Here is a 56,807-nt window from a genome sequence, read left to right on the forward strand (position 1 = left end):
CCCGCAGCCGATGCAGGTGGACCCGGCTCGCCGGACCGTTGATGTAGTGGGAGTGGCCACTCTCGGTGGCGATGCGCCCATCGAGGCTCTGGCCGAGCTGGGCGAGGGCCAGCCGACCGGGGTGGCTCACCAGGGGGGCCAGGCAGTCGAGCAGCTCCCTGGCGTCGTCCGCTACCGGGCCCGTAGCCTCCCAGCCGTCGTGGGTCAGGCGCAGGCGGTCCGGCGAGGCGGTGGCAGGCAGGGCGAGCGCCTGCCAGGCGTCATCGAGGGTCAGCAACGCATCGGGGGAGTGCATGCGGCCTCCGTGTCGGGAGCAGGAGATCATCATGCGCAGTTCCTCGAGCCGACGCAAAGTGCCTGGCGGCGAAAGGTCTCGACCCCGGAAGGAGAGCGCAATGCATCAGGTTGAACGGGCCATCTTCGATCTACGACGCGGCTTGCCGGTCCTGCTGCTCGCCGGCGAGGCGCGCGTGTTGGTGCAGGCCATCGAGGGCGCGGCCGAGGCGGCCGTGGCTCGCCTGGCCGAGGAGGCCGGCTCGACGCCGGCGCTGGTGCTGAGCCGGCATCGCCTGGCGCAACTGGGCGAGACCGAGGCGGCCACGCCATCGCGCCTGCCTTTGCCTGAATGGACCGACCGGCAGCGTCTGGCCGAGCTGGCCTTCGGGGCCCGGCCCGAGGAGCGGCTGGGCAGCGACGACCTGGCCCGCTGGCGGCGGGCACTCGAGCCGGCGGAGTCGGCCGATCGAGGGGCGCTGGCACTGATGCGCCGGGCGCTGTTGATCCCCGCGGCACTGGTGGCCCGGGTCGCCGACCCGCGGCGCCGTGCGGTGGAGGCCCTGGTGGCCGAGGGCACCCTGCTGGCGGTCGAGGCCGCGCCGGCCGAGCGCTGCCTGGAGGGCGGGCTCGGCATGCTCAAGCGGGTCAGCGAGGCGCATGTTCCCCTCGCCGATGCCTTCGACTGTCGCTTCGTGCTGTTCCGCGAACCGGACGGGCTGCGCGAGCACGTGGCGGTGGTGATCGGCGAGCCCGAGATCGGCGAGGTCGTGCCCCTGCGGCTGCACTCGGCCTGCCTGACCGGCGACCTGTTCGGCAGCCTGCGCTGCGACTGCGGCGAGCAGCTGCGCAACGCCGTCACCGAGATCGAGGCCCTGGGCGGTGGCGTGCTGCTCTACCTGGCCCAGGAGGGGCGCGGCATCGGCCTGGCCAACAAGCTGCGCGCCTATACCCTGCAGGACAGCGGCCTGGACACCCTGGACGCCGACCGGATCCTCGGTTTCGGCGACGACGAGCGGCACTACGGCGTGGCGGTGGACATGCTGGCCTCGCTGGGCATCCGCCGCGTGCAGTTGCTGACCAACAACCCCCGCAAGGTCGCGGCGCTGACCGAGGGGGGGATCGAGGTGGTGGCACGCCAGGCGCTCTACGGCAGCCTCAACGACCACAACCGGCGTTACCTCAGTGCCAAGGCGGAGCGCGCCGGCCACCTGCTGGACGGCGTGCTCAACGGCCACGAGGACGGCCCGCGTCGCTCCTGAGGTCGCTCAGCCTCGGATGCGGCCGGTGTCCATGGCCTGGGTCTCGCGCAGGATGCGGGCGATGCGCTTGCCGTAATGGGCCACCAGTCGACCGCCCAGTTCGGCGGTACCCAGCCGGGCATTGCCCACTACTCCCTCGGGGTGCAGGTCCTCGGCCAGCCAGGCGAAGGCGGCCTCGCCCTCGGGGGCCAGCAGCAGGCCCTGCTCGGCCATCGCTTCCCCGCGGGAACGAGGGTGGTCCAGCTGGTCGAGACGCACCTTGTGCGGGGCCAGATGACGCATCATGGCGGTTTCCAGGGCGCCGCCATGCAGGCCGTGGCGGAGTTCCTCGGCGGGCAGGCCACCGGCGGGAAGGGTGCCGGGTGGCGGCATGCGGGTGTAGTCGACCTTGACCACCATCATGCCGTGGTGGCGGCGCAGCCGGCGTCCGGCGAGGTCCATCACCGCCTGGTTGCCACCATGGCTGTTGATCAGCACCAGGCGATGCAGGCCGGCCCGGGCCACGGCGTCGCCGTGTGCCTCGAGGGTGGCGATGGCCAGCTCGGGGGAGAGGCTCAGGGTCCCGGGAAAGCTCAGGTGCTCGTCGCTGGCGCCCACCGCCATGGGCGGCAGGATCACCAGCGGGAAGCGCGCGGGAAGGTGGGTCAACGCCTCCTCGAGCAGCCCCTGGCCGATGTCCAGGTCGGTGGAGAGCGGCAGGTGGGCGCCGTGCTGCTCGATGGCGGCCATCACCATCACCGCCACGGCATTGCCCTGCAGGAATTCCATCTCGCGACTGGTGAGGTCCAGCCAGTGGGCCCATCCTGTCGGCTCGAGAGAGGGGGCGTCGCTCATGAGGTCTCCTTGATGCCGTGTCGGTCATCGCTGCGTCGTGCGTAGAGGTCGCCGGAGGCCAGGCCGTCGGCGCCCCGGGCCAGCCACTGCCGCGTGGCCGCCGGCGAGCGCCACTCCGGCCACAGGAAGCGACGTCCCTCACCGGCGATGGCGTTGAATCGATAATCGCCCAGCTCGACCAATCTCGCCACACAGGCCTCGGCGACCTCCAGGGCGCCGGCCACGAACTCCACCGATACGGCCGCGACTGGCTGGCCGAGCCCGGCCAGCACCTCGGCCTCGAAGCCCTCGACGTCGATCTTGCAGAAGCGCGGCAGCCCATGCTCGGCGATCAGCGCATCCAGGGTGGTCACTTGCACCCGCTGGCGCCGCTCCCAGCGTACGCCGCGAAAGCCGGGGTTGCGATCGCCGATGGCGTGACGCCACTCCCGGGCCAGGGTCGAGACCGTCGGCGTCGCCTCGCTCACCGCCAGCTCCGCCTCGCCGGCCTCGGCACCCACCGCCCAGGGCAGCAGGGTGACGCCACGGCGGCGGCCCACCAGCCGCTCGAGCCAGGGGGCGAGGGCCGGCTGGGGCTCCAGGGCGACGACCCGTGCGCCGAGCGCCTGGAAGGCCGCGGTGCGATCGCCCAGGTGGGCACCCACGTCGAACACCAGGTCGCCGGGGCCGACGAAGCCGACATAGAGCCGGCGCAGGCCACGCTGACGCCCCGGGCGCCAGTAGATCAGCAGCGACCGGGCCAGGCCGAGGCCCTGGCGCAGGCCTGCCGGCCAGGCGATGGCCGGCAGGGGCAGTCGTCGTTTCGGCATGGACATGGAGCCTCTCCCGGCACTCCCCAAGGGGTCTCACAGACAAGGCGTCTCACAGGCACAGTGTCGCTGCGGATCCACCCGCCTGCACGCCGATCGTCCTGGTAGGCGACCACCATGCCATATCGCTGGACTACGCTTTACATGCCAGCCTGTGCGGGGCCGGGGAGAGGACGTGCACGCCGGCGCGCATTCGATGACGGCGCGGCCGCGAGGCCGGGAGGGAGCATGAAGCGAGGGCATGTCACGATGGCGGGATGCCTGCTGGCGGGGCTCGGTCTGGTGCTGCCGGCGATGGCCTGGGAGCTGGAACGCGAGGCGAGTCGCATCGAACTGATCGGCACCGCCGACGGTCGCGAGGCGGTCACCCGGGTCGAGGCATTCGACGTCGAGCTCGAGGGCGACCCGGACGACCCCACCGACGGCAGCCTGGTGCTGACCCTGGACTCGGCGAGCATCACCAGCGGCAGCGCCATGGTCGATGAGATGCTGCATGGCCGGAACTGGTTCGACGTCGCATCCCACCCCGAGATCGTCTTTCGCAGCACCGCCATCCATGCGCCGGCCCCGGGCGAACTGCGTGTCGACGGCGAGCTCGAGGTGCTCGGCGAGACCTACCCGCTCGAGGTGCCCGTTGGCTGGGAGCGCGACGGCGAGCGAGTACGGGCCGAGGGGCGCCTGTCCCTGGACCGCACCGACTTCGATGTCGGCCGCGGCGCCTGGCGCTCCGAGGGCACGGTGAAGCACGAAGTGCACGTCGACTTCGCCTTCGAACTGGTGGCCCCGTGAGCCTCGCCCGGCGCGGCCGTATCGCCTGGCGCAACCACGCCGCCGGCTGGGGCCTGGTGCCGCGGCTGCTGCACTGGCTGGTCGCCGGCCTGGTGCTCTTCCTGCTGGGGCTGGGGCTCTACATGGGTGGGGTGGAGGACGTCTTCCGTCAGTTCGAGCTGTTCCAGCTGCACAAGTCGGTGGGGGTGGTGGTCTGGCTGCTGATGCTGCTGCGCCTGGGCTGGCGCCTGCGGGACCCGCCACCGCCGTCGCTGCCGGCCAGGGCCTGGGAACACCGCCTGGCGCGCTTGGTACATGGCCTCTTCTATGTCGTGCTGCTGGTCATGCCGATCACCGGCTACCTGATGGCCTCGGCCTCGACCCTGGAGATCCCGACCCGAATCTTCGGCCTCGTCGAGCTGCCGCACTTGCTGTCGCCCAGCGAGCGGCTGGAGACCGTCTTCTACACCCTGCACCAGTGGCTCGGTTGGCTGCTGATGCTCGGCATCGCCCTGCACCTGGGCGGCGCGCTCAAGCACCATGTCATCGACCGGGACGCGACGCTGCGGCGCATGCTGATCGGCCGTTGAGGGCGTCGCCCGTCATAGAGGAGGTTCGCCCGTGTTCACCCCCGTGATCCTGGCCGGCGGCGATGGCGTGCGGCTCTGGCCGCTCTCGCGCCGGCAGCGGCCCAAGCAGTTCCTGTCGCTGCTCGATGAGCGGAGCCTGCTGGGGCAGACCCTGGCGCGCCTCGAGGGACTCGAGGCGACGCCGCCCATCGTCATCTGCCACGAGGCGCATCGCTTCCTGGCCGCCGAGCAGCTGCGCCGGGCCGGGGCGGTGGGGGCGACCCTGTTGCTCGAGCCCGAGGGGCGCGGCACCGCGCCGGCCATCGCCCTGGCGGCGCTGCTCGCCGAGGCCGAGGGGCGCGACGGGCCGCTGCTGGTGCTGCCTTCAGATCACCATCTGCCCGACGAGGCGGCCTTCCGCTCCGCCCTGGGGGCCGCCGCGCGACTGGCCGGGCAGGGCCGGCTGGTCACCTTCGGGGTGGTGCCGATCCGCGCCGAGACCGGCTACGGCTATATTCGCGCCGGCGAGCCCCTGGGCGAGGCGGGCTTCAGTGTCGTCCGCTTCGTCGAGAAGCCCGATGCCGCCACCGCCGAGGCCTTCCTCGTCGCCGGCGACCACTACTGGAACAGCGGCATCTTCGTGCTGCCGGCGGGCGGCTATCTGGCGGCGCTCGGGGCCTTCGAGCCGGCCATGCTCGACGCCTGTCGCCGGGCCATGGCGGGCGCGGCGACCGACCTTGATTTCCTGCGCCCGGCGCCGGACGCCTTCCTGGCGAGCCCCGCCGGTTCCATCGACGTGGCGGTGATGGAGCGCACCGAGGCGGCGGCCATGGTGCCGCTGGCCGCGGGCTGGAGCGACATCGGCTCCTGGCAGGCGCTGTGGGAGGCGCTGCCCCGCGACGCCGACGACAACGCCCTGCGCGGCGACGTGGTCTGCGCCGCCAGCCACGGCTTGATGGTACATGCCGAGTCGCGGCTGGTGGCGGCCCTGGGGGTGGAGGACCTGGTGATCGTCGAGACCGACGACGCCGTGCTGGTGGCCGACCGCACCCGGGCGCAGGCGCTCCGCGGCCTGGTCGCCAGGCTCGAGGAGCAGGGGCGCGACGAGACCCGCCGCACGACCACGGTGTTTCGCCCCTGGGGCCACTACCAGAGCCTCGACGTCGGGCCGCGCCATCAGGTCAAGCACATCACCGTGCGGCCCGGTGCGCGGCTGTCGCGGCAGCTGCACCACCACCGCGCCGAGCACTGGGTGGTGGTCAGCGGCACCGCCCGGGTGACCCTGGACGACGAGACCTACCTGATAGGCGAGAACGAATCGACCTTCATCCCCGTCGGCCGGGTGCACTGCCTGGAGAATCCCGGCTCGGTGTCGCTGGAGCTGATCGAGGTGCAGTCCGGCAGCTACCTGGGCGAGGACGACATCGTGCGCCTCGACGACCGCTACGGGCGGGAGTGATGCGACTCGGTAACGCCGGAGCGACGGGGGCCGTCAGAGGTGCCCGCCCGCGAAACGGTCGCCCCGGGACGATCACGATCGATCATGGAAGGATGGCAGTGTGGCGTTGTGTACATAAAATAGACACCAATGTACGCTTGGGCTTTCTCCCGTACTTCCCCTGCAGTCCCGCCCCACAGAGAGCGTCTCGATGCGACCCGCCGATGACCACCACACCAAATGGAAAGGCTCCCGCGATGCCTGGCTCGATGCGGCCTTCGAATTGCTGCTCGAGTCCGGCGTGGATAGCGTACGGATCCTGCCGCTGGCCAAGCGGCTCAACCTCTCGCGGACCAGCTTCTACTGGTTCTTCAAGGACCGCGAGGCACTGCTGGACGCCTTGATCGAGCGCTGGCGCGAGAAGAATACCCAGGGCCTGGTGCGGCAGACCGAGGCCTATGCCGAGAACATCATCGAAGCGATTCTCAACGTCTTCGACTGCTGGCTCGATCCCGGGCTGTTCGACTCGCAGCTGGAGTTCGCGATGCGCAGCTGGGCGCTGCAGTCGGACGACGTGGCCCGGGAGATCGATGCCGCCGACGAGGCGCGCATCGAGGCGCTGACGCAGCTGTTCGTGCGACACGGCTACGCAGCGCTGGCGGCCAACGTGCGAGGCCGCACCATCTACCTCACCCAGATCGGCTATATCACGATGAAGACCCAGGAAGCGCTCGAGGTTCGCATGCGGCGCATCCCCGCCTATGTCGAGATCTTCACCGGGCAGACGCCGCAATCGCGAGAGCTGCAACGCTTCCATGCCCGGCATGGTTATGCGCCGGAAGGTGTCAGCCGGGAGGATGAGGAAATCGACAAGGAGGGGTGATCCTGCCGTGATCCACTTGCCGCTTTATGCGCCGCAGCAAGACCCCGGTGAATGACCTGGTCAATGCCCCCGTCAATCATCGTTCGCAGCCCCTCGGCCGTGGTGCCGTCATAGGCAATCAGCCGCTCCACCATGTCGCCATGGTCGGTACCTAGCCTTTCCAGCAGCAGGCTGCCGACATATCGTTCTCGTCGGAAATGTACATCAATGTACATATAGTGAACGATGGTGTACATTTGCCGTGAACGCTGTCAAGCGCATAACAAGAGAGAGGCCCGACCATGGCTAACGACCCGCTGCTGCAGCCCTTCCAGCTCAAGCATCTGACCCTGAAAAACAGGCTCATGATGACGTCCCACGAGCCCGCCTACCCCGAGGATGGCATGCCCAAGGCGCTCTACCGTGCCTACCACGTCGAGCGGGCCAGGGCCGGCCTTGGCCTGACCATGACCGCCGGGTCGGCGGCGGTAGCCAAGGACAGCCCGCCGGTGTTCAACAACATCCTGGCCTACAGGGACGAGGTGGTGCCGTGGATGCGTGAGCTCACCGACGCCTGCCATGAGCACGGCACCGCGGTGATGATCCAGCTGACTCACCTGGGTCGGCGTACCCGCTGGGACAAGGGCGACTGGCTACCGGCGGTATCGGCTTCTCATCGCCGTGAGGCTTCACACCGCGCCTTTCCCAAGCAGGTCGAGGAGTGGGACATCGAGCGCCTGATCCGTGACTACGCCGACGCTGCCGAGCGCATGCACGCCGCCGGCCTCGACGGCATCGAGCTGCAGGCCTATGGCCACCTGATGGACCAGTTCTGGTCGCCGCTGACCAATACCCTCGAGGGGCCTTACGGGGGCGATCTCGACAACCGGCTGCGCTTTACCTTCGACGTGCTGCGTGCCATTCGTCAGCGGGTCGGCGAGGCGTTCATCGTCGGGGTGCGCTATACCGGCGACGAGATGCTGCCGGGCGGGCTGACCGCCAACGATGGAATGGAAATCTCACGGCGCCTGAAGGAGAGCGGCCTGGTCGACTTCCTCAACGTGGTCCGCGGCCACATCGACACCGACGCCGGGCTCACCGACGTGATCCCCATCCAGGGCATGCCCAGCGCCCCGCACCTGGACTTCGCCGGAGAAATTCGTCGCCAGGTCGACTTCCCCACCTTCCATGGCGCCAAGATCCAGGACGTCGCCACCGCCCGCCATGCCATCGCCTCGGGCAAGGTCGACATGATCGGCATGACCCGCGCCCACATGGCCGACCCGCACATCGTGCGCAAGATCATGGAGGGGCGCGAGGAAGAGATCCGCCCCTGCGTCGGCGCCAACTACTGCCTCGACCGCATCTACCAGGGCGGTGCGGCCTACTGCATCCACAACGCCGCCACCGGGCGGGAAACCACCATGCCCCACACCATCCCCAGGGCCGCGCAGAAGCGTCGGGTGGTGATCGTCGGCGCTGGCCCCGCGGGGCTGGAGGCCGCCCGGGTCGCCGGCGAACGGGGCCATTCCGTGGTGGTGCTGGAAGCCGCCAGCGATGCCGGCGGGCAGGTGCGTCTCACGGCGCAGAGCGAGCGCCGCCGCGAGATGATGGGCATCATCGACTGGCGCCTGGCCCGCTGCGAGGCCCTCGGCGTCGAGCTCCGCTACAACGTCTGGGCCGAGGTCGAGGACGTGCTTGCCGAGCAGCCGGACGTGGTGATCGTGGCGACCGGCGGCTACCCCTTGGAAGACCAGCCCGAGGTCGGGCACGAGCTGGTGGTCAATACCTGGGATATCCTGTCCGGCCACGTCGCGCCGGGCAGCCGGGTACTCTTGTTCGATGACGCCGGCGATCATGCCGCCCTGCAGGCGGCGGAGATCATCGCCGCCACCGGGGCCGAGCTCGAGATCATGACGCCGGACCGCACCTTCTCGGCGGAGATCATGGCCATGAACCTGGTGCCCTACATGCGCGCCCTGCAGCGCCCCAACGTCACCTTCACCCCCACCTACCGGCTGAAGTCCGTGCAGCGGGAAGGCGGCGGGCTGCTCGCCAGGATCACCAGCGACTATGTCCCTCACGATCGGCACGACCTGGATCATGAGCGGCGCATCGACCAGGTAGTGGTCAACTACGGCATCACGCCGATGGCCGACATCTACTTCGAGCTCAAGCCGCATTCCAGCAACGGCGGCGAGGTGAACTATGACGATTTGATCGTCGGCCGGCCCCAGGCCGTCATTCGCAATTCCGGCGATGGTTTCCAGCTGTTCCGGATCGGCGATGCCGTCGCGTCCCGCAACACCCATGCGGCGATCTACGATGCCCTGCGGCTGGTCAAGGACCTGTGATAGGCGCGACGAGACACCGGGCCGGCTCTCGGTTGCTCGCCGACCAGGGGGTCAATAGAGCCGGAACGACTGATGCTCCGGGTGCCCCTGCTGCTGCTGGATCACCTTGCGGTAGCGCTTGTACTCCCACTGGTACTGGGCCGGGTCGAGGGCGATGGCGGCCTCCACGCAGGCGTTGACGCCGGTGGCGGAGACGGTCTCGTCGGTCGAGTAGACGCGCTCGTCGGCGGCGAGGAAGTGCAGCGCGAAGCCGCGGCCGGGCAGGCGCCTGGCCACCCCGGTGACCACCCGCGCCTCGGTGCGGGCGACCAGCTTGGGCAGCAGGGTGGCGGTATAGGCCGGGCGGTCGAAGAAGGGGGCGAAGACGCCGCTGCCCCAGGAGGGCTCCTGGTCGGGGAGGATGCCGATCGCCTCGCAGCGCTTGAGCGCCTTGAGCAGCGCCGCCACCCCACGGGGGTTGGTCGGCACCAGGCGCGCCCCCATGCGTTCGCGGCCCTGGCGGATCAGCGGGTCCAGGGCGTCGATCTTGGGCGGTTCGTACATGGCGGTGAAGGGGAAGTGGCTCGAGAGCCAGAAGTTGAGCACCTCCCAGTTGCCGAAATGCGGCGCCAGCACGATCACCCCGCGCCCCTCGGCGCGGGCGCCGTCGAGCAGCTCGCGGCCGTGGACCTCGAGGAGCGAGGCCTCGACCCGTGCGGGGGCGGCCATCCAGGCGAAGCCCAGCTCGAACATGGTGGCGGTGGAGTGCACGAGGCTGTCACGGGCGAGCGCGCGCCGGGCGGCCTCGCTGCGGTCGGGATAGACCTGGGCGAGGTTGACCTCGGTGACCTCGCGCTCGCGCCGGCTGAACCGGTGCACCAGCGGGCCGGCCAGGCGTGAGAGGCGCCACAGCGTCGACAGACGGCGGCCGGCCAGCGCGCGCCACAGGGTGGCGATGGCGCGGGACCGGGCGTTGCGGGAAGGGGACTCCGGTGCGGCCATGGTCAGACCAGCCAGGTGTCCACGTTGTCGGGGGCGCGCTGCTCCTGTAGCCCCTTGATGCCCTTGACGCAGCGGATGACCAGCCAGACCACGGCGGCGAGCCAGGTGACGAAGCCGATCAGCACCAGGGTCAGCACGGCGGACACGGCGAAGTACAGCACGGCCAGCCAGAAGGTGCGGATCTGGTAGCGGTAGTGCTCGTCGAGCCAGGCCGGGCCCCTGCCGCGGTAGACATAGGCGATGACCACCCCGACCAGCGCGGTCACACCGCCGGTCACGATGCCGGCCAGGTGCAGGGCGTAGACCACGATGGGCATGGTGGTGTCGGGTGGGCCGCCCTGTTCGGCGACGACTCGATCATCGTCATACTGCACATTATCGCTCATGGGTCGTCCCTGGGGTTCGAGTGACTGGTGCCAATGATACCGGCCGCCGGCGACATTGCCACCGGCAGCGCCCAACGGGAAGCGGGATCAGTCGGCGCCCGGCCGCCGTGGGCGGCTGATCTCGAGCAGGTTGCCGTCGGGGTCGCGCAGGTAGAGCGATTCGATCTCGCCGGTGGCGCCCTGACGCGCCACCGGGCCTAGTTCCACCTCGACGTCGAGCGCCTCCAGGTGCCGCTTGACCTCGTCCAGCGGCAGCAGGCTGCGCAGGCAGAGGTCGAGGCTGCCGGGGGTGGGGGTCGCCGCCTTGGGGCTCACGTCGGTGTCGGTCCAGTGCAGGCGCAGCGCCAGGTCGCCGAGCATCAGGTCGACGCGTTCGCGGTCGCGGTAGCGCACGTCGAGCCCCAGCACCCGGGAGTAGAAATCCACGGCGCGGGAAATGTCGGTCACGGTGATGACCAGGTGGTCCAGACCTGACAGCATTCACATCTCCTTGGAAGAGTGTACTGGCACAGAGGATACGATGATGCAGACCTGCCCGCTATGCGCATCTCGCGATACGCACCACTACCACCGCGATGCCCGGCGCGACTACCGCCGGTGTGCACGGTGCGAGCTGGTCTTCGTGCCGCCGGCAGGCCGGCTCGATCCGGCGGCGGAGCGGGCGGTCTACGATCAGCACGAGAACTCCCCCGACGACCTCGGCTATCGCCGCTTCCTGTCGCGGCTGTTCGAGCCGTTGCGCGAGCGCCTGCCTGCCGGGGCCCGCGGGCTCGATTTCGGTGCCGGCTCCGGGCCCACCCTGTCGGTGATGTTCGAGGAGGCCGGCCACCCCATGGCGATCTACGACCCCTTCTATGCGCCGGATCGTGAGGTGCTGGGGAGGGCGTACGACTTCATCACCGCCACCGAGGTGGTCGAGCACCTCTTCGAGCCGGGGCGCGAACTCGCGCGGTTGGCCGCCATGCTGCCCGCGGGGGGCTGGCTGGGGCTGATGACCAAGCGGGTCGCCTCGCGGGAGGCGTTCGCCGGCTGGCACTACATCCTCGACCCCACTCACGTGGCGTTCTTCAGCGAGGCGAGCTTCGCGTGGCTGGCCGGCCACCTGGGCATGAGCGTCGAGTTTCCCGCCGCCGACGTGGCACTGCTGCAGAAGCGGTAGATCATCCCGAATTTCCGGTCGTTCACCGAGCAAATTTCCGGGGCCGGCGGGCGTCGTCCACAAAGCGATTGACTTGGCGCCAGGCAGGCGTATGCTTCGCGCGCTCCCACGCTGCGTCGGCATCCTCGGGAGCCGCCGAACCCTGACCTCCGACAAGGCGCCGTCCGGCATTTTCTGCCACGCTTCTTCTTTTCATCTGCTGCTGTGAGGCCTGTTCATGTCGCGGCAACTGCTGGCCATGGCCCTGGCGCCCCTGCTGGGGCTGTTCATTCTCGGGATCGGCAACGGTTTCCTGGCGACCCTGATCACCCTGCGCCTGGACGCCGCCGGCGAGTCGCCGGTGGTGATCGGCTGGGTGTCGTCGGCCTACTTCATCGGCCTGGCGCTGGGGGCCATGTTCAACGACCGGCTGCTGCTGCGCATCGGCCATATCCGCGCCTACGGCAGCTTCGCCTCGCTGGTGGCGGTCACGGTGCTGCTCCAGGGGCTGTTCTTCGAGCCCTGGGCCTGGTTCGTGCTGCGCCTGATCGGTGGCTGGGCCACCGTGGGCGTCTACCTGGTGATCGAGAGCTGGCTGCTCACCGCCGGCGACCAGAAGGTCCGCGGCCGCCTGCTGGCGCTCTACATGATCTCGCTCTATGCCGCCGGGGTGGTCGGTCAGCTGCTGCTGGGCGTGACCGATGCCATGGGGGTGACCGCTCCCTTCATGGTGATCGGCATGCTGGCCTCGCTGTCGGTGCTGCCGATGGCGATGATCCCGCGGGTCTCGCCGCTGATCGAGCACGCCGAGCCGCTCTCGCCGATGCGGCTGATCACCCTGACGCCCACCGGGGTGATGGGCAGCTTCGGCTCGGGGCTCGCCGTGGCCGCGGTCTACTCCCTGTTGCCGCTCTATTTGCAGCGCGTCGGCCTGTCGGTGAACCAGATCGGCCAGATGATGGCGGTGGTGGTGCTCGGCGCCATGCTGCTGCAGTATCCCATCGGCCGCTGGTCCGACCGCCACGACCGCCAGATGGTGCTGATCCTGATCGGGGCCTTCTGTACCCTGATCTCCGCCGGCATGCTGTGGCTGCCGCTCAACACCTGGGTGCTCGCCGGGCTGCTGTTCCTGCTCGGCGGCGGCGTCTTCGCCCTCTACCCGGTGGCGGTGAGCCACGCCGCCGACCGTGCTCCGGCCGGTGCCCTGGTGCGCATGAGCCAGGGGCTGCTGCTGATCAATGCGGTGGGTTCCACCGTGAGCCCGCCGGTGATCTCGCCGGTGATGGCCGCGCTGGGCGATGCCGGCCTGTTCTGGGCCTTCGGTGCGCTGGGGCTCTTCCTGGTGGGCTTCTTCGCCTGGCGGCGCCGCGTGCGTCCGGCGCCGGTGCCGGTGGCGCCGTTCGCGCCCACCACGCCGATGTCGTCGATGGGCGCCGAACTCGCCGTGACCGGGGAGCTGATGCAGGGCGCCATCGACCACGAGCACAGGGAGGATCTCTCCGACGCCGTGCCCGAGGTGGAGGTGGCCGAGCCGCTGGTGGGCCCGCCGCCCCCCGATGAGCCGCATATCGTCTACTACGACGATGACGATAACGGCAGGCATCCGCCGCTCGACGACGATAGGGTGGAGCTGCAGGGCGTCGAACCCGACCCCTCCCGCGCCTGAGCCGCGCCGTCCATCCTGTCCATCACGCGCCCGATGCCTCGCATCGGGCGCTTTCTTTTGGTCGCGACCTAGGCATAATGGCTAACGGAAAATAGTGAATCTACTATCATCGTTATCATTTTTCCCAGAGGTGCCTGCATGATCCCTTTCGCCGCCCCCGTCCGTGACTTCCGCTTCGTGCTGGAGGAGTTGCTCGAACACGGATCGCTCGCCTTGCCCGGCTTCGAGGAGGCCAGCCCCGACCTCGTCGAGGCGGTGCTGGAAGAAGCCGCCAGGCTGGCCAACGAGGTGTGGGCACCGCTCAATGCCAGCGGCGATCGCCAGGGCTGTAGGCGTCGTGACGGCGGCGGTGTGACCCTGCCCGATGGCTTTATCGAGGCCTACCGTGCCTACGCCGAGGGGGGCTGGAACGGCATCGGCGTGTCCGAGGCACTGGGTGGCCAGGGCCTGCCCGAGGTGGTGGCCAGCGCCGTGCAGGAGATGCTCCACGGTGCCAACATGGCGCTGGGCCTGTGCCCCATGCTCACCGCCGGCGCCATCGAGGCGTTGGCCCATCACGGCAGCGACGCTCTCAAGGAGACCTACCTGCCCAGGCTCATCGAGGGCAGCTGGACCGGCACCATGAACCTCACCGAGCCCCAGGCCGGCTCCGACCTCTCTCGCGTGCGCACCCGCGCCGTCCCATGCCCTGATGAAGAGGGCGACCATTACCGCCTGTTCGGCCAGAAGATCTTTATCACCTGGGGCGAGCACGACGCCGCCGAGAACATCCTCCACCTGGTGCTGGCGCGCACCCCGGATGCCCCCGAGGGTAACCGGGGCATCTCGCTGTTCCTGGTGCCGAAGTACCTGGAGCCTGGGTCCCCGGTTGGCGCCGATGGCTCGCTCGGTGAGCGCAACGACGTGGTCTGTGCCTCCATCGAGCACAAGCTCGGCATCCACGGCTCGCCCACCTGCACCCTGAGCTTCGGCGAGCACGACGGCGCCATCGGCTATCTGGTCGGCGAGGAGGGGCGCGGGCTCAACCACATGTTCACCATGATGAACGAGGCGCGCCACAAGGTCGGCGTGCAGGGCATCGGGGTGGCCGAGCGCGCCTGCCAGCACGCCTTCGCCTATGCCCTGGACCGCGTGCAGGGCAAGGCGCGCGGCAGTGAGGCCACCATCAGCGAGCACCTGGACGTGCGCCGCATGCTGCTCTCGATGCGGGCCCGCACCGATGCCCTGCGGGCGCTGGCGCTCTACTGCGCCGCCCAGCTCGACGTGGCCCGTCACGCCGCCGACGACGCCGAGCGCGCCGCCGCCCAGGCGCGGGTCGAGGTGCTGATCCCGGTGGTCAAGGCGTTCTCCACCGATCAGGCCGTGGAGATCGCCTCGCTGGGCGTGCAGGTACACGGCGGCATGGGCTATATCGAGGAGACCGGTGCCGCCCAGCTGCTGCGCGATGCCCGCATCGCGCCCATCTACGAGGGCACCAACGGCATCCAGGCCCTCGACCTGGCCGGGCGCAAGCTGCAGCGCGACGGCGGCGCGGCGCTCACGAGCCTGATCGACGACGTCGAGGCCACCACCCAGGCGCTGGCGGCCAACCCCGCGCTGGCCGGCCTCGCCAGGTGCCTGGCCGCCGGCGTCGCCGACCTGCGTGCCGCCCTGGTCCTGGTGCTGGAGCAGGGCACCGACCCCGAGAGCGGCCCCGATGCCGTCCAGGCCTATGCCACCCCCTTCCTGGCCCTGGTCGGCCATGTGCTCTGCGCCTGGCAGATGGGCCGTGCGGCGCTGGTGGCCAGCGCCGCCGTCGAGGCCGGCAGTGACGATCCCTTCTATGCTGCCAAGCTGCAGAGCGCCGACTTCGCCATTCGTCAGTGGCTGCCGGTGGGCCGTGCCCAGCGGGCGGTGATCGAGGCCGGCATGGAGAGCCTCGCCGCCTTCGATGCCGCGGCACGCTGACTCGGGCCAGCGGCCCCCTCATCCGGGACCGCCCGCAGCAGACGGGCGGCCTGCACCTTCACCACCGACCCGCCAAGAGAGAGCCCGCATGACCACCTCGATCTTCGAACAGGGCCTGCCGCAGACGCCGGCCAACCATGTGGCACTATCGCCTTTGACCTTCATCGAACGCAGCGCCTCGGTCTATCCCGACTACCCGGCGGTGGTGCATGGTGACATCCGCCGCACCTGGGCCGAGACCTGGGCGCGCTGCCGGCGGCTCGCCTCGGCGCTGGAGCGGCGCGGCATCGCACCCGGCCAGACCGTGGCCGCCATGCTGCCCAACGTGCCGGCCATGTTCGAGGCCCACTTCGGCGTGCCGCTGGCGGGCTGCGTGCTCAACACCCTGAACATCCGCCTGGACGCCGAGGCGATCGCCTACATGCTCGAGCACGGCGAAGCGAAGGCGATCCTGGTCGACCCGGAGTTCGCCGGCGTGATCGAGCAGGCCGTGTCCGGGCTCGAGCACAAGCCGCTGCTGATCGACGTGGCGGATGCCCTCTACGAGGGCGAGGCCCGCCCCATCGGCGAGCTGGAGTACGAGGCGCTGCTCGCCGAGGGTGACCCGGCGTACGCCTATCGGCTACCCGAGGACGAATGGCAGGCGATCTCGCTCAACTACACCTCCGGCACCACCGGCAAGCCCAAGGGCGTGGTCTACCACCACCGCGGCGCCTACCTCAACGCGGTGAGCAACATCCTCGAGTGGGCCATGCCGCACCACCCGGTCTATCTCTGGACCCTGCCGATGTTCCACTGCAACGGCTGGTGCTTCCCCTGGAGCATCGCCGCCCGCGCCGGCGTGAGCGTCTGCCTGCGCCGCGTCGACCCGAAGACGATCATGAACCTGATCGCCGACGAGCGGGTGACCCACTTCAGCGGCGCCCCCATCGTGCTCAACGGCCTGGTCAACCTGCCCGACGAGCACAAGCGCGACTTCGATCATCCGGTGAAGGCCACCACCGCCGGCGCCGCGCCGCCCGCCTCGGTGATCGCCGGGGTCGAGACCATGGGCATCGAGGTGACCCACGTCTACGGCCTCACCGAGGTCTACGGCCCGGTGACCGTGTGTGCCTGGCGCGAAGCCTGGGACGAACTGCCTCTGGAGCAGCGGGCCAGGATCAAGGCCCGCCAGGGCGTGCGCTACCACATGCTCGAGGCGCTCTGCGTGGCCGATCCCGATACCCTGGCGCCGGTGCCCAAGGATGGCGAGACCATCGGCGAGATCCTGATGCGCGGCAACAACGTGATGAAGGGCTATCTCAAGAACCCGACCGCCACCGAGCAGGCCCTGCAGGGCGGCTGGTACCATACCGGCGATCTCGCCGTGTGGCATGCCGACGGCTACCTCGAGATCAAGGACCGCTCCAAGGACATCATCATCTCCGGCGGCGAGAACATCTCCACCATCGAGGTGGAGAGCGCCATCTACTCGCACCCGGCGGTGGAGGAGGCCGCGGTGGTGGCCAAGCCCGACGAGAAGTGGGGCGAGACCCCCTGTGCCTTCGTCAAGCTCAAGGCCGGCTTCGGGGAGGTCACCGAGGCCGACATCATCGCGCACTGCCGAAAGCACCTGGCCCGCTTCAAGGTGCCCAGGACGGTGGTCTTCAGCGAACTGCCCAAGACCTCCACCGGCAAGATCCAGAAGTTCGTGCTGCGCGAACAAGCGCGCAAGCAGTAAGCTGATTGCCGTTATTTTCCAGTGCTGCCAGTCCCTTTGGCTTGGTGGTGAATCTCCAGCGCTGGCGGTCCCTATGGGGTCAGACCCCGGCGGGGCCGGTGCGGCGGGAAAGGTGCACCATGACAGGCATGGTGACTTGGCTGGGGTCTGACCCCATAGGGGCCACACCGGCGGCGTGAACAAACGACATCACAGGAGAGTGCAAATGAGCCAACAACCGATCGGCGTGGTCGGCGCCGGAACCATGGGCGAGGGCATCGCCCAGGTGCTGGTGACCAGCGGCTTCGCGGTGCAGCTCTACGACGTGGCCGACGAACAGCTCGCTCGTGCCCGCGGCGCCATCGACAAGGGGTTGGGCAAGCTGGTGGCCAAGGAAAAACTCAGCGAGGCCGACAAGGGCGAGGCCATGGCACGCCTCTCGACCAGCACCGCGCTGGACGCCCTGCGCGACTGTGCGGTGATCATCGAGGCCGCTCCCGAACAGCCGGCGCTCAAGGAGAAGCTGTTCCGCGACCTCAGCCGCCTGACCCACGATGCGATACTCGCCTCGAACACCTCGTCGCTGTCGCTGACCCGGCTCGCGGCGGTGTGCGAGCGTCCCGAGCGGGTGGTGGGCATGCACTTCTTCAACCCGGTGCCGGTGCTCAAGCTGGTCGAGGTGATCCGCGCCGAGCAGACCTCTGATGCCACCGTGGAGCGCATCGAGGCGCTCACCCAAGCGCTGGGCAAGACCGCCGTGGCCATCGCCGATTCCCCCGGGTTCGCCGTCAACCGCCTGCTGGTGCCGATGATCAACGAGGCGGCCTTCCTGCTGCAGGAGGGGGCCGCCACCGCCGAGGACATCGACCAGTCGATGAAGCTGGGGGCCGCGCACCCCATGGGCCCGCTGGCGCTCGCCGACCTGATCGGGCTCGACGTCTGCCTGGCGATCATGGAGGTGCTGCAGCAGGGCTTCGGCGATCCCAAGTATCGCCCCTGCCCGCTGCTCAAGCGCATGGTCGCCGCCGGCTACCTGGGCCGGAAGACCGGCCGTGGCTTCCATGTTTACCAGTAGGAGCGCAGATTTTCTGCGCGATGGCGCCGCCAGGCGCCCCGGGAAGAGCGCCCAATGGCTGCGGCTTCCTTCCGCCATTCGCCATTAAGGGGATTGCCGACCTACCAAGCGTTCGCTAGGGTGAGTCGGTATCCCTTTCGACAAGAACGCAGTTAGCCAGGAGCTACCATGAGCGACAAACTGATCGAGGTCGTCGACAACGCCGGCGTCGTGCGCCTGACCATCACTCGTCCCAAGGCGCTGAATGCCCTCAACAGCGCCGTGCTCGGCGAGCTGGAGCACGTGCTGGTCGAGTTGGAGGGCCGCGACGACCTGCGCGCCGTGCTGATCACCGGTGCCGGCGAGAAATCCTTCGTCGCCGGCGCCGACATCGCCGAGATGCGCGACAAGACCCCGGAGCAGGCCCGTGACTTCGCCCGTGCCGCGCTTGCCACCTTCAAGCGGTTGGAGACCCTGCCGGTGCCCACCGTGGCCCTGGTCAACGGCTTCTGCCTGGGCGGCGGCTGCGAGCTGGCGCTGGCCTGCGACTGGGCGGTGGCCAGCGACAACGCGGTCTTCGGCCAGCCCGAGGTGCTGCTCGGCGTGATCCCCGGCTTCGGCGGCACCCAGCGCCTGCCGCGCCGGGTCGGCCCGGCCATGGCGCTCGACCTGTGCACCACCGGGCGCAAGATCGATGCCGCCGAGGCGCTGCGCATCGGCCTGGTCAATCGGGTGATGGCGCAGAGCGAGCTCGAGGCCTACGCCCAGGAGCTCACCCAGCAGCTCGGCGGTAACGGCCCGCAGTCGGTGCGCGCCGCCAAGCAGGCCATCCACGACGGTATGGACCAGGACCTCGACAGCGCCCTGGCGCTGGAGAACGCCCTGTTCGCCTTCTGCTTCGCCGGCGAGGAGCAGACCGAGGGCATGAGCGCCTTCGTCGAGAAGCGCAAGCCCAACTTCTGAGTGTCGAGATCCGCTTGGGACGAAACGGCAGTGGCGGCAGCGCCACTGCCTCGATACCCACTTTCGGGTCAGTGGCGAGGTGCTGTGCTTTCGCAACACTGAGGAGAAGCTGGCGACTAAAGCTGCCCCGAGAGCATTGTGGCCGGCAGCTTACGCCAGATCGAATAGCAGAATCTCCGATGCCTGCCTCCCCTTAACTTCGATAGGCTCGCCCGGCTGGAAGGCGGCGGCATCGCCGGCAGTAAGCGGTTGGCCGTTGATCTCGGCCTCACCGCGCGCTACGTGCAACCAAGCATGGCGTACCACTGGCGTCTCCTCCTGCTCGCCGGCATCGAACAGCCCGGCATAGAGGTTGACATCCTGGTTCACACTGATGGAGCCGTCACGCCCCTCCTGGGAGGCGACCAGGCGCCATTGCCCCTGCCGTTCCTGGGCAGGAAAGGCCTTCTGCTCGTAACTGGGGGCGATGCCGCGCTGCTTCGGCTCGATCCAGATCTGCAGGAAGTGGAGCTCCTCGCCGGGCGAGTTATTGAACTCGCTATGCAATACGCCCGTGCCGGCCGACATGCGCTGAACGTCACCAGAACGCATGATCGCCCCATTGCCCATGCTGTCCTTGTGGGCCATCTCCCCCACGAGCACATAGGAAATGATCTCCATGTCCTGGTGAGGGTGGGCACCAAAGCCTGCACCGCCCTGGACACGATCTTCGTTGATCACGCGAAGCTTTCGGAAGCCCATATGGTTGGGATCTAAGTAGTTGGCAAACGAGAAGGTGTGGCGGGAACGCAGCCAGCCGTAATCGGTATAACCGCGCTCATCGTCGCGTCGAAGGATCATTTTCGTCTCCTTTCCTGAAAGCGGGCAACGCCATGTCACAACCGGACAAGTTGCCCACTCATTCGTAGATTGACCGAGTGTTCGGAAAAAACGGCAAGGCCCGTCACTGACCGAGGCCTTGCCGATCGCAGACCATGTGGATATTGGTGATCATGACAAAAAGGTATTGATTACGGGGGCCTGCTGGCCCCTGATGCCGCATCTTGAGGTTGAATCCGTGACGTACCCCGAGGCTGGATGACGAGGGACGGCTGGAGAGGGGGGCAAGGGGATCGCGAGACAGTTTGCCCGATTGCTGTTGCGTGTTGTAGCCGCATCACGCCAGGACCGAGTGCTCCAAGCGTATGGTTGCTGGGCGCCAGTCAGTGACCGAGAGGCCGCTATGGCCCGCCTTCCCTCCGTCATCGCCTATCGCTCCGGGGGCAGTTTGTCAGCAATCTTGCTGATCTGCTTGATGCCGCAATGCAGTTCCATCCCGACCTCGGTCAAGCCGTATGTCGCCTTGGGTGGCACCTGTCTCTCGTAGCGTCGCCATACTAGCCCATCGTTTTCCATGCGTCTGAGGCGCTCGGTCAACACCTTCGGCGAGACGCCCTCGATGGAGGTCCGCAAGTTACCGAAGCGTAAAGGCCCTCCCTCGCCCAGCAACCAAAGTACCTGGAGGGTCCAGGCCCCTCCCAACAAGCCCCCCAGCCGCTCGAAGGGACAATCTTTCGCTAAGATTCCATTGTGTTGGGTGTGTTCGGAGGTGGTTTGCTGTGGGTTCGTGTCGTCATTCATGATCTTTTCGTGCTCTGTATGGCGTCTGATCCTGAGTCACCATTTGGTAACTTCTTCCGGCAGTGTCTATAGTCTCATTCTCGGCTTACCGGTCAGGAATGCCCCATTCGCGCTTGGCAGGTCGAACTAGACGATGATCTTGATTGTAGCCGGAGTTCTGCAACGCTGTCGTGCCATCGGTGAGCGATTTCGTGGCCAGGGCGAGAGGCATGGGGGTGCGGCCCCAGGTGATCGATGAGGGTCGGGTAGCACCCAGTCAGGCTTACCTGGGGGGAAGGATATGGAAGCCCCGCCATTCGATGTAAGAGATGAAAACGATTATCCGTTGAAATCACCGACTATTCTGAGAGACAGGGAGGCTTCTGCATGGTGAATACGATTCTCCGTAACGGCAGGATGGCGACCCTGGATCCTGCCAATCCCCGGGCCACGGCGGTGGCCATCAAGGACGGGATCTTCGAGGCGGTGGGCAGCGACGAAGCGATCATGAGGCTGAGGGGGCCGGCCACCGAGGTCATCGACCTCAAGGGGCATACCCTCATTCCCGGCCTGAATGACTCCCATACTCACGTTATCCGGGGCGGACTGCACTACAACATGGAGCTGCGCTGGGAGGGGGTGCCGTCGGTGGCTGATGCCTTGCGCCTGCTGAAGGTGCAGGCCGATCGCACGCCGCCATCGCAATGGGTCAGGGTCGTGGGGGGCTGGACCGAGTACCAGTTCGCCGAGCGCCGTATGCCGACCCTCGAGGAGATCAATGCCGCAGCGCCTGACACCCCGGTGTTCATCCTGCACCTCTATGACCGGGCCCTGCTGAATGCCGCCGCGCTGCGGGCGGTGGGGTTCACCAAGGACACCCCGGATCCTCCCGGTGGAGTGATTTACAAGGACCGCCAGGGCAATCCGTCCGGCCTGCTGATCGCCGAACCCAGCGCGCTGATCCTCTATTCCACCCTGGCCAAGGGGCCGACCCTGTCCTTCGAGGATCAGCTCAACTCGTCTCGGCACTTCCAGCGCGAACTCAATCGCCTGGGAGTGACCAGTGCCATCGATGCCGGCGGCGGGGGGCAGAACTATCCCGATGATTACCGGGTGATCGAAGAGCTGCACCGGCGTGGCGAGATGACCCTGCGCATCGCCTATAACCTCTTCGCCCAGGAGAAGGGCTCGGAGTTCGACGACTATCAGCGCTGGACGTCGATGGTGTCGCCGGGCGATGGCGATGCCATGCTGCATATGAATGGGGCGGGAGAGAATCTGGTGTGGTCGGCGGCCGATTTCGAGAACTTCCTACAGCCGCGGCCACGACTGTCGGCGGAGATGGATCAGGAGCTCGAGCGGGTGACCCGGCTGCTGGTCGAGCATCGCTGGCCGTTCCGCATTCATGCCACCTACGACGAGTCGATCGCCCGCTTCCTGGACGTTTTCGAGAAGGTGAACCGGGATACTCCCTTCGATGGCCTGCGCTTCATCATCGACCATGCCGAGACGATTCGCCCGGTCAGCATCGAGCGGGTAAAGGCGCTGGGAGGCGGCATCGCCATCCAGCACCGCATGGCATTCCAGGGCGAGTACTTCGTGGAGCGCTATGGGGCCACCGAGGCGCAGTTCACGCCTCCCATCACCGACATGCTGGCGGCGGAAGTGCCCGTGGGCGCCGGCACCGATGCCACCCGGGTGGCCAGCTTCAACCCCTGGGTGTCGCTGTACTGGCTGGTCACGGGCAATACCGTGGGCGGCCTGTCGCTGTATCCCGAGGAACGCCAGCTCGACCGGCAACTGGCGCTCTCCCTGTGGACCAAGGGCAGCGCCTGGTTCTCCGGGGAGCAGGCCGCCAAGGGCCATATCGCCAAGGGGGAGTATGCCGATCTGGCCGTCCTGTCGGCAGACTACTTTTTCATTCCCGCGGAGGAGATCAAGGATCTCAGCGCCGTCCTGACCATGGTCGGCGGCAAGGTCGTGCACGGTGATGGCGACTTCCGCTCCCTGGCCCCACCGCTGCCGCCGGCGAGTCCCGATTGGTCACCCGTCACCCTGCAGGGCCAACCCTCCCTGCATCGGCATGGCGCCGGGCAGGGGCACGCCTGTCTCGAGCACGCCCACCATCACCATCCGACCTGTGCTCATGTCCGCACCCCTCGGGATCCGTTCTGGGGCCCCTTCGGTTGCGGTTGCTTCGCCTTCTGAGCAGTGGCGATCGAGACACGACATACCCTATCAAGCCTACCGGATGAAATATCACAATGAGCAATCAGGCAGTACAAGCCGAGCAGGAGTGTAACTTCGAGCATCCCTGTGGTGCGATCGAGCTGTTGATCGAGCCCGTAGAGAAGAACCTGGGCAACTTTTCGGTCCGCCGCACCTTGCCGTCGGCCGAGAGGAAGATGGTGGGGCCCTGGATCTTCTTCGATCATATGGGCCCTGCCGACTTCTCTCCGGGGCAGGGCATCGATGTGCGGCCGCATCCTCACGTCAACCTGGCCACGGTGACCTATCTGTTCGAGGGGGAGATCCTGCATCGTGACTCCCTGGGCAGCCTCCAGTGCATCCGGCCCGGTGACATCAACCTGATGGTCGCCGGTCGCGGCATCGTGCACTCCGAGCGGGAGCGAGCGGAGGTGACACGCGTGCCGCATCGCCTCCATGGTCTGCAGCTGTGGCTGGCCTTGCCCGAGAAGGACGAGGAGGTCGATCCCGCCTTCTACCATTATCCCTCGAAGGACATTCCGGCCACCCTGGCCGGCGATGTCCCGGTGCGGGTCATGATGGGGTCGGCCTACGGGGTGACCTCGCCGGTCAAGACCTTCGCCGAGACGCTCTATGTGGAGGCCCATCTGCAGCCGGGGCAGACCCTCACCCTGCCGGACGCCGAGGACCGGGCGGTCTATGTGGCCAAGGGCGAGGTGCAGGCGCGAGATTCCGTCATCCCGGAGTACGCCATGGCCGTGTTTGGCCAGGAGACCGGCATCACCCTCGAGGCGGTGAGAGAGTCGCGGATTGCCATCATCGGGGGCGAGGCACTGGGTGAGCGCTTCGTCGAGTGGAATTTCGTGTCGAGTCGCCAGGAGCGGATCGAGCAGGCCAAGCGGGACTGGAAGTCGGGCGCCTTTCCCAAGGTCCCGGGGGATGAAAGCGAATACATTCCCTTGCCGGAGTAAGCCGCCCCATGAGTCAGAGTGAAACGACTCCCCGCGTCACCACACCCTCGGGTTCCGCCTGGTCGCCGCTCAAGATATCGCTGTTCCGTACCCTGTGGATCGCCACCCTGGTGTCGAACATCGGCACCTGGATGCACGACATCGGGGCCGGCTGGCTGATGACGTCGCTGTCGGACTCCTCGGTGATGGTGGCCCTGGTCCAGACCGCGACCACCTTGCCGGTGTTCCTGCTCGCCCTGCCGGCCGGCGCGCTGTCCGACATCCTCGATCGGCGCCGCTACCTGATTGCCATCCAGAGCTTCATGGCCATCGTCGCCGTCTTGCTGACCCTGGTAGTGGTGACGGGCACCATCACGCCCTGGACGCTGCTGATCCTGACCTTCGTCATGGGGGTCGGCAGCGCCATGATGCGGCCGACCTGGGCGGCCATCGTGCCGGAGCTGGTGCCCCGCCGGGAATTGCAGGCGGCCATCGCCCTGAACAGCATGGGGATAAACGTCGCGCGGGCCATCGGCCCGGCCCTGGCCGGCGTTATCGTCATGTTTGCCGGTACCGGGGCCGTCTTCGTCCTGAATGCGTTCTCCTTCTTCGGCGTGATCCTGGTGCTGATGCGCTGGCGGCGCGAGGTGACCGAGAGCCCGCTGCCGGCCGAGCGGCTGGTGGGGGCCATGCGTGCCGGGCTCCGTTTCGCCCGGTTTTCCCCCGAGCTGCAGGCGGCGTCCATTCGTGGCTTGGGCTTCTTCCTCTTCGCCAGTGCCTCCTGGGCGCTGCTGCCACTGGTCGCCCGCAACCTGACGAATGGGGGACCCCAGGCCTTCGGGATCTTGGTTGCCGCCGTGGGGGTCGGGGCGGTGCTGGGGGCCCTGGTCCTGCCTACGCTGAAAGAGCGGTTATCCCGTGGCCATCTCGTTGCCTTGTCCACGCTGCTCTATGCGGCATGCCTGGTGGGCATCACGGTGATCGACCGGCTCTGGCCCCTGGCGTTGGTGATGGGGGTAAGCGGCGTGGCCTGGCTAGTGGTGCTCTCCTCGCTGCAGGTCGCCGCGCAGATGGCGTTGCCGAACTGGGTGCGCTCACGTGGCCTGGCCATCTTCATGTCGGCTTTCATGGGCTCGATGGCGCTCGGCAGCCTGCTGTGGGGCAAGCTGGCGGACCTCTACAGTATCGAGCACTCCCTCCTCATCGCGGCGATCGGCGCCGCCCTCAGCGTGCCGCTGACCTGGCGCTGGCGTGTCGATGGGGTCGAGGCGCTCGACTTCACGCCGTCCATGCATTGGCCCCTGCCGCCGGCACATGATGTCCTGCATCTCGACCGGGGGCCGGTCATGACGACCATCGAATATTGGGTGCGGCCCGAGGCCGTGTCGGCGTTTCTCGGTGGCATGAAGCGCCTCGAGCAGTACAGGCGACAGCATGGCGCTTTCTCCTGGAGCCTCTTCGAGCATGCGGAAGTGTCGCACCTGTTCATCGAGACCTTCAATGACGAATCCTGGGTCGGTCACCTTCGCCAGCACGAAAGAGTCACCGAAGAGGTAAGGAAGTTGCAAGCAGAGATTCGGACCTATCTGGCCGAGGACACTAATCCGAAAGTGGCACACTATCTAACACCCAAGAGGGGGGCTTCACATCGGAAAGATAATGGATAAAAAGATTTTTTAAATAATGTAGAGAGTTGGGGTGTTAATCTCTCGAATGTGGGGTTTGATACTTTCGTTGAATGACCAGTAAGGAGAATGATGATGGCCAATCCAAAACTTGAGGTCCTGACTCCGGATAACTGTCAGCTGATCTTTATCGACCATCAGCCTCAGATGGCTTTCGGGGTGCAGAGCATTGATCGTCAAACGCTGAAGAACAATACAGTTGCGCTGGCGAAAGCGGCGAAGATATTCAACATACCGACTACAATCACCACCGTAGAGACCGCGGCGTTCTCGGGGCATACCTATCCCGAACTCCTGTCGGTTTTTCCCGACCTCCCTTTGCTCGAGCGTACCTCCATGAACTCCTGGGACGATCAGAAGGTTCGCGATCGGCTCGAAAAGCATGGACGCAACAAGATCGTCGTATCCGGGCTGTGGACGGAGGTCTGCAACGCTACCTTCGCCCTCTCGGCCATGCACGACAAGGGCTATGAGATCTACATGGTGGCCGATGCGTCTGGCGGAACCTCGGTGGAAGCCCATGAGTATGCCATGCAGCGCCTGGTGCAGGCCGGTGTCGTACCGGTGACCTGGCAGCAGGTGCTCCTTGAGTGGCAACGCGACTGGGCCCGTCGTGATACCTATGATGCCGTCATGGCGCTGGTCAAGGAACATTCCGGGGCCTATGGGATGGGGGTCGACTACGCCTACACCATGGTCCATAAGGCCGAGGAGCGCGTGAAGCACGGCGAACGCCTCGCTCCTGTACCGGCCAAGTCATAGGAGAGTTATCCGGCTAGATATCTTGGCAGGTTTTGCTTGCCATCGTGGCAAGGACGTCTTTCGGGGCGTCCTTGTCCAAGGTCATGCCATTTCATTGCTCCGGTTGGCCAGTAGATGAACGACTATTATGCAAGGCTGGTAGGAATTCGCCCTCTCTGCCCGCGCGATATTAATGAGCCACATCGGGCCGCAACACCGCTAGAGGTATTCTTTGATCTAGTGTCGGTCATATCCATTGCCGCTGCGGCTGCGGGCTTACATCATATCATTGCGGACAATCACGTCGTGGAAGGAATCGTTATCTTTGTTACCGCTTTCTTTCCTATCTGGTGGGCCTGGATGAACTTTACGTGGTTTGCTTCGGCCTACGACAATGACGATACGCTTTATCGGCTGCTTGTTTTGACGATCATGTCAGGAGCGATAACCATGGCCGCTGGCATCGGAATTTTCTTCGAGAGCCTGGACATGACGCTCATAGTGGTCGGTTTTGTCATCATGCGCCTCTCCATGGTCGTGCTCTGGGTTAGGGCAGCAAGGCACGATCCTGGTCGATTTCGAACTGCCCTTTGGTATGCAGGTGGAATTGTTTCAGTTCAGGTCTATTGGGTTACATTATTGCTGAATCAACCGGTGGACCAATTATCATTCTTTTCACTCTTCGCTCTAGGGGCGATGATGGAGCTGAGCATCCCGGTCATCGCCGAGCGTCATGGTAACACCCCATGGCATCGTCACCATATCATGGAACGCTATGGCCTGCTGAATATCATTGTGTTAGGAGAAACCCTCTTGGCCGGGTCTGTGGCATTGAAAAGTGTGGCCAGCCATGGGTTTAATTTTACTTTTCTTCAAGTTGCGTTATCTGCGCTCGTGATTCTTTTCTCCATGTGGTGGGTCTATTTTTCTAAAGAGGAGCACCTTCAGAAGAAGAGTCTGGCGATGGAATTAAGTTGGGGATATGGGCACTTGATGATTTTTATGTCAGGGGCTGCAGTAGGGGCAGGATTCGCGGTGCTCATCGATATAGAGACAGGTCATGCACGTGTCGGGGGGAAGACCGGTATTTATTCGGTTGCCATCCCTGTGGCATTATACCTAATGGGACTTTGGTTCGTGCGTGATCGCTTTGTGTTGTCTGGAGCATCCAAGAGAGTTCTTCCCCTCTTTTCATTCCTGATTGTCATGACAGCCCCACTGCTTCAGGTAGAGGGAGTTGCTGCATTGATATTGCTGGCTGTCATTGTCCGCAACCTTCTGTCGGAGCCAAAAAGTGTTTCATTAAAATGAAGTGATTAAATCAGGTCACTGCTGATAAATATTGGGGGCGAGATGATGGATCAAGAAGGAAATAGTGGTGTTCAAGAATATCCTGAAAGGAAGGATGTTACATTTCATGTTAAGCATTGCGTGCGGCCAGGAGCGTCAGCCCGCTATGAAGCATGGCTTCGTGAGATCATCAAGGCGGCGAGCGACTTCCCTGGACATCAGGGAGTTCACATACTTAGACCTCAAGAGAGTGAGAGTAACTATGAGATAGCCGTACGGTTTTCTTCTGAAGAGGACGCAAGACGGTGGCGTGACTCCACTCAACGTAAAGATCTCATGGCGTCAATCGAAAAAGATCTCCAAGAAAGAGAAGTGATAGAAATTCATAGCGGTATCGATTTCTGGTTTACCCCTCTTGGATCTACCGCCAAGCAGCCGTCTCGTTGGAAGCAGTGGTTGATCACTACGGCTGTTATATGGCCATTAACGATGATTGTTCCAGCGCTCTGGGGTCCTGTGTTTGATATACTCCCCATCCTCGGGACTTGGGGGGTCAGTCATGGACTTGTTGCCGCAAGTATAGTAGCGCTTGTGGTTTATCTTGTTATGCCAAGAGTGGTGAGGTTGGTATCTTCATGGCTATTTAGATAGCTTGACCTTGTGCTCCTCGGCGAGAGTCGGTCCAGCGAAGGCGAGGGCGATGAAGAGCGCGGCAAGGGCAGTACGTATGGAAAGGTCCTTTTAGGGGGACGAATGAAAACGAAACAGCCGGGTGCCGTCCGAAGGGTCGACGACGATGCTGGCACGCACGCCGAACACCTCGGTGATGCGTTCCACCGTCAGCGCCGTGTCCGGCGGACCGAGCGCGATCAGCCTGCCGCCGACCATTACGCCAACGCGGTCGCAGGAGAGCGCCTGATTGAGGTCATGCCGCGCGACGATCGAGGTCACCGGCAGCGTGGCGACGAAATCGAGGATCGAGAGCTGGTGCTTCACATCGAGATGGTTGGTGGGGTGTCAGCTAGGGCGTACGGCCGAGTTCGACGGCGTCCCGGACGGTGATCGTCTCGACCGTATCGATCTGCTGCTCCAGGTAGATCTTCTGCGCCGCCTGGCACCGGGGCATCTGCGACAGTGCCCGGCCTTCCACGCTGATGTCGCCCGTCGTCGGCTTGCGGATGCCGGCGAGCAGCTCGAGCAGCGTCGACTTGCCCGAGCCGTTCGGTCTGACGAGGCCCAGCGTCTCTCTCCTCCGTGTGCCACCTCATGCCGCGACCCGCGATCGGTCATGCAGGCCGGCCTTCAGGGAGGCGCATTACTCACGGAGGGGGAGAAGATCCCCGGGGGTATCGATATCCCGGCAGACCCCGGGATCCTCGACGGCGATCTCCCGATAGCGGTCACGATGCCGGCGAATGACCTCCCTGGCCCCGTCGTCGCCGTCCAGGGTCTCGAGCTCGGGCCAGAAGTCACGGCCGAAGAGCACCGGATGGCCGGGGCGGTCGGCGTAACGGGGGCGGACGATGCCCGATCGCGTGGCTTGCCGCTGCAGGGCGTGCAGCGTCTCGAGCCGGATATAGGGCATGTCGCCGAGCAGGATGGCGGCGGCTCCGACGTTTGCCAGGGCGTCGTCGCGGCCGAGGGCGGCGATGGCATCGCCGAGGCTTGCCCCCAGGCCGCGCCCGGCTCGGGGGGCACGGAGGATCGGCGTGCTCACGGCCAGCCCCAGGGCGGCCGGGTCGTCGTCCTCGCGCAGCACCACGCGCAGCAGGGGAAAGGCTTCCTGCGCCCGGGCCACCGCGGCGGCCAGCAGTCGGCGGCCACCCGGCAGGATGGCACAGCGCTTGTCGGCGGCGCCGAAACGTCGCGAAGACCCGGCGGCCAGTACGACCGCCACGATCGGCACCGGGAGGGGCGTCTCAGAGGGCATCGCGTGGCCTGCCGCGCTGCACGCGGACGATGTCGGCCATCACCGCGAGCGCGATCTCGGCGGGCGTCTTGCTGCCCAGGTCCAGGCCGATCGGCATATGCAGGCGGGCGATCTCATCGGCGTTCAGGCCGCCGGAACGGCGCAACCGCTCGGCCCGCGCCTCGGAGGTGCGACGCGAGCCCATCACCCCGATATAGAAGGCCGGGGTGCGCACCGCCTCGATCATCGCCAGGTCGTCGATGCGCGGGTCATGGGTCAGGGCCACCACGGCGGTGGCCCCATGACAGCCGCCCGCGGCGATAAAGACCGAAGGCAGCACTGGCTCGATCTCGACCCCCGGCACGTCGAAGCCGGCCAGGACCTCCTCGCGCGGGTCGCAGACGATCACCTCGAAGCCCAGGCCCAGGGCGAACCGGGCACAGGCCTCCGCGACCGGCGAGAGCCCGGCGATCACCAGGCGTGCCGCCGGCGTCAGGCGGATCTGCACCGCACCGCGCTCGGTGTCCCGGATCACCCGCGGGCCGAGGCCGTCGTCCTCGACGAAGTGCCGGGCGCCGCTGTCGAGCTCGACCCGGCGCGCCAGGGCGCGCCGGCCCTGCAGGGTGGCGAGCAGCACCTCCAGGTGCACCAGGGTCTCGGCGTCCGGCACCAGGCGCTCGACCAGCACGTCGAGGATGCCGCCACAGGGCAGGGCAACGCCCGTGCCGTCGACGCCATCACTCTCATTGCCACCCCCGCCGTAGCGAAAAGTGGTGATGGGGGTATCGAACTCGCCCTCGGCCAGCCGGGCCAGGAAGTCTTCCTCGACGCAGCCGCCCGACAGCGAGCCGACATGCCGGCCGTCGCCGCGTACCGCCAGCAGCGAGCCCGGGGCGCGGGGCGAGGAGCCGTAGGTGGCCAACACCGTGCACAGCCACACCGTCTCGCCGTCGCGCGCCCAGGCCAGCGCCCGCTCGATGACCTGCAGGTCGAGGTGCTGCATGCTCAGCTCGCCAGCTGGTCGCCGATCGGCAGGCGCCGGATGCGCTTGCCGGTGGCGGCGAAGATCGCGTTGCACAGCGCCGGCGTCACCGGTGGTACGCCGGGCTCGCCGACGCCGCCCATGGGTGCCTCGGAGCTGTCGTTGATCAGATGCACGCGTGTCACGCGGGGCGCCTGGGGCATGCGCGGAATCAGGTACTGGTGGAAGTTGTCCTGCTCGACGCGCCCCTCGCTGAACGAGATCTCGCTGTGCAGGGCATTGCCGATGCCCATGACGCAGGACCCTTCCATCTGGGCGCGGATACGCTCGGGATTCACCTGGGGGCCGCAGTCGAAGGCGATATCCGCGCTGTGGATGGTGAGCTCGCCGGCATCATTGACTTCCACGTCGAACACCACCGCGGTGTAGGAGACGAAGCTGTGATGCACGGCCAGCCCCAGGCCACGCCCCTCGGGCAGCTCGCGTCCCCAGCCGGCCTCCTCGGTGGCCTTCTCGACCACGGCGCGCAGGCGGCCGATATCGACGGGGTAGCGCTCCGGATCCTCGCCATAGTTCCAGGTGTCGTTGAGATCCCGGGTATCGATCCGGCGTGCCGGGCCCAGCAGGTCGAGCAGGTAATCACGATGATCGCGTCCCGCCGCCTCGGCCAGCTCGGCGGCGAAGCTCTGGATGGCGAAGGCGTGCGGCAGGTTGTAGACGGCCCGGTACCAGCCGATGCGCACGTGGGCCGGGGCCTCTGGGTTCTCCAGGCGCATGGCGGGGATATCGAAGGGCGTCGCGGTGAAGCCCATGCCGAGTTCCAAGTCCTGCTTGTGCATGGGGTCGGGCATGAACAGCGAGAAGAGACTCGGCGAGAGGGTACGATGGCGCCAGGCGAGCACCTTGCCGTCCCCGTCCAGGCCCGCCTCCAGGCGATCCACCGAGACCGCGTGAAAATAGTCATGCTGGATATCGTCCTCGCGCGTCCACTGGACCCGCACGGGGCGACCCTCGAACTCCTGGGCCAGGCTGGCGGCCTCCACTACGAAGTCCGGCTTGGACTTGCGGCCGAAGCCGCCGCCCAGCAGCGTCACGTTGACGGTGACGTCCTCGGGGTCGAGGCCCAGGCGCTCGGCCACGCCATCTCGGGCGGCCTGGGGCGACTGCACCGGTGCCCAGATCTCCGCCTTGCCCTCTGCCAGGCGGGCGAGGGCGGCGGGTGGCTCCATCGTCGCATGGGCCAGGTGCGGCATGTAGTAGGTCGCCTCGATGTGCGTCTCGGCGTCGGCCAGGGCCGCCTCGATATCGCCCTGCTCGCGGATCACCCGGCCGGGCGACCGGGCGGCTTCCTCCAGTGCCTCGCGATAGGCCGTCGAGTCGTAGCCGGCGTTGTCGCCGGCGCTCTCGGTGTCCCACTCGATCTCCAGGGCATCGCGCCCCTGGATGGCCGCCCAGGTGTTCTCGGCGACCACCGCCACGCCGCCCAGCGGCGCGAAGCCGGCCGGCTGCACGGCGCCGTCGATCTCCACCACCCGGACCACCCCCGGGACCTCCAGGGCCGCGCTGTCGTCGACGCTGGCCAGGGTGGCGCCGTAGACCGGTGGCCTGGCGATCACCGCGTAGAGCATGTCGTCGAGCATCACGTCGGCGCCATAGACCGCGCGGCCCGTGACGATATCCTCCCCGTCGATGGCCAGGGGGCGGTCGGTTTTTACATTCTCGCGACCGATGTAGCGCCACTCGTCCCGCGACTTGAGGGTCAGGGTGTCACGCTCGGGCACCGGCAGCTGACTGGCTGCCTCGGCCAGCGCGCCGAAGCCCAGTTCACGGCCGCTGGGCTCATGGATCACCACATGCACCCCGGCACGGCACTCCTCGACCGGGGCCTCCCACTGCTCGGCGGCAGCCCGTTCCAGCATGGTCCGTGCCGCCGCGGCGGCGCGCCGCATGGGATCGAACCAGTGGCGCATGCTGCGCGAGCCGTCGGTATCCTGGTTGCCGTAGCGTTCCTCGTGGCCGATCGCCTGCTCGACCCGGATGCGATCCCAGTCGGCGCCGAGCTCGTCGGCGGCCACCATCACCAGGCTGGTGCGAATGCCCTGACCCATTTCGGCACGGTGATTGACGACGGTGACCGTGCCGTCCTCGTCGATGCGGATGAAGACGTTGGGATCGTCGACCCAGCCGTGGGGCATGCCATCCGCCCCGTAGCTGGCTTCTTCCTCGTCCTCGGCCAGGGAAAGATCCCAGCGGGCGGCGATCACCAGGGCACCGCTCGCGGCGAGCCCCTTGAGGAAGTGGCGACGGCTGACATTGGCCAGTAGCAGCGTATCGCGATAAGTGCTCATGCCTGCTCCTCCTCATGGCCGGCGGCCCGATGAATGGCCTGACGAATGCGGTGGTAGGTGCCGCAGCGGCACAGATTGCCGGCCATGGCGTCCAGGATCTGCTCGTCGTCCGGGTCCGGCGTCTGCTTGAGCAGCGCCGTGGCGCTCATGATCTGCCCGCCCTGGCAGTAACCGCACTGCGCCACGCCGAGATCCAGCCAGGCCTGCTGGACCCGGCTTCCGATCTCGTCTTCGCCGATGGCTTCGAGGGTGGTGATCTCCCGCCCCTGTGCCTGGGCGACGGGGGTGACGCAGGAGCGTACCGCCTCGCCATCCAGGTGGACCGTGCAGGCGCCGCACTGCGCCATGCCGCAGCCGAACTTGGTACCGGTAAGCCCGGCGACGTCGCGCAGGGCCCAGAGCAGCGGCATCTGCTCCGGCACATCCAGGTCGTGATCCTCACCGTTGATCGTCAGGGTAACCATTCTCCCTCTCCTGTCTTGTGGTCATGGCGCCCCGCTTCAGGGAGGGGCAGGGATAGAGTCCTTGGCGAGAGGATTATTGGTCGGCACGCTTCTCGAAGACGTCTCTCGCAATTGGGAGCGTAGAGAAATGGTTAGGCCAACCGGCATGGAACGCCAGGCGTGTCGGGACGCTTGAGGCATCCTTTCGAGTCTGGCCATGGCCATCGGCTTACTTGGCGAAGCTGTTCAGAACTCCATCCGCATCCCCACGTCGATCTGGTAGTGGCGATAGCCACTCTGGCCTTCCACGGTCTCGAGAAAGATATAGGCGGCGCGGCCCTGTGCCATCTGGGCCGTCAGCCCGGCCCCCAGGTTCAGGTAGGTGCGCTCCGGGGAGTCGGTGCGAAGCGAGAAGGTCGTGTTGGTGGGATCCTCCTGGAAGCGGGCATTGATCAGGCGGCTACGGTCGCTGAATTCATGCTCGAGTCCTACACGGGTGGTGTAGTGCATGACGCCCCACGACTGGCTGGCGGCATAGGAGAGCTGGACGGCCGCCTCCGCCGTCTGCGACTCGATGGTCTGGCCGTCGATGTGCAGCAGGGCACCCGCTCCCAGATTGTCGGGATGGCGGGGGCGCTCGGTGTAGCCGTCGATTTCCCCACGGAGATAGTCGAAGCTGGCCTGGAGGCTGGTGGTCCAGGGGCCGTTGGAAATGTCGTAACCGGCGTTCAGCCCCAGGGCATATTCGTCGCCCTTGGGGCGTGCCAGGGCGCTCTGGTTGCCGATCGATTCACTGAAGACGGTGCGCACCGTGTCGTAGCGGTTGCGTCCCACGGTGGCGATGCCCTCGAGGTAGAACGCATCGGTCAGCAAGTGGGTGCCATACAGGGAAAGGTTGTAGCCGTCCACGTCGACGCCACCGGCATTGTCGCGCAGGTCCGTGTCGGTGCGCGTGATGCCCAGGGCGGCACCGACCACGGTGTCCGGCGTGAGGCGATAGTCCACGCCGGTAGTGAGGGCGAAGCTCCGGCTGCGGAATCCCGGCTCCGCATCACTGCGGTCGCGGCGGCTTAGCGCCGCCGAGCCGTTGACGAAGACTCCCCATTGGCTGAACGCCAGAATGTCGCTGTCGCTGCTGGCGCCACCACCGAGGATATCGCCGTACAGGCTGGAGGGTGCCTGGCCGTCGTGCATGGCGAGGCTGAGGCCGCGGGTACTCACGCCCGTGGCTCCCGCACGCAATTCGCTCATGCGGCTGGACACGTTATCCAACTGCTGTCGCATGGTCTGCATGCTGACACGGCCCTGCGAGGCCACTTCATCGGGAGCCAGGCCATCGTAGTAGTTGGGGCCGGGATCCTCGTCTGCGGCTGCCGCCTCACACACGGCGAGCAGGTCGCGTTGACGGGACGTCAGCCCTCCATCCGAGGTCTGACGCACATGGTCACAGGCGTTGTGCAAGGCGCGGGCGACCTCCCGCTGACGTTCCGTCAGGCCTTCCCGCTCCGCGGGGTCTTCCGGTACAACAACCTCGGGTTCCGGCTCGGGCTCCGGCTCGGGTTCTGGCTCCGGCTCTTCTCCTTCTCCCTCGGGTTCGGGCTCCGGTTCTACTACCTCGGAGTCAGGGTCGGTTTCGTCTCCCACCTCTTGCCCCTGTGCCCCGAGGGGCAGGGCCAGGCCGAAGAGGAGAATGGCCAGGGCACCGGTGCCGGCGACAAGGTGACGAGACAGATGGCGTTCGGAATGATGGCCGACGGGAAGGGTGCCCCCGTCCTGCGGGTTGCTTGGCTGGACCACGGTGATCCCTCCCTTTCCCTTGCTGGAGACACTCCGTTTCGAGGTCGCTTGTCCACAGACCGCCCCTTGCAGGCGAAGTCGCCCGGCAAGCGATTCTTTTGACTTATCCGATTTGAGACTAGTCACAGCGTCTGGGCGCTGCAACTGTTCGCCTGGAGGGCGTCATGCACGTTTCTCTGGGCTCGACTAGACTGGCAAACATTCAGCGCTGCCAATTGGATTCGGCGCCTCGGCACGTACGAGAAAGGCAGGGAACGATGAGTGAGCAGCAGCATCTCCGGCTCACCGGCCACTTCTCCAATGACTTCCGCATCCTGCGTTTCTCGGGCGCGGAAGAGCTTGGCCGGCTGTTCGATTTCACGGTGGAACTCCTGGCAACCTCCGAGGATATCGCCTTTCCTGACGTGCTGGGCGGCAAGCTTACCCTGTGCCTCGAGTTGGAAGAGGGCGAGCGCTATTTCGACGGTTGTGTGGTGGCCTTTTCCCAGGTCGGGCGGCTTGGCCGGTATGCGCTTTACCACGCGCGGCTGCGCCCCTGGCTCTGGTATCTCGGCCTGACACGGGATTGTCGTATCTTTCAGAACCAGAGCGCTCCGGAGATCATCCAGACGCTGTTTGCGGAACACGGACAGTCGGATTTCGAAGATACCCTGTCCCAGGACTACGAGCCTCGGGAATACTGTGTTCAGTACCGCGAGAGTGACTTCGATTTCCTGAGTCGCTTGATGGAAGAGGAAGGCATCTATTACTTCTTCCGCCACTCCGAGGGCCAGCACGTCCTGGTATTGGCGGATGCCCCCGTTTGCCATGAACGCATTCCGGGATGTGACGAGGCGAACTTCCTGCCGCCGGAATCGGAAAGGGGACGGGCCCGGGATCATGTCTGGGACTGGTGGCTGGAGCAGCAGATCCAGACCGAGCTCTTCGCCCTGCGCGACTTCGACTTCGAGAACCCGCGCAATCCACCGGAGGCGAAGGAGTCCCGTCCCCGGGATCATCAGGCGGGCAGTTACGAGGCCTACGACTACCCGGGCGGGTTCATCCAGGCGTCCCCCCATGGCAGGCGCCTGGCGGCTGCCCGCAGTGACGAGAGCCAGACGCAGTTCGAGAGCGTTAGGGCCATTGGCAACCTGCGGGCGATCATGTGCGGGGGCCTATTCGCGCTGAAGGGGCATTCCCGTGAGGACCAGAACCGGGAGTATCTCGTCACCGGCAGCAGTGTCGACGCCCGGGCCGCGGACTACGAGGCCGGTGCCGGGGCCGAAGAGGCCTCCTTTCGCTGCTCCTTCACCGCTATCGACAGCAGCGTCTGTTTCCGGCCGGCACGGGTGACCCCACGGCCGGTCGTTCAGGGGCTGCAGACGGCCATCGTGGTCGGCCAGGCGGGCGAGGAGATCTGGACGGACCAGTATGGTCGGGTCAAATGCCAGTTCCACTGGGATCGGCAGGGGGCCAAGGACGAGAACAGTTCCTGCTGGGTGCGTGTCTCCCAGGCCTGGGCCGGGAGTGGTTGGGGGGCCATGTTCGTGCCTCGCATCGGCCAGGAGGTCATCGTCGCCTTTCTGGAAGGGGATCCCGACAGGCCGATCATCGTCGGCCGGGTCTACAACGCCGACTGCATGCCGCCGTTCGATCTGCCCGGCGATGCCATGGTCGGCGGTGTGAAGTCGAATTCCACACCGGGGGGGGGCGGCTACAACGAGATCTCGATGAACGATACGGCGGGCGAGGAGCTGCTGCATGTCCATGCCCAGAAGGACCACGATATCGCCGTCGGCAACGATGAGCAGCATGCCGTGGGCCATGACCGCACCCGGTCCGTGGGCAACGACGAGCAGACCAGCATTGGCAATAACCGCAGCGAAGCCGTTGGCAGCAACGAAACGATCCAGATCGGGGTGAACCGCACCGAGACCGTGGGCGGCAGTGAAGCCGTCACCGTCGGCCAGAATCGTACGCATACGATCAGCGGTAACGATGTCCTCAACGTTGCCATGACCCGCACCCAGTCCGTGGGGATCAACGACATGGTCAACGTGGGAGGGGCTCAGGAGACGAATGTCGGTGGCCTCCGTTCGGTGATCGTCGGCGGGCTCCAGAGTACGGCGGTGGGGGCCAGCCTGAGTGAAGCGGTGGCCGGCAACCGCGATGAGAAAGTCGGCGGCAGCCGCTCGAGTTCGGTGAGCAGCAACGACTCCCTCAAGGTGGGCCAGGGCATGACCGTCAACGTGGGGAAGAACCTGGCCATCGAGGCGGGCGACCAGGTCGTCATCCGCACCGGCAAGTCCAGTATCACCATGAAGAAGGATGGGTCCATCACCATCCAGGGCAAGGACATCACCATCAATGGCTCCGGTGGCATCAACGTCAAGGCCAGCAAGAATGTCGTGATCAAGGGCAAGAAGGTACTGCAGAACTGATCGGGAAAAACCGGCAAGGAGAAACACCATGGCCGATGATCTTGCGGAAGTCGTTCCACGGCAGCGTATCCCGGCAAGCCATGACCGAATCGACGGAGTCGTCATCGGCCTGCTTGTCGGCTTCGATGACGGCGGATACCCGTTGGTGGCTTACCCCGACAATGCCTGGTCCAGTAACGCTAGGGATGCCGGCACGCGGGCCCGCACTGTCATCGGCCTGGGGGCCGAGGATAGGGGCCGGGAGCTGGCGCTGATGTTCGAGAACGGTGATCCGGCGCGCCCGCTGATCCTGGGCCGGATGCATTGCCCTGTGTATAGCCCCGGTGGGGCGCCCGGGCGGTCGGGGGTGATCGCCGAGACCGACGGTGAGCGCCTGGAGCTGCGGGCGGACCGGGAGATCGTGCTGCGCTGCGGGCGTGCCAGCATCACCCTGACCCGGGCCGGCAAGATCCTGCTGCGCGGGGCCTACCTGCTGAGCCGGTCCTCGGGGGCGAATCGCATCAAGGGCGGCTCGGTGCAGATCAACTGACGGGTAGCGTGCCATGGAACTGCTCAACGCCACCAGGATGCAGGCCGGCTACACGCTGGGCATGGAGCCCAGCGGCCGTGAGCATCTGGTGGTGGTCGTCAAGGGGACCTTCGAGTTTCCGCGCCGCGACGAGGTGCCGCGCCTGGCCGAGGATCAGCTCCCCCTGGTGACGGCGGATACCTTCACCGGTGAGCCGGGCCTCTCGGCGCCGGTGTTCGAAACCGACTACGTCCCCTGGAAACCCCGCTGTGATGTGCTGCTGCACGGTAGTGCCCACGCCCCGGGGGGGCGGCCGGCGGTGCGGGTGCCGGTGGGGCTGCAGGTGGCGGGACTGACCAAGCACCTCGCGGTGGTCGGCGAGCGCACCTGGCAGGCCGGTCTCGTCGCCATCAGCCCGGGGCCGCCACGGCCCTTCACCCGCATGCCCATCACCTACGATCGAGCCTTCGGTGGCCTGGACGACTTCCACTCGGACGCCAGCAAGCACGCGGCGTACATGGCCAATCCCGTGGGCAAGGGCTACCACCGCAAGCTCAAGGGGGGGCTCATCGACGGCACCCCCATGCCCAACACCGAGGCGCCGGATCACCCCGTGAAGATGCCCAACCGGGACTATCGTCCGATGGCGTTCGGCCCGTTGGGGCGGGGCTGGCAACCGCGGCTCGGCTATGCCGGCACCTACGACCAGCACTGGCTGGACGAGGCGTTCCCCTTCCTGCCCGCGGACTTCCAGGACGCCTACTACCAGGCCGCCCCGGCCGATCAGCAGATTCCCTATCCGACGGGGGGTGAGCCCGTTCAGTTGCTCAACCTGACGCCCGAGGGGCGCACCGCCTTCCGCTTGCCCGAGGTGGAGGTCCCGGTGGTCTTCTTCCGCAAGGACGGGGACCGTCACGAGACCCAGGCGGTGATCGACACCATCGTGCTGCTGCCGGAGGCCGGCCTGTTCACCCTGAGCTGGCGTGCCAGCCTCCCGCTGCGCCGGAGTATCTTCGAGATCCCCCAGGTACTGGCGGGCCGGATGTCCCGCGGCTGGTGGCGCGCCCGCGAGCTGGGCAAGGAGTACCACGTTTCACTGGCCTCCGTGGTCCGCGCCAGGCGTTCCCCCGATGAGGGGGATGAGTGATGAGCGCACCGGCGCTGGCGATCCTGGGCACGGGCATGGTCACCGGCGTGGGGCTGACGGCCCCGGCCGCCTGCGCCGCCATGCGCTGCGCCATCGACAACTTCCAGGAGACCCGCTTCATGGATGCCGGCGGTGAGTGGCTGCTGGGCTGCGAGGTGCCCCTGGCGCAGCCGTGGCGGGGGCGGACCAAGCTCGTGAAGATGCTGGCCATGGCCCTGCAGGAGTGTCTGGATGGCGTGCCGGCCCTGGATCCGGCCTCGACACCGCTGATCCTCGGCGTCGCCGAAGCCACGCGTCCCGGGCGCCTCGAAGGGCTGGACGATGCCCTGATTCCCGAGGTGGAAGCGGAGCTCGGCCGGCGTTTCCATCCCGGGTCCCGGGTCATCGCCGGCGGGCGCATCGCGGTGGCGGCGGGGTTGTGGCGAGCCCGCGAGCTGCTCGCCAGCCGAGCCATCGACCGGGTCATCGTGGCCGGTGTCGACGGCCTGCTCATCGCACCGACCCTCGCCGCCTTCGAGGCCCGCGACCGGCTGCTGACCAGCCAGAACTCCAACGGCTTTATCCCGGGGGAGGCGGCCGCTGCGCTCGTCGTCGAGTTGGCGCGTCCCAGCGAGGCGCCGCAGCTCCTGTGCATGGGCCTGGGCTTCGGCACCGAACCGGCACACGTGGAGGCCGAGGACCAGCCCCTGCGGGCGGATGGCCTGGTGGATGCGATCCGCGGCGCCCTGGCCGAGGTGGGGTCCACCCTGGCGGCCACGGACTTCCGCATCGTGGATGTCTCCGGCGAGCAGTATGGCTTCAAGGAGGCCGCGCTGGCGCTGGGCCGGCTGCTGCGGGAGCGCAAGGCGGAATACGACATCTGGCACCCGGCGGACTGCATCGGCGAGGTGGGCGCGGCGATCGGCGCCGTGATGCTTGGCGTCACCCGTGCCGCCGTCACCAAGGCCTATGCCCCGGGCAACCACGTGCTCGCCCACTTCGGCAACGACGACGGCCGCCGCGCCGCCGCCATCCTGAGCTACCAGCCGGTGAGGGCCTCCTGATGGCCAACGACGTCTTCGCCAACGGCCGCGAGATCTCCTGCAAGGCCGCAGACGGGAAAGCAGTCGCCGCCTTTCCCGATGTCTGCATGACGCCCCCGGAAAACCCGACCACGCCACCCGGCGTGCCGGTGCCCTATCCCAATACCGGCATGGCGAAGGATGCCACCAGCGGCAGCAAGAGCGTCAAGATCTCCCGGAAGGAGGTGATGCTCAAGAACAAGTCGTACTTCAAGAAGAGTATGGGGGATGAAGCGGGGAGTGCTGCGAAGAAAGGTGTCGTCACCAGCGTGAATCGGGGGAAGGTGTATTTCAAGGCATGGTCGATGGACGTAAAGTTCGAGGGGCAGAATGTTGTTCGGCATTTAGACTTGACGACACATAATCATGCTTCTGATCCTGGTCAAACGCCGCCATGGCCATATGCCGATGGCGCCAGCGTATCGGTTGGTGATCCTTGCAAGAAGGAGAAGCGAAAGGTCCAAAAGCACTGTAATCCTGAGAAAGACTGGAAGAAGAACTGCCCCACGCCCCCGCCCGCTATCGGGCCTAGCCCAGGAAAGGGTTCGCCGGCTATGCCTGCATGGCAGGCTAACAACAAGGCACGTCTCGAACTTTTCGACGACTTCTCACAAGCGGCCAAAAAGAATAACTGCCTCAATGCGCGTAAATGCATGCTGGTCAGTAAGTCGCAGTCGGAGAATGGTAAGGAGTGTTGTCCTGGACAAACAGGTGATCACTTGATTGAGGGTGCAAGCTTTGTGGGGCTGCCAGAGTGGGGGGCATATAGCTACTCAGCGGCGCCTACCGTCTGCGCTGAGGGGCCAAGCTGGCATACGGGAAGCCACCGGGATCTTAGCTTGTATCGACACGCGGCAACAACAAATCTCTCAAAAGGAGGGAAATGGTCGCGCAAGAAAGCAACCCGCGTGGGAGCCAAGTCTCTACGCATGGCGTTTCCACGGTCTGGTTGCTCGCAAAAGTGTATAGAGGCACAACTGAATAATTATCACGACGGCAAGTGCAGCGTGACCCCTGAGACAGATATAAATGCAAGCTCGAATGCACCAAAAGATGCCGTTCTGAACAATGTTGCAAAAAGCTTGATGGGTTTTTGAATGGATAAATCGCAATTCAGCTTTCTCGATGGTGTCATCATCGACTCAAGGACCATTCGCCTTATCGGGGTGGAGGATGCTCGGGCGGAGAGTGAGATCCCACATGGCCTGATCATGACACGCCGCGATGACCAATGGCTTGCGGTCGGAATCGGAGAACGACTGGTTTCGTGCACCACGACACCCGTGCCGGACTACGCGTTCATAGCGATTGCCGAGTCCGGTCGAGAAGTGGACATCGGCAACAATACTCTTCGACAGGAAATCGTGGCGCTGGGTGAACACTCCCCTACTTCGAACGGCCCTTTGACAGCAGTGCGGTCTTTTGCGGATGGACAGGTGTTTTGCGTCGGTACTGCTCGCCAGGTTTACCGCAAGACGGGCAGCTCGAGCTGGGTAAGATTAGACCAGACCTGTAAGCCGAATGATCCAGAAGCACGCAGCACAACGGCTTTTCTTGCCGTCGATGGATTCTCTGCAGAAGAAGTTTATGCAGTCGGATGGGATGGGGAGATATGGAGGTTTGATGGATCTATTTGGCATCAGATCGACTCACCAACCAACGTAGCATTGCATGGGGTACATTGTGCATCAAATGGTATGGTCTATATCTGCGGTAAGTGCGGCACCCTTCTCAAGGGGCGGGGATCTACCTGGGATGTCTTGGAGCAGTCAGATACGGAGGAAGACTTAAGAAGTATCCGTATGTTTGATGGTATTCTCTACGTTTGCAGTACGAATCTTGTCTATCGATGGTATGATGAAAAATTGGAGGTGGCCAAGATGGCTTCGCCGGTTTCTTCGGCAGGTCGGCTGACCGCCTCCGGCCAGCGGATGCTTTCAGTTGGACTCAAGGATGTTGCGATCTTCGATGGCCAGGATTGGCATCAAATCATTTGAAGAGGATTGGAGTTGTCTGGTTGGTGAAGAGGGCTAGGAGTCGAATGCTTATGGCGGTGAACTTTTTCAAGCATTCCCGGGGTGAGGCGACTGCCGGCTATTGGGCTCGCCTGATCCATATTGTGCTGCTAGAGAAGGCCTTCGCCATGCGTTACGTCCCGCCTACGGCGTTTTTGTTTGCCAACCTTTCCTGTGCCGCACTGGATGAAATGACAGGGGAGTATCATCTTGTGCAATCCGAGGAAAGTTTGATGTGGTCACTGGAATGAACTTGCACGTCATTGAGGGGGTGGTCGACCAACACGCAGAAGAAGCGGCGTTCCTGTGGCTGCTGCGTGATGAGGCTGTTGTTGCACCTCATTACTCCTTGCTCGACCTGACCAGGTTGGACAATCGGGTCGAGGCGCACCTCGACGGCCTGCGCATCGCCGGTGATGCCGGCTGGGCGGCGTGCGATGAGCAACTGCAATATCAGGAGCCGGGCGAGGTCTTTGGCGCTGCGGTGCTGGCCCTGGAAAGCGGCGAAGCAGCGCGAATCCGCAGCGTCTACGAGGTGGTCGGCTCGGCCCCCGAGTCGCAGCGCGGGCTGGTGTCGGCGTTCGGCTGGGTCGATCGCGCCTGGTGGCGCGGCGAGGTCAGGGATCTGCTGGTGGCGGAAGCGCCGTTCTGGCGTCGGCTGGGGCTGGCGGCGGCGGCCACCCAGCGGGTGGATCCAGGGCGCCCCCTCCTGGACGCCCTGGAGGCCAGTGATCCGTCCCTGCGTGAGACGGCGCTGCGGGTAGCCGCGCGCCTGGGGCGAACGGACCTGTTGCCGGCGGTGCAGGCGCAGTTGAACAGCGACGACGAGGCGGTGCGTTTCTCCGCGGCCTGGGCGGCGACCCTGCTCGGGGACCGAGCTACGGCGCCCCGAGCGGCCCTGGCATTCGTCGACGCGGATCACCCCCGGTTCGCGGCATCCGCCCTCAGGGCGGCCCTGCGGGCGCTACCGCCCAACGAGGGGCAATCGTGGCTGGGGCACTTCGCCGGGCGACCGCAGACGCTGCGCCATGCGGTGGTGGCCGGCGGCATCCTCGGCGATCCGGTCCATATCCCCTGGCTGCTGGAGCAAATGGGGATAGCGGAGCTCGCCCGCGTGGCCGGCGAAGCCTTCACGATGATCACGGGTGTCGACCTGGCCTATGAGGACCTCGAGGGGGAGTGGCCCGAGGGTTTCGAGGCCGGCCCCACGGAGCATCCCGAAGACGACACCGTGGCGTTGGATGCCGACGAGGAGCTGCCCTGGCCGGAGGCGGCGCTCGTTGTCGACTGGTGGGGCCATCACCAGGCGGCGTTTCAGCCGGGACAGCGTTATCTGCTCGGCCATCCCATGACGCCGGAGCATCTGCGGTGGGTGCTGTGCCAGGGGATGCAGCGTCAGCGCGAGGCGGCGGCGCTGGAGCGGAAGCTGCTGAGCCCCGGCGAGCCGCTGTTCGAGACGCGGGCGCGGGGAAACATGCAGCAGCAGTGGCTCGGACTGCATACCAAGAATGTCTGAGGCGTCCCTTTGGCACATTGTTGAAATAACCCCGATTTTTCAGTCGATTGGTTGTATCTCCGCTGTGAAGTTTTTTTTCGTCATGGTTTCGCGCAGTGACGGCACTGATGCTATACCTCATTAAGCAGGATGAGGCATCTAGCACCCTCGAGGTGTCGTTTCGGTGCCTTTTCGCAGCGGGGAAGGTGGTAGCCCCAGAGATGTATCAGGCATATCAAGACGGGGATCCTTTCATGGATCTGCAAGGGTTGCTCGAACCGCATCACGAGGCGCCGCCCACGGGAGCGGACCTGGATGCGGCGGGCGAGATACTCACTCTGGACATGCTGGCCAAGTGGGGGGCTCCCGACGAAGAGCCGGAGTGGGAGGAATTGCGGTCAGCCTGTCTCGCGGCGCTGGACAAGAGCCGCGACCTTCGCCCGGCCGTCTATCTGACGGCCGCACTGCTCCACACCCATGGGATACCGGGGTTTGCCGATGGGCTCCGACTGCTCCGCGGCCTGCTGGAGCAGTACTGGGAGCCGCTGTTTCCGCCATTGGACGAAGACGGCGATGCCATGGAGCGTTCCAGCGCGCTGTTCAATCTCACCAACTTCCACAAGGTCCTGAAACCGCTGCGCAATACTCCCCTGGTGGAGGATCGCGCAGTGGGCCGATTCAGCCTGCAGGATATCGAGGTCGCCGAGGGCAAGGCCGAGGCGCGCGAGGGACAGGGGGGCGAGTTGCCCCAGGTGGGGGTGATCCAGGCCGTATTCCAGGCCGTTGGCCAGGAGACGTCACGGGAGTTGGCGGCGACGATCGCCAGGGCCGTGGATGATCTGGTCGCCATCGAGAGCCAGTTTCGAGAGCACTGCGGGCCCGACCAGGCGCCGGATCTGTCCCGCTTGAAGGAACAGCTGCAGCGGGTCGGCGTGGCGCTGCGAACCTATTCGCTCGAGGGCGCCGGACCGGCGGCCGCTGCTATCGAGGCCGGCGAGGACAGCGAGACACCAGCCAGCCGGGTGTCTGGCAGTGAGCCGTCAGCCAGCCAGGCGATCGGCGCCGCCCCGCAGCCGCCGGCCATGGCGGGCGAGATTCGCAGTCGGCAGGATGCCGTGGCCGCCATGGAGGGTATTGCCCGTTACTTCCGTCGCCATGAGCCATCGAGTCCGATTCCCTTGCTGATGGAGCGGGCGAAACGGCTGGTGGACATGGACTTTCTGTCTATCCTTCGGGATGTGGCGCCCGATGCCGTACCCCAGGGGGAGAAGCTGCGGGGCGACGACAAGCCAGAGTGACGATGTCTCCCGGGCAGTGCGCAGATACCTGAGACGTCGCCCGAACCTCATGACTGAAGGGAGTACGCAATATGGCCAAGCCCAGTTCCCAGAAATTCATCGCCCGGAACCGGGCTCCGCGGGTGCAGATCGAGTACGACACGGAGTTGTACGGGGCCGAGAAGACGGTGCAGCTGCCGTTCGTGATGGCGGTATTGGCCGATCTGGTCGGGGACAGCCAGGAGCAACTGCCGCCGGTGGATGGTCGCAAGCTGCTGGAGATCGACGTCGACAACTTCGACCAGCGCATGAAGGCGCTTCGCCCCAGCCTCCAGTTTGCGGCGCCGAACCGTCTCACCGGTGAAGGCAACCTCGCGATCGAACTGGAACTCGAGAGCATGGACGACTTCTCGCCGGCGGCGGTGGCACGCAAGATCGAGCCGCTGCGGCAACTGCTGGAAGCCCGGCAGCAACTGGCGAACCTGGTGACCTACATGGATGGAAAGTCCGGTGCCGAGGAGCTGATCGCCAAGGTCCTGAACGATCAGGGATTGCTCGAGACCCTGGGCGCGATGCCGAAGGGCGACGAAGAAACGCAGAGCGAGGGCTAAGTCATGGCCGAGACAGACACCGACAAGGCGCCGCAGAGCCAACCCGAGGCGGAAGCGCTCACCGCCGACGACTTCAGCCAGTTGCTGCAGAAGGAGTTCCGACCCAAGTCCGACCGTGCGCGTGAAGAGGTGGAGACGGCGGTCAAGACCCTGGCGGCCCAGGCGCTGCGGGAAACCACGGTGATCTCCGACGATGCCATCAGCACCATCAATGCCATCATCGCGGAGATCGACGAGAAACTCACCGACCAGGTCAACGAGGTACTCCACCACGGGAAGTTCCAGGCGCTGGAGGGCGCGTGGCGGGGCTTGCACCATCTCGTCAACAACACCGAAACCGACGAGATGCTGAAGATCCGCTTCATGCCGATCAGCAAGAAGGAGTTGCACAAGACGCTGCGCAAGTACAAGGGCACCGCCTGGGACCAGAGCCCGATCTTCAAACGGGTCTACGAGGAGGAGTACGGCCAGTTGGGTGGCGAGCCGGTGGGCTGCATCATCGGCGATTACCACTTCGACCACGGGCCCCAGGACGTGGAGCTGCTGTCCGGCATGGCACAGATCGCCGCGGCCGCCCATGCGCCCTTCATCGCGGGCGCCGACCCAGGGTTGCTGCAGATGGACTCCTGGCAGGAGCTGACCAATCCGCGCGACCTGACGAAGATTTTCTCCACGCCCGAATACGCCGGCTGGCGATCGCTCAGGGAGTCGGAGGACTCCAAGTACCTGGCACTGGCGATGCCGCGCTTCCTGTCCCGGCTGCCCTACGGTGCCGCCACCGAACCGGTGGAGGAGTTCGACTTCGAGGAGGATACCGTCGGTCCCAATGCGAGCAAGTACACCTGGGCAAACTCCGCCTATGCCATGGGGGTGAACATCAACCGCTCGTTCAAGCTGTACGGGTGGTGCACGCGTATTCGCGGCGTCGAGTCCGGCGGTTCCGTGGAAGGGTTACCGGTGCATACCTTCCCCAGTGACGACGGCGGCGTCGACATGAAATGCCCCTCCGAGATCGCCATCAGCGATCGCCGTGAGGCCGAGCTGGCCAAGAGTGGGCTGATGCCGCTGATCCATCGCAAGAATACCGATGTGGCGGCCTTCATCGGTGCCCAGAGCCTGCACAAGCCGGCGGAATATGACGACCCGGACGCCACGGCCAACGCCCAGTTGGGCGCCAGGCTGCCGTACCTGTTTGCCACGACACGTTTCGCGCACTATCTCAAGTGCATCGTTCGCGACAAGGTGGGCTCCTTCAAGGAGCGCGAGGACATGCAGAAATTCCTGCAGGGCTGGATCATGAAATACGTCACCGGCGATCCGGCCAACGCCACCGAAGAGACGAAGGCACGCAAGCCCTTGGCGGCGGCCGAGGTGCGGGTCATGGAGGACGAGGCCAATCCCGGCTATTACACCTCGACCTTTCATCTTCGGCCGCACTATCAGCTGGAAGGACTGAGTGTCTCGCTGCGGCTGGTCTCGAAGTTGCCATCCGCCAAGGGGTAAAAGGGGTAGCGGAAGAGGCAGGGGATCTGGGGCCGGCAGGCTGGATGCGTCCAGGGCCGGCGATCGGGAAGGGCGGCCAGGGCGCCGTCCCAGACAAGGGGTAAGACGTCATGGCTGTAGACATGTTTCTGAAGCTGGAGGGAATCGATGGCGAGTCCACCGATCATGCCCATGAAGACGAGATCGATGTGCTGTCCTGGAGTTGGGGAGTGAGCAACTCTGGCACCATGCATATCGCGCGTGGCGGCGGCGCCGGCAAGGCAAGTTTTCAGGACGTCCAGGTGGTCAAATACGTGGACAAGGCCACGGCAGGGCTTCTACAGGCGGTGGCCACCGGCAAGCATGTCCCGTCCGGCACCCTGACCATACGCAAGGCGGGAGGGGATGAACCGGTCGAATACCTGGTGATCGAGCTGAAGAGCGTCCTCATCAGCTCCTATCAGACCGGCGGCTCCCAGGGCGAGGAGCGGTTGACGGAGTCCGTCACCCTCAACTTCGAGGAGTTCAAGGTCAACTATACCCCCCAGGACAACGATGGCAGTGCGCTGGCCGCGGTGGATTTCGGGTACAACATTGCCAAGAGCGAGGCGGCTTGACGGCCGGGGCGCTCGCCGCATTCGCCGACGGCTCGGCCGATGCCGGGCGGGGGTCGGCCAGGGAGGGACATGCCGGAACTGGTGAACAAGGAGGCCTTGCAGCCGTCCCTGCTGGATCGGCTGACGGATCGGGCCCGCTTCGTCGAGCGGCTCGGCCTGGCCTACCGGGACGAGGCGCTCGACGAAGCGGGCCTGACCCGCGACATGCTCCGGGACATGCTCGCCACGCTCGGCATCGAGCGCGTGATGGATGAGGACCAGGACGGTATCGAGTGCTGGGAGAATCATCCGGAAAAGCGCCCCTTCCGTCAGGTGCTGGAACTCAGGCCGCGCCCCCAGGCGCCGCCGCTGGCGGCGCTGGTGGACGTCCGGCGTCGTCGCCTGGTGGCCAACCGGGACGAGTCCCGCGATGACCGGGTGATTTCTTCCCGGCGGCTGCGGCAACTGGTGCTGCGAGACCTCGGCTGGCTGTTGAACACCGGCTGCATGACGGACGTGGTGGGGCTCGAGGATTACCCGCACATCGCACGCTCGGTGCTCAACTACGGCGTGCCGGAAACGGCGGGCATGCACCTGTCGGGGGCCGACTCGCCACTGCTGGCAGAGCGGCTGCGTGCCGCCATCGAGCGATTCGAACCGCGGCTTCGGCATGTGCTGGTGACGCCCGTCGAGCAGGACGCCGATGGCCCGCGCAATACCCTGGCCTTCGTGATCGAGGGCGAACTCTGGGGGCAGCCGCTGCCGGAGCAACTGTATCTGCACACCGAGCTCGATCTCCATGATGCCTCGGTCACCGTGCGAGAGGTGGCCGAGCGTTGATCGCTTCCCCGACCCCAGGCGTAGGCTATGGATCCCAGGCTGCTCAGACTCTATGAACAGGAATTGCGCTATATCCGGGAGATGGGGGGTGAGTTCGCCCGGGACTATCCGAAGATCGCCGGGCGCCTGGGCATGGAGGGCCTCGACTGTGCCGACCCCTATGTCGAGCGGCTGCTGGAGGGATTCGCCTTCCTGACGGCGCGGATCCAGCACAAGATCGAGGCGCGCTTTCCGGAGTTCACCCACCAGCTGCTCGAGCTGGTCTACCCGCATCTCACCGCCCCGGTGCCGTCCATGGCCATGGTGGTTCTGCAGCCGGATCTGGCGGCCGGCAGCCTGGATGCCGGGTACCGCATTCCGGCCGGTACGGCCCTGCGCAGCCAACTGGGCAAGGGCGAAAAGACCGCGTGCGAATATCGCACGGCCCACGACGTACGCTTGTGGCCACTACGGCTGACCACGGCCCGCTACCTGGTCAATCCGGGGATGATGGCGGCCCGTGGGTTGCCGACGCCCGCGGGCGTCCGTTCGGCCATTCAGCTCGAGCTCGAGCTCACCAACGGCGGCAGCCTCGCCGACCTGCCCATCGAACGCCTCTCCTTCTATCTCCATGGCAGCGACGAGCTGCCCATGTGGCTCTACGAGATACTGCATGGGGCCTTTGTCGGCGCCTGCCTGCGCGATCATCCCGACCGGGCGGCCAGGGTCGATCCCGCCATCGGCATGCGCCAGCCCGGGTTCGACCGCCGGGAGGCGTTGCTGCCCTCGGTCAGACGCTCCTTCGATGGCTATCGGCTGCTACAGGAGTACTTCGCGTTTCCTCAGCGCTTCCTGTTCGCCGAGCTCACCGGCCTGCAGCCCGGGCTGCGTCAGCTGGAAGGGGGGCGGCTCGAGATCACGCTGCTGCTGCGGCGCAGTGACCCACGGCTCGAGCACGCCCTGACTGCGGAGGCCTTTCGGCTGAACGTGACGCCGGCGATCAATCTGTTCCCCTTCACCGCCGATCGCATCACCGTGACGCCGGAGAAGACCGAGTTCCATGTGGTGCCGGACCGCAACCGCCCCATGGACCTGGAGGTGTTTCGGGTCGAGAAGGTCACCGGCTATACCCACAGCCGAGAGGGCGGCTACCCGTTCCACCTGTTCTATCGCGTCGGGCGTGATGTGGACGCTGCCGAGTCTGGCGCCTACTTCCTCGTCTCGCGCCGGCCGCGGCTGAGCTCCTCCCGCCAGCGTCGGCGCGGGAGTCGCACCAGCTACCTCGGCAGCGAGGTCTTCGTCGCGCTGGTGGACGAGCACCACGCGCCCTATCCGGCCGCCCTGCGCCAGCTCGATGTGAAGCTGTTGTGCACCAACCGTGACCTGCCGATTCAGATGGCGGTGGGCAAGGGCGCGACGGATTTTACCCTGGAGACGGCGGCGCCGGTGCAGTCGGTGCGTATTCTGGCGGGCCCGACGCGGCCCAGGGCGGCCTTCCCGTCCGGGGAAACGGCCTGGCGGCTGGTCAGCCAGCTATCCCTGAACTACCTGTCGCTGCTCGACGAGGAGGGCGAGGGGGCCCGGGCGTTGCGCCAGCTGCTCGACCTGTACGTCGACCCCAGGGATTCCCTGGCGCGCCATGTAGAAGGGGTGGTGTCCATCGAGTCGCAGGCCGTCGTCCGTCGCATGCCGGTCAACGGCCCCATCTGCTTCGGCAATGGGCTGGCCTTGAGGCTGCGTCTCGACGAGGATGCCTTCACCGGCGTCGGTGCCTTCCTGCTCGGCGCCGTCCTGGAACGCTTCTTCGCCAAGTATGTGTCCGTCAACAGCTTCACCGAGACCGTCGTCGAGTCGCTGCAGCGCGGCGAGATCATGCGCTGGCCGGTGCGGGCAGGCATGAGGGAGGCGCTATGAATCTTCCCGGCGACCTGACGGGTCTTCCCAGAGCGCTGACCGAGGCGCCGGAGCGTTTCACCCTGTTCGCGGCCCTGCGCCTGATCGAGGCCGCCGCGCCGGAGCGCGCGCGGCTGGGGCGCAGCCGGCGGGTCACCGAGGATGCGGTACGACTCGCCCAGCTCCCGTCACTGCGCTTCGCCCCGGGCGAGCTCACCCATGTCGAGCCCGGCCTTATCGAGCAGGGAAAGGTGCCGCGGCTGTATGGCGAGGGGTTCGGCCTGCTCGGCCCCAACGGCCCGCTGCCGTTGCATCTCACCGAGTATGCGGACGAGCGCCGCCGACTGCACCAGGATCCGAGCTTCGCCGACTTCCTCAATCTGTTCCATCACCGCCTGGCCTCGCTGTTCTATCGCGCCTGGGCGGATGCCGAACCGGCCGTGGAGGCGGATCGCCCCGATAATCGGTTCTTCTGGTACCTGGGGGCGCTGACCGGCCTGGGCACGCCGGGCCTGCAGGGGCGCGACAGCGTGGGGGATCGCGCCAAGCTGTATCGGGTCGGCCGCTTCGCCGCCCTGGCGCGATGCCAGGAAGGGCTGGAGGACATCCTGGCGGATCATCTCGGCGTCTCGGTCAGCGTGGTTCCCTTCCAGGCCCGCTGGTTGGTCATCCCCGAGCACGAGTGGCTGCGCCTGGGGCGCGGCAGGCCGGTCGGTCGGCTAGGGCGGGATGCCAGCCTGGGACGTCGCTCATGGCAGTGTCAGTTCAGCTTTCGGGTGGTGCTCGAGGCGCTGACCCGGGAGGAGTTCGAAGCCTTCCTGCCGGGGCAGCCTGGCCTGGCCGAGCTCGGTGATCTGGTGCGGGCCTACACGGGCGACGAGCTCAGTTGGGACCTGGAACTGCGGCTGAAGCCCCGGCAGGCGCCGGTGCTGCGCCTCGCGCGCGGCCAGCGGCTGGGCATGTCCACCTGGCTCGGGCGGCATGCGCATGACGGTGTCGCCCGGGCCTTCATCCGCGATGCGCACAGGCGTCTGGGCCGCCCCCGGTGTGAGCCGGGGAGCACCGGCCAGGGAGGTTAGCCATGGCTGATATCAGTCGTACCCAACTCTTCGGCAAGTTGAACTCGCTTGCCTACCAGGCCATCGAGAGTGCCACCACCTTCTGCCGCCTGCGTGGCAATCCCTATGTGGAGCTGGCGCACTGGTTCCACCAGCTGCTGCAGCAGAGCGACTCCGACCTGCTGCATATCATTCGCTATTTCGAGCTCGACGCGGCGCGTCTGGCCGAGGACCTGACCCGGGCGCTCGATGCCCTGCCGCGGGGGGCCAGTTCGATCACCGACCTGTCCGCCCATGTCGAGGAAGCCGTCGAGCGTGGCTGGGTCTGGGCGACGCTCAGGTTCGGCGACAGCCAGGTACGCAGTGGGCATCTGGTGGTCGGGCTGATGAAGACCGCCGGCCTGCGCAATGTGCTGCCCAATCTGTCCGGGGAGTTCCGCAAGGTGTCGGCCGACCGGCTGGTGGAGGAGTGGGACCGCATCGTCGGTGGCTCGCCGGAGGCCAGGCTGGCGGCCACGGCCGGTGGCCCCAGCGAGGAGGCCGCGCCGGTGCCGCCGGCCGAGATGGGCAAGCAGGAGGCGCTGCGCCGCTTCACCGTGGACATGACCGAGCAGGCCCGGCAGGGCAAGATCGACCCGGTCATCGGTCGCGATGAGGAGATCCGTCAGATGATCGATATCCTCATGCGGCGGCGTCAGAACAATCCCATGCTCACCGGCGAGGCCGGTGTCGGCAAGACCGCGGTGGTGGAGGGCTTCGCCGTGCGCCTGGCCAGCGGCGACGTACCGCCGCCGCTCAAGGACGTCTCGCTGCGCTCCCTGGATGTCGGCCTGCTGCAGGCGGGGGCCAGCGTCAAGGGTGAGTTCGAGAATCGCCTGCGTCAGGTGATCGAGGAGGTACAGGCCTCGGAGAAGCCGATCATCCTGTTCATCGACGAGGCCCATACCCTGGTCGGTGCCGGGGGCGCGGCCGGCACCGGCGATGCCGCCAACCTGCTCAAGCCGGCCCTGGCGCGCGGGACCCTGCGCACCATCGGCGCCACCACCTGGGCCGAGTACAAGAAGCATATCGAGAAGGACCCGGCGCTGACCCGCCGCTTCCAGGCTGTGCAGGTGCCGGAGCCCAGCGAGGACAAGGCCGTGGCGATGATGCGTTCGCTGGCGGCGGTGCTGGAGCAGCATCACCGGGTGCTGGTGCGCGACGCGGCGCTGACCGCTGCCGTCCAGCTGTCGTACCGCTATATTCCGGCCCGCCAGCTACCGGACAAGGCGGTCAGCCTGCTGGATACCGCCTGTGCCCGGGTGGCCATTTCCCAGCATGGGGTCCCGGCGGAAGTGGAGGACTGCCGGCGTCGTATCCAGGTGCTGGAGACGGAAGAGGAGATCATCGCCCGGGAGCGGGCGGTGGGCCTGCCGGTCGAGGAGCGGGACAGTCAGGTGGCCGAGGCCCTGGACGGTGAACGCCAGCGGTTGCAGGCGCTGGAGGCGAACTGGCAGAGCGAGAAGGCGCTGGTGGACGAGATCCTCGCGCTGCGCCGGCAGCTGCGGGAGCACGCGGGCAGCGTCGATACGCCTTCGGCCGAGGGGGGCGCCGAGGCGGCGGCCCCCTCGACGGCGGAAGAGCCCGATGCCGCTGGCGGTAAAGCGCTGGAGGGGGAGCCGGGGTTCGACCCGGCGGCGGCCCTGACGCGACTGGAGACGCTGCAGGAGGCACTCGACCGGCTGCAGGGCGAGGCGCCATTGATCCTGCCCAGCGTCGACGACCAGGCCGTGGCCTCCGTGGTGGCCGACTGGACCGGCATCCCGGTCGGGCGGATGGTCAAGGACGAGGTGACGACCGTGCTGAACCTGTCGGATCGCCTGGCCGGGCGGATCAAGGGACAGGATCATGCCCTCGACATGATCGCCCGGCGGGTCCAGACCTCCCGCGCCAACCTGGACAATCCCGGCAAGCCGGTGGGGGTGTTCATGCTGGCCGGCCCCTCCGGGGTCGGCAAGACGGAGACGGCGCTGACCCTGGCGGAGCAGCTCTACGGCGGCGAGCAGAACCTGATCACCATCAACATGAGCGAGTTCCAGGAGGCGCATACGGTCTCCACCCTGAAGGGGGCACCGCCGGGGTATGTGGGCTACGGCGAGGGAGGCGTGCTGACCGAGGCCGTGCGTCGCCGACCCTATAGCGTGGTGCTGCTCGACGAGGTGGAGAAGGCCCACCCGGACGTGCACGAGATCTTCTTCCAGGTGTTCGACAAGGGGAGCATGGAGGATGGCGAGGGGCGCTTGATCGACTTCAAGAACACCCTGATCATTCTCACCACCAATGTGGGGACCGAGCTGATCATGCAGGCGTGCGACAGCGGTCGGCAACGCCCCGACGCGGAGGAGCTCAACAAGCGGCTGCGCGGGCCCTTGCTGCAGGTATTCCCACCGGCCCTGCTGGGACGCCTCGTGACCATTCCCTATTATCCGCTGGGCGACGACATGTTGCGGGATATCATTCGCCTGCAGCTCGGCCGGGTCGGACAGCGGGTGCAGGAGAGCCACGGCGTACCGTTCAGCTACGATGAGGCGGTGCCCGAGCTCATCCGCGAGCGCTGCAGCGAGCTCGAGAGTGGGGGGCGGATGATCGACGCCATCCTGACCAACTCCCTGCTGCCCGTGCTGAGTCGGGAGTTCCTGATGCGCCTGGTGGACCACCGCCCCGTGGAACGGGTGCACGTCAGCGTGGAGAACGCCGAGTTCGCCTATGTATTTGATGACTGAGTATTTGATGACTGAGTATTCGATGACTGAGCGCGCCGGTCCCCTGCTTGACGCTTGTTCCCCAGTGGGTGACTCTGAGGTCAAGAGGCCTGCCTGCCGCGTCCTTGCCGGCAGACAGGCTCGGGAAGACGTCTTCCGGGTGACGACAAGGGGCTGGTGCCGAACCGATTATGGCTAGAGCGCGAATGGTCGATGTGGATTATTACAGCTTCAGGCAGCTGCTGAAGGAGGCGTCGGATCGTGGAGGCCGTATCGAAACACGCGATACCGAGCGCTGGAATGCCTATATCAAGACGCACAAGCTCAACGCCACGGCGGCGCGGGCCATTGCCGCCACCCGCTTCGACTCGCCCGAGTCGGTGATCATCGACCTCGGGGGGGAGCGCGACGGCCTGTATGTCTATTCGGATCTGGAAGAGGGCTGCCTGCACCTGGAGTATCAGAGCTGAATCATGCGGTGGTATCACCCTGGCAAGGACGCCCATAGGCCACTACTGTTTTAGTATTAGTAGACACTGACTCCATGACGCAGCCCGGCTGCGTGACGGCATCAGGTGCCCACTTTCTGAGTTGGGGTAGGCTCATGGCACTCACGCTGACGGTGATCAACGAGGCTGCGTCGCGTCTGGGGGACAAGGCCAGTCACCGCTGGTTCGACAGAGGCGGTACCCTGGGCAGGGCGCCCAACAACGACTGGGTATTGCCCGACCCGACGATGGAGATTTCGCGTTGCCATGCGCGAATTCGCTATCAGGATGGGCGCTATTTCCTGGAAGACTCGAGTGCCAATGGCATCCTGCTGGCCGACGGCGTGACCCGGCTGGATCCGGCGGAGCCCCTGCCGCTGCAGGATGGGGTGGAGTTCCTGATCGGCGATTGCCGTATCCGTGCCCGGATCGAGGCGGAAGCGATGGTGCCGCCACCGGCATCGGAGCCGCCCTTGCCGGGCAACCCCGCCGATCACGAGGTGCCGGATCCATTGGAGCTGCTCGGAGGGGCCGTGAAGACGCCCTCGACGGCGCCGAAAGCGTCGCCATCCGACCACTCCTACCTGAGCGAGCACTTCAGTGCTCCCCGCTTCACGGAAACGCCACCGCCGGTGGAATCGCCTGAGTCCCCGGCCGCTACGCCTTCTTCCCCAGCACCATCGAGTGACGCACCCGCCGAGCCGTTACTCCCGGATGACTGGTGGCGGGACCTGTCCGGCTCGGCACCTGCACAGCCTCCTTCACAGCCACAACCCCAGTCACCGCCAGGCGATTTGGGCAGGGATCCCGGTGGGTTCGAGACGCCGCTGCCTCGCGACGCAGAGGAGGCGGCCCGCCATGTCCCGCCTGAGCCGGCGCGTCCTGCGGCGCCGACCCCGATGGCATCGCCACCGCCTGCGGCCCGGCCGATACCGGAGACAAGCGGCAGCCAGGCCGACGAGTCACCACCTGTGGCCCCGCCGATGCCGGAAGCAAGGCCTGGCCCGGCCGACGAGGCACCGCCGACCGGGGAGCGGTCGGACCAGGCGCTGCGGCAGCTGCTCTCGGGGGCCGGGCTGGACCCGGACCGGGTGCCGCCGGAGCAGGCCGAGGAACTCGGTCGCATCCTCCGGGTGGCCATCCAGGGGGTGATGGATCTGCTGAAGGCACGAATGGAAGTCAAGAACGAGTTCCGCATGTCGGTGACGCTGATCCAGGCGCGCGAGAACAACCCGCTGAAGTTTTCCACCAGCCCCGAAGATGCGCTTCACAACCTGATGGTCAAGCAGAATCCCGACTACCTGCCGGCGGTGGAGGCGTTCGAGGCCGGTTTCGAGGACCTGCGTTTCCACCAGCTGGCCATGCTGGCGGGCATGCGCAGCGGCTTCTTCGAGATGCTGCACCAGTTCGATCCGGCGCATCTGGAGGCCCGGTTTGCGGAGCACGAGGAGCGCGCCTCGCTGCTAGGACGCGTGACCGGCCCCAGATACTGGCGCCAGTACCAGGCGCACTATGCGGCGATCCAGCGCGACAGCGAAGGCTATTTCAATCGGCTGTTCGGTGAGGCGTTCTGCGACGCCTACGAAAAGCAGATCCAGGCGCTCATGGCCCGTTCGAGCCAGGGCCGGGGGTGACGACCACGCCGGGGCAGGGCGGGCATCGGTGGCAAGAACGATACCGTCTGCGAGGGCAATCGTGGGGGGGCAGTCCCATGGCAAGAGGCAAGGGTAGCAGGCACTACCAGGGGGTACTGGTGGTCGTGACGGCACTGGTGCTGGCCGCCTGTGCGGGCAAGGAGGCGCCGCCCGGACCGCAACCGGTGACGGGGCGAATCCAGGTGATGCCGGGGTTGAATCCCAATGCCGAGGGGCGGCCGTCACCGGTGACCATCCGCCTCTATCAGCTGCGCGAGCGGGAGGCCTTCCTGGAGGCCTCGCTGCAGGAGCTGGTCAGACAGGATACCGACACCCTCGGTGCCGCCCTGATCGGCCGTGACTCCTTCGAACTCTGTCCCATGGAGATGGAGGCCATCGACGCGTCGGCCGGTGGGGAGCCTTGCCAGGGGGAGGCGCGGGCCGTGACCCAGGTGTTTTCCCCCGAGGTGCGTTATCTGGCGGTGATGGCCGAGTTCTTCGATGTGCGGGATCCCTCGGCCCAATGGCGAGCCGTCACGGCGCTGCCCCGAGACGGCGAACAGAGACTCGATCCTTCGACGACCTTCACCATCACCCTGGACGGGGC

52 protein-coding genes and 1 pseudogene (1 of these 53 running past the window's edge) are annotated in these 56,807 nt (G+C 66.2%); 38 read left to right on the top strand and 15 right to left on the bottom strand.

Translation table 11 applies throughout. The features are described from left to right. Positions 1-295 (bottom strand): annotated as a pseudogene (locus C1H66_RS23100) (RibD family protein); the annotation flags it as partial. Between the two features lie 100 nt (positions 296-395). Between C1H66_RS23100 and C1H66_RS21400 the strand changes: the two are divergent. Next, entirely contained in the window at positions 396-1,535 is a 1,140-nt protein-coding gene (locus C1H66_RS21400) for a GTP cyclohydrolase II (protein ID WP_102629895.1), read from the top strand. A gap of 6 nt (positions 1,536-1,541) precedes the next feature. Here C1H66_RS21400 and C1H66_RS21405 read toward each other — a convergent pair whose 3' ends face one another. Together C1H66_RS21405 and C1H66_RS21410 are read right to left on the bottom strand one after the other, a co-directional pair. Further along, the gene (locus tag C1H66_RS21405) at positions 1,542-2,369 is read right to left on the bottom strand and encodes a creatininase family protein (protein ID WP_102629896.1); all 828 of its coding nucleotides are present in this window, start codon (positions 2,367-2,369) and stop codon (positions 1,542-1,544) included. After that, positions 2,366-3,184 (bottom strand): FkbM family methyltransferase, encoded by an 819-nt coding sequence (locus C1H66_RS21410; protein WP_240618424.1) that lies wholly within the window; start codon positions 3,182-3,184, stop codon positions 2,366-2,368. Before C1H66_RS21410 ends, C1H66_RS21405 begins: the two co-directional genes overlap by 4 nt. 222 nt (positions 3,185-3,406) lie before the next feature. Here C1H66_RS21410 and C1H66_RS21415 point away from each other — a divergent pair, with 222 nt between their 5' ends. The 5 genes from C1H66_RS21415 to C1H66_RS21435 all read left to right on the top strand — a co-directional run bounded on the left by C1H66_RS21415 (position 3,407) and on the right by C1H66_RS21435 (position 9,169). Then, positions 3,407-3,967 (top strand): YceI family protein, encoded by a 561-nt coding sequence (locus tag C1H66_RS21415; RefSeq protein WP_170064212.1) that lies wholly within the window; start codon positions 3,407-3,409, stop codon positions 3,965-3,967. Next, complete coding sequence (locus C1H66_RS21420) at positions 3,964-4,536, top strand: cytochrome b (protein ID WP_170064213.1); 573 nt, start codon at positions 3,964-3,966, stop codon at positions 4,534-4,536. The genes C1H66_RS21415 and C1H66_RS21420 overlap by 4 nt, the downstream gene beginning before the upstream one ends. Before the next feature lie 31 nt (positions 4,537-4,567). Beyond that, positions 4,568-5,974: a mannose-1-phosphate guanylyltransferase/mannose-6-phosphate isomerase gene (locus tag C1H66_RS21425; RefSeq protein WP_205738722.1), complete on the top strand. Its 1,407-nt coding sequence runs from the start codon at positions 4,568-4,570 to the stop codon at positions 5,972-5,974. Between the two features lie 190 nt (positions 5,975-6,164). Then, a complete protein-coding gene (locus C1H66_RS21430) occupies positions 6,165-6,836 on the top strand; it encodes a TetR/AcrR family transcriptional regulator (RefSeq protein WP_102629899.1) in 672 nt (223 codons plus the stop codon). 281 nt (positions 6,837-7,117) lie between these two features. Continuing rightward, positions 7,118-9,169 (top strand): NADH:flavin oxidoreductase, encoded by a 2,052-nt coding sequence (locus tag C1H66_RS21435; RefSeq protein ID WP_102629900.1) that lies wholly within the window; start codon positions 7,118-7,120, stop codon positions 9,167-9,169. Positions 9,170-9,220: 51 nt separating this feature from the next. Here C1H66_RS21435 and C1H66_RS21440 read toward each other — a convergent pair whose 3' ends face one another. The 3 genes from C1H66_RS21440 to C1H66_RS21450 form a co-directional block, all read right to left on the bottom strand. Then, the gene (locus C1H66_RS21440; protein WP_102629901.1) at positions 9,221-10,150 is read right to left on the bottom strand and encodes a lysophospholipid acyltransferase family protein; all 930 of its coding nucleotides are present in this window, start codon (positions 10,148-10,150) and stop codon (positions 9,221-9,223) included. 2 nt (positions 10,151-10,152) lie between these two features. Then, the gene (locus C1H66_RS21445) at positions 10,153-10,536 is read right to left on the bottom strand and encodes a DUF4870 family protein (protein WP_102629902.1); all 384 of its coding nucleotides are present in this window, start codon (positions 10,534-10,536) and stop codon (positions 10,153-10,155) included. A gap of 87 nt (positions 10,537-10,623) precedes the next feature. After that, the gene (locus C1H66_RS21450; protein WP_102629903.1) at positions 10,624-11,016 is read right to left on the bottom strand and encodes a VOC family protein; all 393 of its coding nucleotides are present in this window, start codon (positions 11,014-11,016) and stop codon (positions 10,624-10,626) included. 40 nt (positions 11,017-11,056) lie between these two features. On the opposite strand from C1H66_RS21450, the gene C1H66_RS21455 reads away from it, so the two are divergent. From C1H66_RS21455 to C1H66_RS21480, 6 genes are all read left to right on the top strand, one after another. Next, a complete protein-coding gene (locus C1H66_RS21455) occupies positions 11,057-11,695 on the top strand; it encodes a class I SAM-dependent methyltransferase (protein WP_102629904.1) in 639 nt (212 codons plus the stop codon). A 217-nt stretch (positions 11,696-11,912) separates the two neighbouring features. Continuing rightward, entirely contained in the window at positions 11,913-13,340 is a 1,428-nt protein-coding gene (locus C1H66_RS21460; RefSeq protein ID WP_102629905.1) for an MFS transporter, read from the top strand. A 138-nt stretch (positions 13,341-13,478) separates the two neighbouring features. Continuing rightward, the gene (locus C1H66_RS21465) at positions 13,479-15,287 is read left to right on the top strand and encodes an acyl-CoA dehydrogenase (RefSeq protein ID WP_102629906.1); all 1,809 of its coding nucleotides are present in this window, start codon (positions 13,479-13,481) and stop codon (positions 15,285-15,287) included. Positions 15,288-15,375: 88 nt separating this feature from the next. After that, positions 15,376-17,007, top strand: a complete 1,632-nt coding sequence (locus C1H66_RS21470; protein WP_102629907.1) for an acyl-CoA synthetase — start codon at positions 15,376-15,378, stop codon at positions 17,005-17,007. 205 nt (positions 17,008-17,212) lie between these two features. Then, positions 17,213-18,061, top strand: coding sequence for a 3-hydroxybutyryl-CoA dehydrogenase (locus C1H66_RS21475; RefSeq protein WP_102629908.1), 849 nt, complete (start codon positions 17,213-17,215; stop codon positions 18,059-18,061). Between the two features lie 168 nt (positions 18,062-18,229). Continuing rightward, positions 18,230-19,003, top strand: a complete 774-nt coding sequence (locus C1H66_RS21480) for an enoyl-CoA hydratase-related protein (RefSeq protein ID WP_102629909.1) — start codon at positions 18,230-18,232, stop codon at positions 19,001-19,003. A gap of 150 nt (positions 19,004-19,153) precedes the next feature. Here C1H66_RS21480 and C1H66_RS21485 read toward each other — a convergent pair whose 3' ends face one another. Both C1H66_RS21485 and C1H66_RS21490 read right to left on the bottom strand, forming a co-directional pair. Continuing rightward, positions 19,154-19,843, bottom strand: coding sequence for a pirin family protein (locus C1H66_RS21485; RefSeq protein WP_102629910.1), 690 nt, complete (start codon positions 19,841-19,843; stop codon positions 19,154-19,156). 408 nt (positions 19,844-20,251) lie between these two features. Beyond that, entirely contained in the window at positions 20,252-20,623 is a 372-nt protein-coding gene (locus C1H66_RS21490; protein ID WP_102629911.1) for a winged helix-turn-helix transcriptional regulator, read from the bottom strand. 366 nt (positions 20,624-20,989) lie between these two features. Here C1H66_RS21490 and C1H66_RS21495 point away from each other — a divergent pair, with 366 nt between their 5' ends. The 6 genes from C1H66_RS21495 (at position 20,990) to C1H66_RS21520 (ending at position 28,127) form a co-directional block, all read left to right on the top strand. Then, positions 20,990-22,810, top strand: coding sequence for an amidohydrolase (locus C1H66_RS21495; protein ID WP_102629912.1), 1,821 nt, complete (start codon positions 20,990-20,992; stop codon positions 22,808-22,810). A 56-nt stretch (positions 22,811-22,866) separates the two neighbouring features. Continuing rightward, complete coding sequence (locus C1H66_RS21500; protein ID WP_102629913.1) at positions 22,867-23,781, top strand: pirin family protein; 915 nt, start codon at positions 22,867-22,869, stop codon at positions 23,779-23,781. A gap of 8 nt (positions 23,782-23,789) precedes the next feature. Further along, on the top strand, positions 23,790-25,427 hold the full coding sequence (locus C1H66_RS21505; protein WP_102629914.1) for an MFS transporter: 1,638 nt from the start codon (positions 23,790-23,792) through the stop codon (positions 25,425-25,427). A gap of 93 nt (positions 25,428-25,520) precedes the next feature. Beyond that, entirely contained in the window at positions 25,521-26,207 is a 687-nt protein-coding gene (locus C1H66_RS21510) for a hydrolase (RefSeq protein ID WP_102629915.1), read from the top strand. A 114-nt stretch (positions 26,208-26,321) separates the two neighbouring features. After that, complete coding sequence (locus C1H66_RS21515) at positions 26,322-27,497, top strand: low temperature requirement protein A (RefSeq protein WP_102629916.1); 1,176 nt, start codon at positions 26,322-26,324, stop codon at positions 27,495-27,497. Between the two features lie 42 nt (positions 27,498-27,539). Beyond that, positions 27,540-28,127 carry an antibiotic biosynthesis monooxygenase gene (locus C1H66_RS21520; protein WP_240618425.1) on the top strand — a complete coding sequence of 196 codons (588 nt, stop codon included), beginning with the start codon at positions 27,540-27,542 and terminating at the stop codon, positions 28,125-28,127. A 90-nt stretch (positions 28,128-28,217) separates the two neighbouring features. Here C1H66_RS21520 and C1H66_RS23105 read toward each other — a convergent pair whose 3' ends face one another. The 7 genes from C1H66_RS23105 to C1H66_RS21550 form a co-directional block, all read right to left on the bottom strand. Continuing rightward, positions 28,218-28,472 carry an ATP-binding cassette domain-containing protein gene (locus tag C1H66_RS23105; RefSeq protein ID WP_205738723.1) on the bottom strand — a complete coding sequence of 85 codons (255 nt, stop codon included), beginning with the start codon at positions 28,470-28,472 and terminating at the stop codon, positions 28,218-28,220. A 25-nt stretch (positions 28,473-28,497) separates the two neighbouring features. Then, positions 28,498-28,716: an ATP-binding cassette domain-containing protein gene (locus C1H66_RS23110; RefSeq protein ID WP_205738725.1), complete on the bottom strand. Its 219-nt coding sequence runs from the start codon at positions 28,714-28,716 to the stop codon at positions 28,498-28,500. A gap of 75 nt (positions 28,717-28,791) precedes the next feature. Beyond that, on the bottom strand, positions 28,792-29,373 hold the full coding sequence (locus tag C1H66_RS21530; protein ID WP_240618426.1) for a nucleotidyltransferase family protein: 582 nt from the start codon (positions 29,371-29,373) through the stop codon (positions 28,792-28,794). Positions 29,374-29,395: 22 nt separating this feature from the next. After that, complete coding sequence (locus C1H66_RS21535) at positions 29,396-30,388, bottom strand: XdhC family protein (RefSeq protein WP_102629918.1); 993 nt, start codon at positions 30,386-30,388, stop codon at positions 29,396-29,398. Between the two features lie 2 nt (positions 30,389-30,390). Further along, positions 30,391-32,715, bottom strand: a complete 2,325-nt coding sequence (locus tag C1H66_RS21540) for a xanthine dehydrogenase family protein molybdopterin-binding subunit (RefSeq protein WP_102629919.1) — start codon at positions 32,713-32,715, stop codon at positions 30,391-30,393. Continuing rightward, positions 32,712-33,179, bottom strand: coding sequence for a (2Fe-2S)-binding protein (locus C1H66_RS21545; RefSeq protein ID WP_102629920.1), 468 nt, complete (start codon positions 33,177-33,179; stop codon positions 32,712-32,714). The genes C1H66_RS21540 and C1H66_RS21545 overlap by 4 nt, the downstream gene beginning before the upstream one ends. 225 nt (positions 33,180-33,404) lie before the next feature. After that, positions 33,405-34,619 (bottom strand): autotransporter outer membrane beta-barrel domain-containing protein, encoded by a 1,215-nt coding sequence (locus C1H66_RS21550; RefSeq protein ID WP_146010764.1) that lies wholly within the window; start codon positions 34,617-34,619, stop codon positions 33,405-33,407. On the opposite strand from C1H66_RS21550, the gene C1H66_RS23115 reads away from it, so the two are divergent. From C1H66_RS23115 to tssJ, 20 genes are all read left to right on the top strand, one after another. Beyond that, positions 34,599-35,057: a hypothetical protein gene (locus tag C1H66_RS23115; protein WP_205738724.1), complete on the top strand. Its 459-nt coding sequence runs from the start codon at positions 34,599-34,601 to the stop codon at positions 35,055-35,057. The two genes, C1H66_RS21550 and C1H66_RS23115, sit on opposite strands and share 21 nt — an antisense overlap. A gap of 155 nt (positions 35,058-35,212) precedes the next feature. Then, positions 35,213-37,375: a type VI secretion system Vgr family protein gene (locus C1H66_RS21560; RefSeq protein ID WP_170064214.1), complete on the top strand. Its 2,163-nt coding sequence runs from the start codon at positions 35,213-35,215 to the stop codon at positions 37,373-37,375. Positions 37,376-37,403: 28 nt separating this feature from the next. Next, positions 37,404-37,904 (top strand): DUF6484 domain-containing protein, encoded by a 501-nt coding sequence (locus C1H66_RS21565; protein ID WP_102629923.1) that lies wholly within the window; start codon positions 37,404-37,406, stop codon positions 37,902-37,904. Positions 37,905-37,917: 13 nt separating this feature from the next. Further along, the gene (locus tag C1H66_RS21570; RefSeq protein ID WP_102629924.1) at positions 37,918-39,030 is read left to right on the top strand and encodes a DUF2169 family type VI secretion system accessory protein; all 1,113 of its coding nucleotides are present in this window, start codon (positions 37,918-37,920) and stop codon (positions 39,028-39,030) included. Further along, positions 39,030-40,073 carry a 3-oxoacyl-ACP synthase gene (locus C1H66_RS21575; protein WP_102629925.1) on the top strand — a complete coding sequence of 348 codons (1,044 nt, stop codon included), beginning with the start codon at positions 39,030-39,032 and terminating at the stop codon, positions 40,071-40,073. Before C1H66_RS21570 ends, C1H66_RS21575 begins: the two co-directional genes overlap by 1 nt. Beyond that, the gene (locus tag C1H66_RS21580) at positions 40,073-41,188 is read left to right on the top strand and encodes a PAAR-like domain-containing protein (protein WP_102629926.1); all 1,116 of its coding nucleotides are present in this window, start codon (positions 40,073-40,075) and stop codon (positions 41,186-41,188) included. Before C1H66_RS21575 ends, C1H66_RS21580 begins: the two co-directional genes overlap by 1 nt. Next, positions 41,189-42,088, top strand: coding sequence for a WD40/YVTN/BNR-like repeat-containing protein (locus C1H66_RS23120; RefSeq protein ID WP_181423458.1), 900 nt, complete (start codon positions 41,189-41,191; stop codon positions 42,086-42,088). 50 nt (positions 42,089-42,138) lie between these two features. Continuing rightward, entirely contained in the window at positions 42,139-42,357 is a 219-nt protein-coding gene (locus tag C1H66_RS21590) for a hypothetical protein (RefSeq protein ID WP_146010765.1), read from the top strand. Beyond that, positions 42,354-43,622 carry a TIGR02270 family protein gene (locus tag C1H66_RS21595; protein WP_102629928.1) on the top strand — a complete coding sequence of 423 codons (1,269 nt, stop codon included), beginning with the start codon at positions 42,354-42,356 and terminating at the stop codon, positions 43,620-43,622. Before C1H66_RS21590 ends, C1H66_RS21595 begins: the two co-directional genes overlap by 4 nt. Before the next feature lie 233 nt (positions 43,623-43,855). Beyond that, positions 43,856-44,899: a type VI secretion system protein TssA gene (gene tssA, locus C1H66_RS21600; RefSeq protein WP_170064215.1), complete on the top strand. Its 1,044-nt coding sequence runs from the start codon at positions 43,856-43,858 to the stop codon at positions 44,897-44,899. Positions 44,900-44,970: 71 nt separating this feature from the next. Beyond that, positions 44,971-45,489 carry a type VI secretion system contractile sheath small subunit gene (tssB, locus tag C1H66_RS21605; RefSeq protein ID WP_102629930.1) on the top strand — a complete coding sequence of 173 codons (519 nt, stop codon included), beginning with the start codon at positions 44,971-44,973 and terminating at the stop codon, positions 45,487-45,489. 3 nt (positions 45,490-45,492) lie between these two features. Next, on the top strand, positions 45,493-46,992 hold the full coding sequence (tssC, locus tag C1H66_RS21610; protein WP_102629931.1) for a type VI secretion system contractile sheath large subunit: 1,500 nt from the start codon (positions 45,493-45,495) through the stop codon (positions 46,990-46,992). A gap of 122 nt (positions 46,993-47,114) precedes the next feature. Then, positions 47,115-47,588, top strand: a complete 474-nt coding sequence (locus C1H66_RS21615) for an Hcp family type VI secretion system effector (protein ID WP_240618427.1) — start codon at positions 47,115-47,117, stop codon at positions 47,586-47,588. A 69-nt stretch (positions 47,589-47,657) separates the two neighbouring features. Continuing rightward, a complete protein-coding gene (gene tssE / locus C1H66_RS21620) occupies positions 47,658-48,407 on the top strand; it encodes a type VI secretion system baseplate subunit TssE (RefSeq protein WP_170064216.1) in 750 nt (249 codons plus the stop codon). Positions 48,408-48,434: 27 nt separating this feature from the next. Continuing rightward, entirely contained in the window at positions 48,435-50,300 is a 1,866-nt protein-coding gene (gene tssF / locus C1H66_RS21625; protein WP_102629934.1) for a type VI secretion system baseplate subunit TssF, read from the top strand. Then, positions 50,297-51,358 (top strand): type VI secretion system baseplate subunit TssG, encoded by a 1,062-nt coding sequence (tssG, locus tag C1H66_RS21630; protein ID WP_102629935.1) that lies wholly within the window; start codon positions 50,297-50,299, stop codon positions 51,356-51,358. Before tssF ends, tssG begins: the two co-directional genes overlap by 4 nt. A 2-nt stretch (positions 51,359-51,360) precedes the next feature. Further along, positions 51,361-54,099: a type VI secretion system ATPase TssH gene (gene tssH / locus C1H66_RS21635; protein ID WP_102629936.1), complete on the top strand. Its 2,739-nt coding sequence runs from the start codon at positions 51,361-51,363 to the stop codon at positions 54,097-54,099. A gap of 185 nt (positions 54,100-54,284) precedes the next feature. Then, a complete protein-coding gene (locus tag C1H66_RS21640) occupies positions 54,285-54,548 on the top strand; it encodes a hypothetical protein (protein WP_102629937.1) in 264 nt (87 codons plus the stop codon). 134 nt (positions 54,549-54,682) lie between these two features. Further along, entirely contained in the window at positions 54,683-56,200 is a 1,518-nt protein-coding gene (gene tagH, locus C1H66_RS21645) for a type VI secretion system-associated FHA domain protein TagH (RefSeq protein WP_170064217.1), read from the top strand. A gap of 77 nt (positions 56,201-56,277) precedes the next feature. Further along, positions 56,278-56,807 carry the 5' portion of a type VI secretion system lipoprotein TssJ gene (gene tssJ / locus C1H66_RS21650; protein WP_102629939.1) on the top strand. Its footprint extends 25 nt past the window's final position, so only the first 530 of its 555 coding nucleotides appear in the window; its start codon is at positions 56,278-56,280; its stop codon lies off the right edge, out of view.

It is taken from the genome of Halomonas heilongjiangensis, assembly GCF_002879645.1.
In the GTDB taxonomy this organism is placed as follows: Bacteria; Pseudomonadota; Gammaproteobacteria; order Pseudomonadales; family Halomonadaceae; genus Halomonas; species Halomonas heilongjiangensis.

Bases quoted from the DNA above. Each gene is read 5' to 3' on its own strand.
- C1H66_RS21400 (WP_102629895.1), top strand. From the start codon at position 396: ATGCATCAGGTTGAACGGGCCATCTTCGATCTACGACGCGGCTTGCCG.
- C1H66_RS21405 (WP_102629896.1), bottom strand. From the start codon at position 2,369: ATGAGCGACGCCCCCTCTCTCGAGCCGACAGGATGGGCCCACTGGCTG.
- C1H66_RS21410 (WP_240618424.1), bottom strand. From the start codon at position 3,184: ATGTCCATGCCGAAACGACGACTGCCCCTGCCGGCCATCGCCTGGCCG.
- C1H66_RS21415 (WP_170064212.1), top strand. From the start codon at position 3,407: ATGAAGCGAGGGCATGTCACGATGGCGGGATGCCTGCTGGCGGGGCTC.
- C1H66_RS21430 (WP_102629899.1), top strand. From the start codon at position 6,165: ATGCGACCCGCCGATGACCACCACACCAAATGGAAAGGCTCCCGCGAT.
- C1H66_RS21435 (WP_102629900.1), top strand. From the start codon at position 7,118: ATGGCTAACGACCCGCTGCTGCAGCCCTTCCAGCTCAAGCATCTGACC.
- C1H66_RS21440 (WP_102629901.1), bottom strand. From the start codon at position 10,150: ATGGCCGCACCGGAGTCCCCTTCCCGCAACGCCCGGTCCCGCGCCATC.
- C1H66_RS21445 (WP_102629902.1), bottom strand. From the start codon at position 10,536: ATGAGCGATAATGTGCAGTATGACGATGATCGAGTCGTCGCCGAACAG.
- C1H66_RS21450 (WP_102629903.1), bottom strand. From the start codon at position 11,016: ATGCTGTCAGGTCTGGACCACCTGGTCATCACCGTGACCGACATTTCC.
- C1H66_RS21455 (WP_102629904.1), top strand. From the start codon at position 11,057: ATGATGCAGACCTGCCCGCTATGCGCATCTCGCGATACGCACCACTAC.
- C1H66_RS21460 (WP_102629905.1), top strand. From the start codon at position 11,913: ATGTCGCGGCAACTGCTGGCCATGGCCCTGGCGCCCCTGCTGGGGCTG.
- C1H66_RS21465 (WP_102629906.1), top strand. From the start codon at position 13,479: ATGATCCCTTTCGCCGCCCCCGTCCGTGACTTCCGCTTCGTGCTGGAG.
- C1H66_RS21470 (WP_102629907.1), top strand. From the start codon at position 15,376: ATGACCACCTCGATCTTCGAACAGGGCCTGCCGCAGACGCCGGCCAAC.
- C1H66_RS21475 (WP_102629908.1), top strand. From the start codon at position 17,213: ATGAGCCAACAACCGATCGGCGTGGTCGGCGCCGGAACCATGGGCGAG.
- C1H66_RS21480 (WP_102629909.1), top strand. From the start codon at position 18,230: ATGAGCGACAAACTGATCGAGGTCGTCGACAACGCCGGCGTCGTGCGC.
- C1H66_RS21485 (WP_102629910.1), bottom strand. From the start codon at position 19,843: ATGATCCTTCGACGCGACGATGAGCGCGGTTATACCGATTACGGCTGG.
- C1H66_RS21490 (WP_102629911.1), bottom strand. From the start codon at position 20,623: ATGAATGACGACACGAACCCACAGCAAACCACCTCCGAACACACCCAA.
- C1H66_RS21495 (WP_102629912.1), top strand. From the start codon at position 20,990: ATGGTGAATACGATTCTCCGTAACGGCAGGATGGCGACCCTGGATCCT.
- C1H66_RS21500 (WP_102629913.1), top strand. From the start codon at position 22,867: ATGAGCAATCAGGCAGTACAAGCCGAGCAGGAGTGTAACTTCGAGCAT.
- C1H66_RS21505 (WP_102629914.1), top strand. From the start codon at position 23,790: ATGAGTCAGAGTGAAACGACTCCCCGCGTCACCACACCCTCGGGTTCC.
- C1H66_RS21510 (WP_102629915.1), top strand. From the start codon at position 25,521: ATGGCCAATCCAAAACTTGAGGTCCTGACTCCGGATAACTGTCAGCTG.
- C1H66_RS21515 (WP_102629916.1), top strand. From the start codon at position 26,322: ATGAACGACTATTATGCAAGGCTGGTAGGAATTCGCCCTCTCTGCCCG.
- C1H66_RS21520 (WP_240618425.1), top strand. From the start codon at position 27,540: ATGATGGATCAAGAAGGAAATAGTGGTGTTCAAGAATATCCTGAAAGG.
- C1H66_RS21535 (WP_102629918.1), bottom strand. From the start codon at position 30,388: ATGCAGCACCTCGACCTGCAGGTCATCGAGCGGGCGCTGGCCTGGGCG.
- C1H66_RS21540 (WP_102629919.1), bottom strand. From the start codon at position 32,715: ATGAGCACTTATCGCGATACGCTGCTACTGGCCAATGTCAGCCGTCGC.
- C1H66_RS21545 (WP_102629920.1), bottom strand. From the start codon at position 33,179: ATGGTTACCCTGACGATCAACGGTGAGGATCACGACCTGGATGTGCCG.
- C1H66_RS23115 (WP_205738724.1), top strand. From the start codon at position 34,599: ATGGTCACAGGCGTTGTGCAAGGCGCGGGCGACCTCCCGCTGACGTTC.
- C1H66_RS21560 (WP_170064214.1), top strand. From the start codon at position 35,213: ATGAGTGAGCAGCAGCATCTCCGGCTCACCGGCCACTTCTCCAATGAC.
- C1H66_RS21565 (WP_102629923.1), top strand. From the start codon at position 37,404: ATGGCCGATGATCTTGCGGAAGTCGTTCCACGGCAGCGTATCCCGGCA.
- C1H66_RS21570 (WP_102629924.1), top strand. From the start codon at position 37,918: ATGGAACTGCTCAACGCCACCAGGATGCAGGCCGGCTACACGCTGGGC.
- C1H66_RS21575 (WP_102629925.1), top strand. From the start codon at position 39,030: ATGAGCGCACCGGCGCTGGCGATCCTGGGCACGGGCATGGTCACCGGC.
- C1H66_RS21580 (WP_102629926.1), top strand. From the start codon at position 40,073: ATGGCCAACGACGTCTTCGCCAACGGCCGCGAGATCTCCTGCAAGGCC.
- C1H66_RS23120 (WP_181423458.1), top strand. From the start codon at position 41,189: ATGGATAAATCGCAATTCAGCTTTCTCGATGGTGTCATCATCGACTCA.
- C1H66_RS21590 (WP_146010765.1), top strand. From the start codon at position 42,139: ATGGCGGTGAACTTTTTCAAGCATTCCCGGGGTGAGGCGACTGCCGGC.
- C1H66_RS21595 (WP_102629928.1), top strand. From the start codon at position 42,354: ATGAACTTGCACGTCATTGAGGGGGTGGTCGACCAACACGCAGAAGAA.
- tssA (WP_170064215.1), top strand. From the start codon at position 43,856: ATGGATCTGCAAGGGTTGCTCGAACCGCATCACGAGGCGCCGCCCACG.
- tssB (WP_102629930.1), top strand. From the start codon at position 44,971: ATGGCCAAGCCCAGTTCCCAGAAATTCATCGCCCGGAACCGGGCTCCG.
- tssC (WP_102629931.1), top strand. From the start codon at position 45,493: ATGGCCGAGACAGACACCGACAAGGCGCCGCAGAGCCAACCCGAGGCG.
- C1H66_RS21615 (WP_240618427.1), top strand. From the start codon at position 47,115: ATGTTTCTGAAGCTGGAGGGAATCGATGGCGAGTCCACCGATCATGCC.
- tssE (WP_170064216.1), top strand. From the start codon at position 47,658: ATGCCGGAACTGGTGAACAAGGAGGCCTTGCAGCCGTCCCTGCTGGAT.
- tssF (WP_102629934.1), top strand. From the start codon at position 48,435: ATGGATCCCAGGCTGCTCAGACTCTATGAACAGGAATTGCGCTATATC.
- tssG (WP_102629935.1), top strand. From the start codon at position 50,297: ATGAATCTTCCCGGCGACCTGACGGGTCTTCCCAGAGCGCTGACCGAG.
- tssH (WP_102629936.1), top strand. From the start codon at position 51,361: ATGGCTGATATCAGTCGTACCCAACTCTTCGGCAAGTTGAACTCGCTT.
- C1H66_RS21640 (WP_102629937.1), top strand. From the start codon at position 54,285: ATGGTCGATGTGGATTATTACAGCTTCAGGCAGCTGCTGAAGGAGGCG.
- tagH (WP_170064217.1), top strand. From the start codon at position 54,683: ATGGCACTCACGCTGACGGTGATCAACGAGGCTGCGTCGCGTCTGGGG.